This is a genomic window from Azospirillum sp. A29, assembly GCF_042604625.1.
Taxonomy (GTDB): Bacteria; Pseudomonadota; Alphaproteobacteria; order Azospirillales; family Azospirillaceae; genus Azospirillum; species Azospirillum palustre.
In genome coordinates this window covers 1,122,868-1,177,548 of the sequence record NZ_CP170466.1, presented here as the reverse complement: position 1 = coordinate 1,177,548, position 54,681 = coordinate 1,122,868, and the positions used below count along the sequence as shown (strand labels likewise).

Sequence of the window (54,681 nt, the reverse complement as noted above, 5' to 3'; positions counted from 1 at the left end):
GCGATCAGCGCATCGATGCTGCTGGTCATGGCGCAGACGGCGCTGGCCGCCAGATAGATCGTCACCCCGACCAGCAGGGTGGGACGCCGGCCGAACCGGTCCGACATCGGCCCATAGACCAGCTGCGACACCGCGAAGCCGACCAGGAAGATCGACAGGGTCAGCTGCACCGTGGCGACGTCGGTGCCGAACACCCGCACCAGCGTCGGCAGCGACGGCAGATACAGGTCGGTGGACAGCGGGCCGAAGGCGACGAGCGCCGTCAGCAGGATGCGGATGGTCAGGGAGTCTGGGCGGGGCATGGGGATTCGGGGGGATTCGGGGCGGCTTGCGGCGGGAAGCCTGGGGCGGGGCGCACTGTATCAGAGGAAACCACCGCTGCCAGCGCGGATCGCAGGCCGCCTGTTCAATGCCGTTGCCAAGCCTGTCGCGCGTTCGATCCGGTCAGTTGGCCGGCAGCGTCATGCGGATGCAGCGCGACAGCACGGTGTTGCCGGTCATCTCGCGGTAATTCTGGATGATGATCGGCTCGGCCGCCTTGCACTGCTCCATGCTGGCGAACTCCAGCGTGGTCGGGCCGCCCTGGTTCAGCATGAACAGCAGCATCAGGACCCGTTCCATCCGATTTCCCTCCTGTCAGCCGGCCGCCAGCACGGCGCGGGCGGCGGCGGCATCCTGTACGATCTGGTCCTTCAGCGCATCGAAGCTGGGGAACTTCATCTCCGGCCGCAGGAAATCGATCATCTGGACGCGCAGATGCAGATCGTACAGGTCGAGATCGACATCGAACAGGTGGGCTTCCAGCCGTGCCACCGTGCCGTCCACCGTAGGGCGGGCGCCGAGATTGGCGACGCCCGGCAGCCAGACCGTCTCGCCGGCGCGGTCGATGCCGGCGCGCACCGCATAGACGCCGAAGGCCGGGCGCAGATACTCGCCCAGCTCGATGTTGGCGGTGGGGAAACCGATGGTACGGCCGCGCTGGTCGCCATGGACGACGCGCCCCTCGATCTCCCACGGATGACCCAGCACATGGGCGGCCTCGCGCGGCCGGCCGGCGGTCAGCGCGTCGCGCACGCGGGTGGAGGAATAGACGCCGCCCTGTTCGTCGGACACCGGCCCGACCTCGGTCACGCCGAATCCCTGGGCGCGCCCGGCCTGCAGCAGGAAGGCGGGATCGCCCGACCGCTTGTGTCCGAACAGGAAGTCATAGCCGCAGACGACATGCCGCACGCCCAGCCCGCCGACCAGGATTTCGTCGACGAAGGCCTGCGCGGTCTTGTGGCGGAAGCCGTCGTCGAAATGGCAGACGATCAGCTGGTCGACGCCCAGCGCCTCGATGTGGCGGGTCTTGACGCGGAAGGGCGTCAGGCGAAAGGGCGGGTCGTCGGGACGGAAGACGCTGCGCGGGTGCGGTTCGAAGGTGACGACGGCGGATGGCGCCCCCAACTCCGCGGCAAGGCGCTGGGCGGTGCCGATGACCGTCTGATGCCCGCGATGGACGCCGTCGAAATTGCCGAGCGCCACGACGGCGCCCCGCTCTTCGGCCGGCAGGTCGGCGGTGTGTCTGTACAGTCGCATGCGCGCCCCGGTGCTGTGGGCGGACCCCGGCGGGTCCGCTTGCTCGGGCGTCTATATAGACCGACGCCGGCGCGGGGTAAACGCGCCGGCGTGTTTTACGCTCGCAGGCAGGCCGATTGGCCTGGGTATTGGCCGTATGCGATCAACCGCGGGACGGAACCATCAGCAGCGCTTCGCCTTCGACCACCACGGTCTCGCCGACGGTGCAGACGGTCTTGATGACGCAGCGGCGCTTTTCCGGGATCAGCTCGGTGATGGTGGCGCGGGCGGTGACGGTGTCGCCGGCGCGGACCGGCGCCTTGAACTTCAGGGTCTGGCTCATGTAGATGCAGCCCGGCCCCGGCAGCTTGGTGCCCAGAACGGCCGAGATGAAGCCGACCGTCAGCATGCCGTGGGCGATGCGGCCCTGGAACATGGTGGTGGCGGCATATTCCTGGTTGATGTGGACCGGGTTGGTGTCGCCGGAAATGCCTGCGAACAGGACGATGTCGGCTTCCGTCACCGTCTTGGCGAAGCTGGCCGTCATGCCGACGGACAGGTCTTCGATGCAGTAGCCTTCGGTATCCTTGCGGACCTGACGCACGTCGTCCATCGCAGCAATTCCTCTTTCTCTCGGTGCCTGTTCCGGCATCTGACGCCCGGGCGCCGTGCCGTTCGCTGCAATGCGTCGTGTGCACCGCAGCGATGGGAATGGCACCACGTCTCCTCCAAAAATGCAAAAAAATCTCTAACGTTCCGCACAAGTCCGCGAGGAAGCCGGCCGCTCCGTCCGGCAGGCTTCGCCGCAATGGAAGCCGGCATGGCGGCAAAGGATTACTTACGGACCGAGGTATTGCAGGAGAAAATGCGGCGGATCATGGGCTTATCGCAAAAACTCGGGCCGCTCCGACCGGTGTGGCGCCATAGGTGCGACTGTTTCGCCACCGGCTGGGGCACCGGTGGCGAAGTCCCGTTCTATTCAACGGTTTGACCGTATGGTGACTGTTGGTTCGGCGATGCAATAAAATCAGGGCGGTGGGCGCGGCGAATCGGAAGCCCTTTTCGCTGCGCCGCAGCATTACTTGCCGGAGCCAGAGTGCGACACTGTGTCGCTTCTGCTCCCGCCGCTGTTTCCGCTGTTCCGGTTGCCGTCGCCCTGGGCGACCTGATTGCCGGGGGTCAGCTGGTCGACCTTCTCCTCCACCTTTTCGCGGGCGGTGTCGGTCGGCTGTTCCGACGGCTTGACCTCGACCTTCACCGGGGCGGTGCCGTCTTCGATCATGTCCAGCTTCTTGGCGGCGGAGCGCGACAGGTCGATCACGCGGCCGTCGACATAGGGGCCGCGGTCGTTGACGATGACGTCGACGCTCTTGCCGTTCTCCTGATTGGTGACGGTGGCCTTGGAACCCAGCGGCAGGGTGCGCGAGGCGGCGGTCGCCTTGTTCTGGTTCATCGTTTCGCCGTTCGCCGTGGTGCGGCCATGGAACTTCTGGCTGTAGAAGGACGCTTCCCCCTTGTGGACAAGGATCTCCTCGCCATCCTCATGCTCTACATGCACGGGCGGAACCTTGGCCTTCTCGTTCGCCAGCACAGGGACGGCAGTCCCGCTCAGGGTCGCGGCGGTCAGCGCCAGGACGATGATATGTGTTGTCTTCATCGGTACACCTCCAACGGCGGACCAACGCCATTCAAGGAAAAGAGTTCCCTCGCAGAGTCGATACAAGATATCGCCACTATTTCTGGTTTCTAATATCTTGACGAATTCGGAGTGGGTTGCCCTCGGGGGTGCCCTTCCGGTCCACAACACAACGGTCAGGGGAGAAAGCATGGCCGACGATGCCGCCTGGACTGCATCCGAATTTGCGGCGGATCGCCTCGCCAATGGTGTTTCCGCCCCGGCTGAGATGCGTCACGTGGCGATGCCCGACGGGGTTCGGCTGTGCGTCGCCGTCTGGCCGGTGCCGGAGCGGCCCCGCGGCACGGCGCTGGTGCTGACCGGCCGGGCGGAGTTCATCGAGAAATATGCCGAAACCGCGGAGGCGCTGACCGCCCGCGGCTTCCGCGTCGTGGCGTTCGACTGGCGCAACCAGGGCCTGTCCGACCGGCCCTTGCCCAACCGGCAGATCCATCACCTGACCGATTTCGCGACGCTGGTGGACGATCTCGACGAAATCCATCGGCAGGTGGTGGCGCCGGTCGCGGCCGAGACGGGCGGTCCGGTGATCGTGCTGGCCCATTCGATGGGCGGGCTGGTGGCGACGCTGGCGCTTATCCGCCATGCCGATGACGATCCGGGCCGCTACGCCGCCGTCCTGCTGGCGGCGCCGATGTACGCCATCCACAGCGGGCCGTTGCCGCGCTGGCTGGTGCGGGTGCTGGCCAGCCTCGGGCTCGCCTGTGGCTGGGGGGCCCGCTATGCGCTGGGGCAGGGCGACTATGACCCGGCGGAGGGGCGCTTCGGTCCGGATAACAAGATCACGACCGACCCACGACGCTACGCCGCCTTCCACACCCCCTATGCCGAGCGGCCGGAGCTGCGCGTCGGCGGGGTCAGCTTCGCCTGGGTCGCCGCCGCCCTGGATGCGGAGGATGCACTGCGCCACGTCCTGCCGCTGGAACGGGTGCGCACGCCAGTGCTGCTGCTGAGCGCACCGGAGGACCGGGTGGTGCGGGCGGAGGCCCACCGCGTGGTGGCCGCCCGGCTCGGCAACGCCCATCTCATCGGCTATCCCGGCGCGCGGCACGAACTGCTGATGGAAGGCGACGCCATCCGCGACCGGGTGTGGGCGGACATCGATGCCTTTCTCGACAGGACCCTCGACACGGGGGCCGAGCACAAGACACTTGCGCCGGCCGGCGGCTCTGTCGTCGGATAGGCGCCTTCAGGACCAAAGGTGCCCAGCAGCATGACCGATTTCTGGACGGCGTCCGGTTTCCACCTGTTGACCCGCGATGCCGACAACCATCTGGCGGTGACTCCCGATTTCCTGCGCGCCTACCTGCGCCGGCCCGAGATGCGTCCGCCGGAGGAGGCCTGCGACGCTGAGCGCACGCTGCACGCCGCCCTGCTGGACGATCCGGCGCGGATCGTGCCGGCCCCGCTGATCGACGCCATCGCCGATGCGGACGCACGGGAGAATTTCCAGGTCTGGCTGGCCTTCCGCGACCGGCTGCTTGCCGCCGGGACGTTGGAGGGCTGCTACATCCGCCTGTTCCGCGAGGGCGCCCGCGGCGTACCCGGCCTGTTCATCGACCAGCTGGTCCACGCCATCCTGCGCGGCATCCTCGACGAAACGCCGTCCGGCCTGCGGGCGCGGGCGGGGGAGCTGTTCTTCCGCGAACAGACGGTGTCGGTGGAGGATGGCCGCGTCCGTGTCGCCGATGCCGAAACGGTGGAGACGATGGCGGCCTCCGGCGGCTTCGGCTCGCTCGGCCGTCTGGTGGTGGAGGCCGGCACCGCGCCGCGCAGCGTCGAGCTGGACATTCTGGACGAGACCAACCACCCGCTCTACTGGGGCCGCGACGGCCGGCACGACACGGTGCTGGACATCACCTTCGCCGCCGCCGGGCTGGACGCGCTGGCCCGCGTGCTGGAGGCCTGGGTCGGGCATTTCCTCGGCGTGACCGTCAGCATCCAGCCGGTGCAGAACATCCGCGACGACCGCTGGGTCTGGCATGTCGGGCTGGACAGCGCCGCCACCGCGATCCTCAACGATCTGTACAACGGGGTCGAGGTGGGGGAGGAGCGGCTGGCCCGCATCCTCGCTTTGTTCCGCCTGGACTTCGCCGATCCCGCCGCCATGCGCCCCGACCTCGCCGGCCGGCCGGTCTATCTCGGGCTGGCGATGACGGAGGAGCGGCGGCTGAAGCTGAAGCCGCAGAACCTGCTGGTGAACCTGCCGCTGGCCTCGGTGGCGTGAAAGGGGTTTGAGGGGTGGCCCCGCTCAGTCCCCCAGCAGGGCCCCGACCGGCTTCAGCGGCTCGTGCGCGTCGAACAGGATCTTCAGGATCGCCAGGATCGGTACGGCCAGCAGCGCGCCGGGAATGCCCCAGAGCCAGCCCCAGAACAGGATCGACACGAACACCGCGATGGGGTTCAGCGACAGCCGGCGGCCGACGATCATCGGGGTAAGGAAATTGCCCTCGATCGTCGTCAGCGCCACGAAGGACAGCGGCGGCAGGATGATAGTGCCGAGGCCGTCGAAGGTCAGGACCGACACCAGGAAGAGCACGCCGGTCATCACCGCCGGGCCGATGAAGGGGATGTAGTTGGCCAGCGCCACCATCACCCCCCACAGCGCCGGGTTGGGCAGCCCCCACAGCCACATCACCAGCCCGGTCGCCAGACCCAGAATCGCGTTGATGACGGTGATGGTCAGCAGATAGGCGGCGATGTTCTGCTGCAGCGTCGCCGCGACCATCGCGTAATGCACGCGATCGTCGACGTTGCGCATGGTGCCGATCAGCGCCTCCAGCGAATGCCGGCCGCGGGCGAGGAAGAAGTAGAGCAGCACCAGCAGGATCACGACATTGGCCAGCACCGATTCGACCTGGCTGACCGCCTGCTCCATCAGCGTCGGACCGCGCACCACCACCTCGCGCACCGGTCCGGCCTGATTGCCGCTCTCCTTGGTGATCTGCTCGATCTGGCGCGATGCCTCGCGGGCGCGGTCGATGCCGGCACGGATGTCGCCCAGCTTGAACTCCAGCTCGTGCATGACCCGGGGCATGCGGTTGACCCACTCCGCCGCCGGGCCCGACAGGGTGTAGACCGCCAGCAGCACGCCGCCGAACAGCGACATCACCATGATGGCGGCGCCGATGCCCTCCGGCACGCGGACGCGGTAGAGGGCGCGGACCAGCGGCCGCAGCAGGAAACTCAGGATCAGCGCCAGCATGATCGGCAGCAGCACGTCGCGCCCGAAATACAGCGCGAACAGCAAGGCGATGACGAACAGGCCGACGGTGGCGATGGTCTGTGCATTGCGGCGATGACCGGGCGGGGGCAGGGGCTCCGTCGCCGGTTCCGGCGTTCCGGCGAGCGGAGCCTCTGGCGCAGGCGGATGCGCGGGGGGGATCGAGGCGAACTGGCTGCGGTCTGTCATCGCGGTGGCCGGACCTCCGAAGGTGGGCGCTTGACGGTGGCGCCCGATCCTCCGATCTAGGGGAGTGTTTTGCCGGACCGCGCGGCCCGCGGTCCCCGCCCGTCTTTGCCGGAGACCCAGTCGCGATGCGCAGCCCGTTTCCCCTGATGAACGTTTCCGCCGGCCTTTTGGTTCTGGGCCTGTTGACTGCCGGGCTGACGCTGCCGTCACCGGCGGCGGCGGACGACGTGATCGGCCGCTTCTCCAACGATTGGACCGGGAACGGCCTGCAGGTCCAGGCCATCGAGGACCCCAAGGTGAAGGGGATCACCTGCCATCTGGTCGATTTCGACCGAAGCCTGATCGACCGGCTGAGCAAGGGCAACTGGTTCGAGGATCCGTCCAACGCCTCCATCGCCTGCCGCCAGACCGGGGCGGTCACCGTCGGCGACATCGACCTGTCGCAGAAGGGGGAGGAGGTCTTCTCCGAACGGAAAAGCCTGATCTTCAAGTCGATCGCCATCCGCCGCATCTATGACCGGCCGAACGACACGCTGGTTTATGTGGTGTACAGCCGACAGGTGAAGGACGCCTCGGCCAAGACCTCGATCTCCACCGTTCCGCTGTTCAGCGCGAATGCGACTTGGACGAAGGGCAAGCCGGCCGTGAAGTAGGGGGCCGGTCCGGCCCCGCCGCCAGCCTCACCCGACGATCCGCCCCAGCCGCACTGCCGTCTGGCCGGATTTCACGCGGCGGGCGGGCATGATGAGAACGCAGTCGTTGTAAGGGGTCTGGATCGCCCGGGCGTCGTCCCAGCCGATGACGGTGCCGGCGCGGCCGATCACTTCCATGCCGACGAAGGGGGCGGTGAAGCGGAAGCGCTCGCTGGCGGCGGTGATGGCCTCGGTAACCTCGACCAGCCGCTGCGGATCGGTTCGCGGGCGCATGCGCGGACCGTTCGCCGGCTGGTCTATCATCTCCAGCCCAAGAAGCAGGCGCAGGCAGCTTTCCAGCGCCACCGTCGCGGTTTCCGTCCGCCAATGCTGGCCGCATTCGACCAGGATGGCGGTGTGCGACCCCTCGGGCTTGGCGAAGTTGCCGTAATCGATCAGCCTCTTGCCCCCGGCATGACCGCCGTCCGCCACCACCCAGGCCGGATAGCCAAGGCCGAGCGCCAGATCGCGCCCGCGCGTGGTCCGTCCGCACAGGGTCAGCGGTGCCGTGTCCGCCGTCATCGAATGGAGATCGAGCAGCAAATCCGCCGTTTCATAGACCGGCCGCAGGGCGCGGGCGCGCCGAAGCTCGATGCTGTCGCGCCGGCCGTCAAGATGCTCCGGCGACCACAGCCGGTTGAAATCCTCGTCCAGATAGCGCGACGCGTAGGGGTTCTGGCGGTCGAAGGTGGCGTAGGCCGCGGTGTTGGCGAAGACGAAGGTCAGCCGTCCGCGCGTCGGCCGCAGTCCCATGCGCAGCAGGGCCTCCAGCGCTATGGCGCCGCACAGTTCGTTGCCGTGGACGAGCGCGTTCAGCACCACATGCGGTCCGGGCTCTGCCGCCGACAGGCTGGTGACATGGTCGATGCCGGTGTTGCCGCGCCGGTAGGGCGCGATGTCCGGCGGCGTGAGTTCTACAGGGGCGAAGAGCGGGTCGGTCAAGCGGCAAGCTCGCCAGCGGTGGGCGCTCCGAACAGTATGGCGAACCAAGCGACTCCACGCCAGTGCGGGCCGGTGCACCGCCGCGGTTTTTTTGGCTGATGCGCCTGGCGCAATGTTGCGGCGGCATGGCAGCATCATGACGAATGGCCGTCGACTGTGGGTTGACGCATGGGTTACAGGATCCGCCGGATCGATAAGGGCGGCGGTGGACGTTGCGGCAATTGAACTGGCGGTTGTTCCACCCCGGCTATCTGGTTGGGGGCTATCTGGTTGGGGGCTATCTGGTTAGGGGCTATCTGGTCGGGGCCGGTCGATGAGCTTCGTGATCGATGACGTTCTGGTCCGCAACGACCCGGTCGGCCGACGCCTTCCGGTGCTGTTCGATTCGCCGCACAGCGGCAGCATCTATCCCGACGGCTTCCGGGTGATCTGCCCGCATCCGCTGCTGCGCCAGGGCGAGGACACCCATGTCGAGGAGCTGTTCGCCACGGCTCCCGACCATGGCGCCACCCTGCTGTGCGCGCTGTTCCCCCGGACCTGCATCGACGTGAACCGCGCCATCGACGACATCGACCCGGCGATGATCGACGGCGATCTGCCGCTGCCGGTGCATCCGACCCCGCGCAGCACGCTGGGCATGGGGCTGATCCGGGCCATGCTGCGGCCGGGCGTTCCGCTCTATGACGGGAAGCTGCCGGCGTCGGTGGTTGCCGACCGCATCGACCGCTATTACCGCCCGTACCACGCCCAGATGCGGCTGGCGCTGGATGGGCTGGCGGAGCGGTTCGGCGCCGTGTGGCACGTCAACTGCCATTCCATGCCATCGTCGCTGCGGCCCGACGGGCGCGATCCGCTGGCGGTGGATTTCGTCATCGGCGACCGCGACGGCACCACCAGCGAGCCGGGTTTCGTCCGGCTGGTTGCGGACACCCTGCGCGGTCTCGGCCATCGGGTGGCGATCAACGATCCCTACAAGGGCGTGGAGCTGCTGGCGCGCTATGGCGAGCCGGCGCGCGGCCGCCACTCGATCCAGCTGGAGATCAACCGGCGCCTCTACATGAACGAGGAGACGCTGGAGCGCCACGATGGGTTCGTCCGGCTGAAGGGCGATATCGACACGCTGATCCGCCGCATCGCCGACTATGCCGGCCAGCGCGTCCTGCACCGCGCAGCGGAGTAGGCGCCCCGCCGCGATCGGGTCGGCGGGGTCGCGAAGGACGTGCAGAGGCCCGATCCGATCAGGCTTGCGTCACCTGCTGGCGCGCGATGTCCAGGAAATGCGCCATCTGCTTTTCGACGCGGTGGTCGGAGATGTCGACCCCGCGGGCGTGCAGGTCGGCGCTCAGCTTGTCCCGGATGTCGTGCGGGCCGGGGGTTGCGATGTCTGTGTCCACGATCTGGCGGGCATAGGCCTCGGCGTCGGCACCGGACAGCCCCATCAGGTCGGCGGCCCATTCGCCGGCCAGCCGGTCGCGCCGGGCGCGGATGCGGAAGAGCAGGTCCTCGTCGTGCTGGAACTTGTTCTCGAAGGCCTTTTCGCGGTCGTCGAAGGTCGTCATGGGGACCCAGGCTCCTTTATTGGTTTCGCTCCCTTATATAAGGATAATATAGCCCGAAGGCGGCTGTCGTCACTCTCCCGCCGCGTCGCATCCGCGGATATTCTGCAGGGCCTCCCCGGGTGGCGGGATACCCCCAAGCGACATCCAAGGCTGTCACTACCAAATACCGACGACGCCGAAGACCGGCATCCCCAGAGACGCACCCACCCCAGACAACCGAAGACAGGGCAAGGCATGTGCAGTGTGATCCTCCTGCGGCGACCCGATGCAACCTGGCCGCTGGTCGTCGCCGGGAACCGTGACGAGATGGTGGGGCGCCCCTGGCTCCCGCCGGCCCGCCACTGGCCCGACCGCCCCAACGTGGTCGCCGGGCTGGACGAACTGGCCGGCGGCTCCTGGATGGGGCTGAACGACGAGGGGGTGGTGGCGGTCGTCCTCAACCGCTTCGGCACGCTGGGGCCAGAGGCCGGCAAGCGGTCGCGCGGCGAGCTGGTGCTGGATGCGCTCGACCATGCCGACGCCGCCGATGCGGCGCGCAGCTTCGCCGATCTCGACATCCGCGCCTATCGCCCGTTCAATCTGGTGATCGCCGACAACCGCGACGCTTTCCTGGTCGTCCACCGCGGAGCCAACCCGCGCCACCGTCCCGAGGTGTCGTCGATCCCCGCCGGCGTCCACATGCTGACCGCCTTCGAGCTGGACGACCCGCAGGACCCGCGCACCGCCTTCTACCGCCCGCTGTTCGAGCACGCCATTCCGCCGACCCTCGACGCGCTCGACGCGGAGAGTTTCGCCTGGGGCGGCTGGCCGGAGCTGATGGGCAGCCGCATCTGGGAGGGCACGCCGGACGAGCGCGGCGCCATGGACTTCCTGCTGCCCAGCGGCTTCGGCACCTCGTCCAGCTCGCTTCTGGCGGTGCCGCGGGTGGAGCGTCCCGACCTGAACCCGATCTGGCACTTTGCCCCCGGCCGCCCGCATGCGGTGGATTACGCCCCGGTGGAGCTGTGAGGCGGCAGGCCTGTGAACCGGCGACACAATCCAGCCCTCCAGCCCCCGTCGTTGTGTTCGCGCACCCGGCTTGCTATATCACTCAGGCACATTCCTGGGCCGGCAAGCTCGCTTGACCGGTCCTTACGTATTTGGACGAAGACGCGATGACACGACGCCGGCGCATCTACGAAGGCAAGGCCAAGGTACTCTTCGAAGGGCCGGAGCCGGGCACCTTGGTGCAGTACTTCAAGGACGATGCCACCGCCTTCAACAACCAGAAGAAGGGCGTCATCACCGGCAAGGGGGTGCTGAACAACCGCATCTCCGAGTATCTGATGAGCCGTCTGTCCGAGATCGGCGTGCCCACGCACTTCATGCGCCGCCTGAACATGCGCGAGCAGCTGGTGCGCGAGGTGGAAATCATCCCGATCGAGGTCGTCGTCCGCAACGTCGCCGCCGGCAGCCTGTCGCGCCGCTTCGGCATTCCCGAAGGCACGCCGCTGCCGCGGTCGATCATCGAATACTACTACAAGTCGGACGAGCTGAACGACCCGATGGTCTCAGAAGAGCACATCACCGCCTTCGGCTGGGCGGCTCCCCAGGACCTCGACGACATGGTCGCGCTCAGCTTGCGCGTGAACGACTATCTGTCCGGCCTTTTCCTCGGCATCGGGCTCAAGCTGGTCGACTTCAAGCTGGAGTTCGGCCGGCTGTGGGAGAACGAGGAGATGCGGATCGTCCTGGCGGACGAGATCAGCCCCGACAACTGCCGCCTGTGGGACGTCAAGACCAACGAGAAGCTGGACAAGGACCGGTTCCGTCAGGATCTGGGCCGTGTCGAGGAAGCCTATCAGGAGGTCGCGCGGCGCCTCGGCATCCTGCCGGAAGGCGGGCCGAGCGACGTCAAGGGTCCCAAGACGATCCAGTGACCGCCATCCAGCAACCACCCCTCCACCCAACACCGTAAAGCGAGCGGACATCCGATGAAGGCCAAGGTTCACGTCACCCTCAAGCGCGGCGTTCTCGACCCCCAGGGCAAGGCCATTGCGCACGCGCTGCACACGCTGGGTTTCGACGGCGTCGAGGACGTCCGCGCCGGCAAGGTGATCGAGCTGCAGCTCAAGAGCACCGACGAGGCGACCGCCCGTCGGGAAGTCGAGGCGATGTGCAGCAAGCTGCTCGCCAACACCGTGATCGAGGACTACGCCATCGAGCTGGTGGCCTGATCTATCAGTCGTTTGGAGTGGAGCGCGGCCGATGAGCGTTGAACATCTGGCCGCGCTCGACCCCATTTTCGCCGAATGCCTGCGCGTCGGCGGCCCGGTGATCCGTGACTTCACCCGGCCGACCGGCTTCGTCGGCCTGCTGCGCATGGTGATGGAGCAGCAGCTCTCCACCAAGGTGGCGCTGGCGCTCTGGGCCAAGCTGCAGGACCGGCTGGGCGGCACCGTCACCCCCGACGCCATCCTGGCGCTCGACGACGACAGCTTGCGCGCCTGCGGGTTCTCCCGCCAGAAGATCGGTTATGCCCGCGGCCTTGCCGAGGCGGTGGCGAGCGGCCGGCTCGATTTCGACATCATCCATGACCTGCCCGACGAGGAGGCGATTGCCCAGCTCGTCGCGCTGAAGGGCATCGGCCGCTGGAGTGCGGAGGTCTATCTGATGACCACGCTCGACCGGCCGGACATCTGGCCCATCGGCGATCTGGCGATCCAGCTGGGCGTCCAGCGGCTGAAGGGCTGGGCGGACAAGCCGAATGCTAAGCAGCTGATCGAGGTGGCAGAGCCGTGGCGGCCCCATCGCTCGCTGGCGGCACGGCTGGTCTGGCACCATTACGTGGCGTTGCAGGAGCAGGCGCGGGCGGCGCGGGGCCTGCCGCCGTCGCGGTGATCGGAACCCTCACCCCGCCAACACCGGCAACCGCCACCCCGCCAGCGCGATCTCCACCGGCAACCGCGCCAGCACGTCGCCGTCGCCCTGCACCGCGTCGGCGAACAGCCCGTCGCCGGCCGGTCCCTCGATCCGTACACGCCTGGCCGTCACCACCCGGTAGTCCGGGAAGCGCGCCAGCCGCCCGGCGGTGACGCCCCAGACATAGCGCAGCGCGTTCAGCCGCCCGCCGCGCGGGAACAGGCAGACATGCAGCTCCGGCTCCGTCAGCCGCGCATCGGGCGCGCAGATGAAGCGCCCGCCGTAGAAATGACCCTTGGCGACGATGACCGACGCCACCTCCTGCGGTTCGCCCCAGCCGTCGCCATCGTCCAAGGCGACCCGATAGCGGTGGTCGGGCCGGGTCGCCAGCTGCACCAGCGTCTCGGCGACATAGGCGCCCTTGCCGATCAGCCGCTTCACCCTGGGATCGACCCGCTCCACCACCCGCGCGTCCAGCCCGACTCCGGCCATCAGCGAGAATACCCGCCCGTTGGCCTGCGCCGGCCAGATCATCGTCCGCCTTCCGCTGGCAATCGCCGTCGCGATGCGCTCCGCATCCATCGTCAGGCCCAGTTCGGCCGCCAGCACATTGGCGGTGCCCATCGGCACGATGCCGAGCGGCAGCGGACGGCCCGCCTCGGCATGGGCGGCCAGCCCGTTGATGACCTCGTTGATGGTGCCGTCGCCGCCGGCCGCCACCACCGCATCCACCTCGGCGGGATCGGCCGCGCGGGCGAACTCCTCCGCATCGCCGCGCCTGCCGGTCGGCCTGACGGTGACGCCGATGCCGCGCGCCTCCAGCCGGGCAACCACCGCGCGAAGCCGCCGTGCACGCCGCCCGCCGGCGGTCGGGTTGTGGATCACCAGCAGCCGCCGCACGTCGATGGCCGCATCCTCGCCGCTGCCCATGCAAACCGCCGGGCTTTCGCCCACCAGAACCGTGTCGCGCACCGATTCGCTCTCCCTGGTCGGCGCGAAGTGCGCCTTCTGTTGCAGAACAGTGAAAGGCTTGCGGCGGTTCCATTACAGTAAAACTGCGATGGTGTGACGATAGCCCAAATCGTTGTGACGAATAGGTGCGGCTGTTTCAAATCGTTGTCAAGGCATGCCTCTTTCCTTTATACGGCAGTTGTCTTGATGGCCATCGGCCATGGCGACGACGGAGCGGAAGATGGACGCCGTCCCAGCGGTCAAGCGTTACCGCAGCATTTGGATATCCGACGTTCATCTTGGAACGCGCGGCTGTCAGGCGGAACTGCTTCTCGATTTCCTGAAGCACACCGAATCGGATCACCTGTTCCTAGTCGGCGACATCGTCGACGGCTGGCGGCTGAAGAAAAGCTGGTACTGGCCGCAGGCCCACAATGACGTGGTGCAGAAGATTATGCGCCGCGCCCGCAAGGGGGTGGAGGTCTATTACATCCCCGGCAACCATGACGAGGCGGCGCGCGATTATGTCGGGCTGCAATTCGGCGGCGTGCATGTGGTGGACGAATGGGTCCACACCACCGCCGATGGCCGCCGCCTGCTGATCACCCACGGCGACAAGTTCGACGCGGTGGTGCGCTACGCCAAGTGGCTGGCTTTGCTCGGCGACCACGCCTACGTCACGCTGCTGCACGTCAACACCCTGTTCAACTGGGTGCGCCGCAAGCTCGGCTTCAATTACTGGTCGCTGTCGGCCTACCTGAAGCACAAGGCGAAGACCGCGGTCGAATTCATCGGCAAATACGAAGAAGCCCTGGGTGAGGAAGCCCGCCGCCGCAAGGTCGACGGTGTCGTCTGCGGCCACATCCACACCGCCGAGATGCGCGACATCGAAGGAATCCTCTATTGCAACGACGGCGATTGGGTCGAGTCCTGCACAGCCTTGGTCGAGCACGACAGTGGCGCGCTGGAAATCATCCACTGGACGGAGGTCATGGCGCAGCGGCTTGCCACCACCGGTCCCAGCAGCAGCCCCACCGGCGGCAAGATCACGGCGAAGGAACTCACGTCGAAGGAACGGGAAGCGGCGTGAACATCCTGATCGTCAGCGATGCCTGGCACCCGCAGGTGAACGGCGTCGTGCGCACCATCGGCACCGTGCGCGGGGAGTTGGAGGCGATGGGCCACAGCGTCGAGGTGATCGGCCCCGACCGCTTCCGTACCCTGCCGATGCCGACATATCCGGAAATCCGGCTGGCGCTGGGGGCGAAGCGGCGCTTGTGGGCGATGATCGACGGCCTGCGCCCCGACTGCATCCACATCGCCACCGAAGGGCCGCTCGGCTTTGCCGCCCGGTCCTATTGCCTGAAGCATGGCAAGCCCTTCACCACCGCGTACCACACGCGTTTTCCCGAATATGTGCGCGACCGCGCGCCGATCCCGCTGGCGCTGTCCTATGCGGTGGTGCGCCGCTTCCACAAGCCGTCCTCGGCGGTGATGGTGGCGACCCAGACCATCGAGGACGCGCTGACGACCCGCGGCTTCGCCAACATCCGCCGCTGGACCCGCGGCGTCGACACCGAGCTGTTCCGGCCCCGCGACAAGGACTTCCTCGATCTGCCGCGCCCGGTGTCGATGTATGTCGGGCGCGTGGCGGTGGAAAAGAACCTGGAGGATTTCCTGCGCCTCGACCTGCCCGGCACCAAGGTGGTGGTCGGTGACGGCCCGGCACGGGAGGAATTGCAGCGCAAATATCCGGGCGTCCATTGGGTCGGCGCCAAGCATGGCGAGGATCTGGCGAGGCATTATGCCGCCGCCGACGTCTTCGTCTTCCCGTCGCGCACCGACACCTTCGGGCTGGTGCTGCTGGAGGCGCTGGCATCCGGCGTGCCGGTGGCCGCCTATCCGGTGCCGGGACCGCTGGACGTGGTGGACGGCTCCGGTGCCGGCTGCCTGGACGAGGATCTGAAGCGTGCGGTCGAAGGGGCGCTGGCGATCCCGGCGCAGGCCTGCCGGGACTATGCGCTGGGCTATTCCTGGCGGCGGTCGGCCGAACAGTTCCTGTCGAATCTGCGGCCGTTTGCGTAAACGGGAGAGGTTCCTCGCCCATCGGGCTTGGCGGGTGTGGCGGTTCATGGTTCCCTTCGCTGGAGCCACCACTCCCGCGCGAGGTCCCCGGCCATGACCCCCGAATTCCTCATCACCTCCCTGATCGTCGTCGCATCGCCCGGCACCGGGGTACTGCTGACGCTGGCGGCAGGGCTGTCGCGGGGGGCGCGGGCCAGCGCGGTGACGGCGTTCGGATGCACGCTTGGCATCGTGCCGCACATGGCGGCGGCGGTGCTGGGGCTGGCCGCCCTGCTGCACACCAGCGCGGTGGCATTCCAGGGGCTCAAGGTCCTCGGCGTGCTCTATCTGCTCTACATGGCCTGGGCGACGCTGAAGGAGCAGGGTGCGCTGAGCGTCGAAGCGGACCGGACGCAGCGCACGGCTGGACGGACGATCCTGCGGGCGGTGCTGGTCAATGTGCTGAATCCGAAGCTGTCGATCTTCTTCCTGGCTTTCCTGCCGCAATTCGTCAGCGATGCCGATCCCCGACCGCTGGCGCGCATGCTGGAACTGAGCGGCGTGTTCATGGCGCTGACCTTCGCGGTCTTCGTCGCCTGTGGCCTGTTTGCCGCTGCGGTGCGCGACCAGGTGGTCTCCCGCCCGCGGGTGATGGCCTGGATGCGCCGCAGCTTCGCCGCCGCCTTCGCCGCACTCGGCGCCAAGCTGGCGCTGGCGGAACGGTGAGGGGCCTGCGTCGCACCGGCCCCTGTTACGGAACCGCTGCCGCGTGCTAAGGTGCCGCCGGGCGCGTCGCCGGTGGTCCGTATCAGGGGTACCGGCAACGCGCCCGTTGTCGTAAGTCTCCTGTTCCGGACCTTGATGCTGCATTCCCTTTACCGTGGCCTGACGACCGTTGCCGGGCCGGCGGTGCGCCTTTATCTCGACCGGCGCCGTGCCGCCGGCAAGGAAGACTCCGTGCGCCAGGCGGAGCGGTTTGGCGTGGCATCGCAAGCCCGGCCGGCCGGTCCGCTGGTCTGGATCCACGCGGCCAGCGTGGGGGAGGCGAACTCGGTCCTCGTGCTGGTCGGCCGGCTGCTGGACGGTGCGCCCGACCTGACCGTGCTGATGACCACCGGCACCGTCACCTCGGCCGAGCTGATGGGCCGGCGGCTGCCGCAGCGTGCGATCCACCAATATGTGCCGGTCGATCTGCCGGGAGCGGTCGACCGTTTCCTCGACCATTGGCGGCCCGACGCGGTGCTGTGGACGGAATCGGAGATCTGGCCGAACCTGCTGGCCGGCATCCGTGCCCGCTCCATCCCCGCTGCGCTGGTCAATGCCCGCATGTCCGAACGCAGCTTCTCGCGCTGGCGCAATGCGCCGGGGCTGATCGGCGGCCTGCTGTCCACCTTCCAGATCACGCTGGCCCAGACCGAAGGCGATGCGGAACGGCTGCGCCGGCTCGGTGCCTCCGGCGTCGCCAGCGTCGGCAACCTGAAATTCTCCGCCGAGCCTCCCCCCGCCGTTGCCGATGCGATGGAGCCGCTGCGGGCATCCCTGGCCGGCCGGCCGGTCTGGCTGCTCGCCAGTTCCCATCCGGGAGAGGACGAGATCGCTGCGGCGGTCCACACTGCGCTGGCTCCGGTGCTGCCCGGCCTGCTGACGGTCGTTGCCCCGCGCCATGCCCATCGCGGCGACGCCATTGCGGAGCTGATGCGGGCGCGCGGGCTGCCGGTTCTCCAACGGACCGCCGAACATCGCCTGCCGGGGCCGGAGCATGCCGTCTATGTCGCCGACACCATGGGGGAGCTTGGGCTGTTCTACCGTGCGGCGCCGGTGGTGTGCATGGGCGGATCCTTCATCCCCCACGGCGGACAGAACCCGGTGGAGCCGGCGCAGCTCGGCTGTGCTGTGCTCTATGGCCCGCACATGTTCAATTTCGGCGAGATCACCCACATGCTGGAGGCTGCCGGCGGCGCCCTGCCGGTGGCGGACGGCGAGGCGCTGACCCGCGAGGCGCGCCGGCTGCTGACCGATGACCGGGCGCGCGAACGCATCGTCGCGGGTGCGGCGCGGGTGACCGCGGACAACCGGCGGATCATCGACCGGGCGCTGGCGGCGCTGGCGCCGGTGCTGGGCGCCGCCGGCATCCGGACGGCTGCCTGAGGGGACGCGCCGCCGTGAAGACCCCCGCCTTCTGGTACCGGCCGCCCGGTTTCGCCTCCACCCTGCTGGCGCCGCTGGGGGCGCTCTATGGCCTGGCCGGGCGGCGGCGCATCGCCGGGACCGTTCCGCGCGAGGTCGGCGTTCCGGTGGTCTGCGTCGGCAATCTGGTGGCGGGCGGTGCCGGCAAGACGCCGGTCGGGCTGGCCCTGATCGCGGCCTTGCAGGCCCGCGGCGTTGCCGTCCATGCGCTGACCCGCGGCCATGGCGGGCGGGAGGCCGGTCCGCTGGCGGTCGATCCCGGCCGCCACGCCGCCGCCGATGTCGGTGACGAGGCGCTGCTGCTGGCCGGGGCGGCGCCCTGCTGGGTGGCGCGCGACCGGCTGGCTGGGGCGGAGCGCGCGGTTGCCGCCGGGGCCGGGGCCATCGTCATGGATGACGGCTTCCAGAACCCGGCCCTGCACAAGGATCTGTCGCTGATCGTTGCCGACGGCGCGGTCGGCTTCGGCAACGGCCGGCTGGTGCCGGCGGGGCCGCTGCGGGAACGGGTGGCCGACGGCCTCGCCCGCGCCGATGCGCTGGTGGTCCTGGGCGAGGACCGCCACGGTCTGGCGGCGCTGGCCGGCGGACGCCCGCTGCTGGCGGCCCGGCTGGAGCCCGATCCGGAGGCCGCCGCGCGTCTGGTTGGCCGCGACGTGCTGGCCTTCGCCGGCATCGGCCGGCCGGAGAAGTTCTTCGCGACGCTGGAGGCGCTCGGTGCCCGCATTGCGGAGCGCGTGCCCTTCGCCGACCACCATCCCTACCGCCCTGCCGAGGTGGCGGCGCTGATCGACCGCGCCGCGGCGCTGGGTGCCGTGCCCGTCACCACCGCCAAGGACGCCGTCCGCCTGTCGCCGGAATGGCGGGCGAAGGTTGCCGTCCTGCCGGTGTCGGTGCGCTGGGCGGATGAAGGCGCGCTCGCCGCGTTGCTGACACATGCTTTGCTGAAAGGAAGCCCCGATGGCCAAGCCGCGTAGCCCGTTGCAGAAATGGCTGACGCGCCGCATCGGCTACCCGGTGGAGGGAATGCTGGTCCACGGCATCTGCCGGCTGTTCCGGGCGCTGCCGCTCGACCGCGCGTCTGCGCTCGGCGGCTGGATCGGACGGACGGTAGGGCCGTGGCTGCCCAACAGCGCCCGTGCCCGGCGCAACCTGACCCGCGCCTTTCCGGAGAAGGGCAGGGCGGAGATCGAGGCGATCGTTCGCGGGATGTGGGACAATCTCGGCCGCACCATCGCCGAATACCCGCATCTGGAGCAGATCGGCCGTGAGCGGGTCGAGGTGGTCGGCGCGGAACACGTCGACAGGCTGCGCGAGGACGGCAAGGCCGGCATCATCGTTACTGGCCATCTGGCGAACTGGGAGGTGCAGCCGGTCGCCGCCCGCCTGCATGGGCTGGAGGTCGGTGCGGTCTACCGCGCCCCAAACAACCCGATCGTCGCCGAGCTGCTGTTGAAGCTGCGCGGAGTGGCATCGGGACCCCAGATCCCCAAGGGGCCGGACGGCGCGCGCATGCTGCTGCGCCATCTGACCAGGGGCGGCCATGTCGGCATGCTGATCGACCAGAAGATGAACGACGGCATCCCGGTGCCCTTCTTCGGCCGCGACGCGATGACCGCTCCGGCGGCGGCCATTCTCGGCATCAAGCTAAACCTGCCGCTTTGCCCCACACGGACCGAGCGGCTGGAGGGTGCCAATTTCCGCCTCACCGTCCTGCCGCCGGAGGAATACCCGACCAGCGGCGACCGCAATGCGGATGCGCGAATTCTTATGGAAAGGCTGAACCGCCTGTTGGAGGATTGGATCCGCGACAAGCCGGCGCAATGGCTGTGGATCCACCGCCGCTGGCCCGACTGAGCGCCCGAACCCCTCGCCCTAAGCCCCTTGCCGAAGGCCCGTCCCGCGATGACCCTGCCGCTCGACCTCCATCTGCTGCAACTCTATATGGTCGCCGTCTGTGTGCTGGTCCTGGCACCGGGACCGGATTCGCTTCTGGTGCTGACCCGCAGCATCGCCGATGGCCGGCAGGCGGGCGTGGTGGCCACCATCGGGATCTGCGTCGGCAACACCGTCCATTCGCTGCTGGCCGCCGCCGGCATCTCCGCCCTGATCGCGGCGTCGGCGTCGCTGTTCGACCTGCTGCGCTATGCCGGCGGCGCCTATCTCGCCTGGATCGGCCTGCGGTCGCTGTGGAGCGTCTGGACCAGCCGCGGTGCCGAGCCCGCCCCGTCCATCGAGGCCCCGGCCCCGGCGGGCACGGGCCGCGTCTTCGTCCAGGCGCTGCTGACCAACCTGCTGAACCCGAAGATCATCCTGTTCCAGCTCGCCTTCGTGCCCCAGTTCATCGCCCCCGACCTGGGCCATGTGGCGTTGCAGACCTTCATCCTCGGCAACATCATCTCGGTGCTGGGCGGTGTCTATCTGGTCGGCATCGCCGCGCTCAGCGCCGGCGCCGCACGGCGCGTCCTGTCCAGCCCGCGGGTCCGCACGGTGCTGGACGGCATCGCCGGCGTGCTGTTCCTGGGGTTCGCGGTGCGGCTGCTGCTGACCGACCGCAAGTTCGCGTGAGAAGACCAGTGAGGGCGCCCTTGCGCCCTCACCACAGATCGTCCTCGTCCTCCGCCCCGGTGTCGACGTCGAAGGTCACCGCCTGCCGCACCACCGGGTGGCTGTCCTTCCATTCGTCGAAATCCGACACCAGCGCCGGGCGGATGCCGAGCGCCAGCACCGGACAGCCGCCGCCGCGGCCGGCATCCAGGCGGTAGAGCAGCTTCTTCATCCAGGTGGTGCTGGCGCCGTACTTGTTCTGGAAGTTCTTCATCTCGACCCGCCGCGCCACCTCGGTGAACAGCGGGATCAGTTCGGCGCTGCGGGTCAGCAGGACGCCGGCATTGATGATGCCGCATTCGTAGAAGGTGCGGGCGGCGTAGAGGTCGCGGTCGAAGGTCTGGTCCTTGCTGTTCCATTCCAGGTCGAAGGACACCCGCCCCTTCACGAAGTCGATCTTGTGCCCGTCGATGAAGCCGTTGACCTTGTACAGCTCCTCGCGCTGGCGCTGTTCGGTGACGGTCTGGCCGCGGTTCTTGCCGGCGACGCGGCGCTTCTCCTCGTGCGTCACGATCATCTTGGTGATGAACAGGTCGCCGCGGATGCGCGTCTCGTTCCAGCCCAGCGGGTTCAGCATCCGCTCCATCGTCTTGGCGATCTGCGATTTGTTGCCGCCGGACGCCACAATGTCCTCGGTGCGGATGCGGAACTCCATCAGCCGTTCGGTGATCTCGCGGAACTCGGCCGTGCAGGCATGGGCCAGGATGCGCGCGGCGTTGCGGTAGCTGTGCACCTCGTACAGGTCGAGGAAGCCGGGCGGAAACAGGTCGCCCAGGTCGGGATCCCGCGCCTCGATCAGCGGGGCCTTGTCGTGGATGCAGGCAAGCAGGTTCATGACGGCACATGCGCGATGGAAAACGGCGCCACCATGGCGGCTGCCGCCGGGCAAATCCACCCTTTCCACCCGATGGCGGCCGGAGGGGGCCGACTGGCGGTCATTCCCCGACATATGCTAAGGTCGCGCGCGCTTTGGGCCGCGCGTCGGGGTGGAAAAAGCGCGGCAAGTTCGCCGGGGGACCGTGATGAGCGACGAATTCCTGTTCGCGGAGGAGGAGCCCGCCGTCGAGGCGGTTGCCGAGGCTGCGGAGCCGGTCGAACCCTGGCTGATCCTGATCGTCGACGACGACCCGGCCATCCATGCCACCACCAAGATGGTGCTGCGCGGCTTCACCTTCGAAGGACGCCCGGCGCAGTTCCTGTCGGCCGCCACCGCGGCGGAGGCGCGCGGGGTGCTGCGCGACAACCCGGCCATTGCGGTGATCCTGCTGGACGTCGTGATGGAATCCGACGATGCCGGCCTGCGGCTGGTCCGCTACATCCGCAGCGAGCTGAGCAACCGCCGTGTGCGCATCATCCTGCGCACCGGCCAGCCGGGGCAGGCGCCGGAACGCGACGTCATCCTCAGCTACGACATCAACGATTACAAATCGAAGACGGAGCTGACGGCGCAGAAGCTGTTCACCTCCGTCGTCGCCGCGCTGCGCGGTTATCAGGACATCACCGCCATCGAAGATCACCGGGAGGGGCTGGAGCGCATCCTGGACTCCTCCTCCACCCTGCTGGGCAAGCGGACGATGGAGGAGTTTGTCCGCCATGCCGTGGCCCAGATCGTCGGCGTCTGCCCGCCGGCCAATGGACCGACGTCGGGCGGGGTAGCGCTGGTCAGCCGCCTGTGCGACGGGCCGCGGCCGACGGAGCCGCTGGTGCTGGGCGGTGCCGGCTGTCATGTCGGGATGGAAGGGATCCCGCTGTTCCTGGCGCTGCCGCCCGACGCGGCCCAGGCGGTGACCGCGGCGCTGGCCGATGGCCGCAACCGCTATGAGCGCGGGCACAGCGTTCTGGTCTTTCGCTCCGCCACCCGCCGGCACGACACCGTGGTCTATCTCGGGCATGGCCGCGCCCTGACGGCCGACGAACGGCGGCTGCTGGAGGTGTTCTGCGCCAAGGTCGCCATCGGCTTCGACAATGTCCACCTGTACGAGGAACTGACCGAGCTGAACCGCAGCCTGGAACGGCAGGTGGCGGAGCGCACGCAGGATCTGGTGGCGGCGCGCGTGGCGGCGGAGGCGGCGCGGTCGGAGGCGGAGGCGGCCAACCAGGCGAAGTCGCTGTTCCTGGCGACCATGAGCCATGAGATCCGCACGCCGATGAACGGCATCCAGGGCATGCTGGAACTGCTGGAGCACACCAGCCTGACCGGCGACCAGCGCGAACTGGTCAGCGTGGTGCGGGAATCGGCCGGCGCCCTGCTGACCATCATCAACGACATCCTCGACTTCTCCAAGATCGAGGCCGGCCGGCTCGACCTGGAGCGGGTGCCGGTGGCGCTCGCCAATGTGGTGGAGGGGGTGGCCGACACGCTGGCGCCGGGTGCCAGGGCCAAGGGGCTGTCGCTGGTCACCTACATCGACCCCGACCTGCCGGTGGAGGTGATGGGCGATCCGGTCCGCATCCGGCAGGTGCTGTTCAACATCGCCGGCAATGCGGTGAAGTTCACCCAGTCCGGCTCGGTCACCGTGCGGGTGGAGCTGGCGCATTTCGACGGCGACCGCGTCATCATCCGCGTCGCGGTGACCGACACCGGCATCGGCATCTCCAGGGAAAACCAGACCCGCCTGTTCCGCCCCTTCACCCAGGCGGAGGCATCGACCACCCGCCGCTTCGGCGGCACCGGGCTGGGGCTGTCGATCTGCCGGCGTCTGGCCGAACTGATGGGCGGAGACATCGGCGTCAACAGCGAGGTCAATGTCGGCTCCACCTTCTGGTTCACCTTCGCCGCCGATCTGGTTGCGATGGACGAGCTGGCCGTGACGCAGCGGGCGCCGCTTCAGGGGGTGACCGTCCTGCTCCTGGCGGCGGATGCGCAGGAGCGCGGCTTTCTCGCCCGCTACCTGAATGCCGACGGCGCCCAGGTGGTGGAGGCGGCCGACGCCGCCGCCGCCTTGCGCACCCTGTTGCCGACCGCCGCCTGCGACGTGCTGGTCTCGACGCTCGGCAGCGACACCGCGGCGCTGGACCGCGACCCGCGCGGCCGGGTGCGCGGGCGCGTGGTGATCGGCGGCGATGCGCTGAGTTCCGGCGATGCGGCGGAACTGGGGGCCTCCGGTGCCGGCACCGTGGTTCTCGGCCGGCCGGTGCGCCGGGTCGGGCTGGTCCGCGCCGTCCTGGCCGCCGCCGGCCGGATGGCGGCGGGGGAGGGCGGGCGCAGCGACCGGCAACCCGCGCCGGAGCCCGCCGCCCCGGCCGCCGGCCGCCGCCGCCTGCCCACGGTGGAGGAGGCGCGGGCGCGTGGCCGGCTGATCCTGGTGGCGGAAGACCATCCGACCAACCGTCAGGTCATCCAGCGCCAGTTGACCCTTCTCGGCCATGTGATGGAGACGGCGGAGGACGGCGCCCAGGCGCTGGCCCTGTGGCGGGCCGGCGGCCATGGATTGCTGCTGACCGACTGCCAGATGCCGGAGATGGACGGCATGGAGCTGGCCCGCAGCATCCGCGCCGCAGAGGGGGAAAGCGGCGCTCGCCTGCCCATCGTCGCCATCACCGCCAACGCGACGGAGAACGAGGCCCAGCTTTGCCTTCTCGCGGGCATGGACGACACGCTGGCGAAACCGGTCAGCCTTGCCGACCTGCGCCGGGTGGTGGACCGTTTCCTGCCGCCGGCCGACGGCGAAACCGGGGAGGGAGAGGAATTGGACGATCCGTTGCAGAACATGGAGCCGGTGACCGGCGGGTTGCAGCAACCGGCACCTCAGCCCTCGCCCCGGCCTGCTCCCGCCATCGCCGACCTGCCGCCGCTCGACCTCGAGGCGCTGACCGCGCTGTTCGACGGCGACAGCGAGTTCGTCCGACATCTGCTGGGCGAGTTCGTGACCTCCAACAGCGCCTCGCACCATTGGCTGGTCGACGCGCTGGCCGGCGAAATCTGGGACGAGGTGCGGCAGGCCGCCCACAAGCTGGCGGGATCCTCGCGCACCGTCGGTGCCCGCGACCTTGCCGCCGCCGCCGATGCGGTGGAGCTGGCGGTGATCGACCACCGGCTGGAGGGCATCGCCGGCATGGTCGCCCGCGTCGGCGTGGAGCTGGACCGGGTCGTCGCCCACATCGAGACGGTCTGAACCCGCACCCGCCGGGGCTGTAGCGAAACCGACATCAGCGTCCCCTTGTCGCCTTTGCGACATGGGGAGGGCGCTTTCCAACTTTTTAAAATCTCCAGTGTTTCCCGTGGCTTGGCTGGTCTCCTCCGGCTGGCACGCTGCTTGCTGTCTGGGATGTATCCCGGCCCGGTGCCGGCCCCAACCCACATGCGCGTCACAGCGAGAGCGGAAGCCAAGGAGAGCGGGATGCACATCGTCGTCTGTATCAAACAGGTGCCCGACAGCGCCCAGATCCGCATCCATCCCGTCACCAACACCATCATGCGGCAGGGCGTGCCCGCCATCATCAACCCCTTCGACCTGTTTTCGCTGGAAGAGGCGCTGCGGCTGAAGGACAAGGTGGGCGCCCGCGTCACCGTGCTGACCATGGGGCCGCCGATGGCGGAAACCTCGCTGCGCAAGGCGCTGTCGCTGGGGGCCGACGATGCGGTTCTGCTGACCGACCGCAAGTTCGCGGGATCCGACACGCTGGCGACCTCCTACGCCCTGACCTCCGCCATCCAGAAGCTGTCGGAGGAGGATCCGGTCGACATCGTCTTCTGCGGCAAGCAGACGGTGGACGGCGACACCGCCCAGGTCGGCCCCGGCATCGCCACCCGGCTCGGCTTCGAACAGCTGACCTACATCACCAGGATCGAGGATCTGAACACCGCCTCGAAGGAGATTGTGGTGCAGCGCCGCTCCGAAGGCGGCGTGCAGGTGCTGAAGACGAAGCTCCCCTGCATGATCACCATGCTGGAAGGCACCAACACCATCCGCTTCGGCAAGATGGACGATTTGTTCCGCGCCGCCCGCTACGAGCTGAAGACTTGGAGCCGCGACTTCACCGGCGCCGAGGAGGGCCGCGTCGGCCTGAAGGGCTCGCCGACCGTGGTGTCGAAGGTGTTCGTGCCGAAGCCACGGGCGGAAAAGGCGAAGATGATCGTCGCCGACGCCGACACCCCCGACGCGATGGCCGCCGCCGCCATCGACGCCATCTTCGCCGCCCAGCCCAAGCTGGCCGGCGACCTGCTCGCCCGCGCCGCGGCCGGGCTTTGACGATCCATCCGCGGGAGACCCGACGATGAGCGAACCGAGCAAGCCCCAGGGCCGCAAGTTCCAGCTTCCCGAACACCTGAAGGTTTACAAGAACGTCTGGGTGATCGTGGAGCAGGAGCGCGGCATCGTCCATTCCGTGTCGCTGGAGCTGCTGGGCGAAGCCCGCAAGCTGGCCGACAAACTGGGGGTGGAGGTCGGTGCCGTGGTCCTGGGTGCCGAAAGCCCCGACCTGAACCGCATCTGCGGCGACGCCATCGGCTATGGCGCCGACATCGTCTACAAGGTGACCGACCCGGCGCTGGCCGACTACCGCACCGATCCCTACTGCCGCGTCATGACCGACGTGGTGAACACCCACAAGCCGGAGATCGTGCTGCTGGGCGCCACGACGCTGGGCCGCGATCTGGCCGGCGCCATCGCCACCACGCTGGCGACCGGCCTGACCGCCGACTGCACCGAGCTGGACATCTACGCCGACAACCGCTCGCTGGCCGCCACCCGGCCGACCTTCGGCGGCACGCTGCTCTGCACCATCCAGACGCTGGCCTACCGGCCGCAGATGGCGACGGTGCGGCCGCGCGTGATGGCGATGCCGGAGCACGACGACGCCCGCACCGGCCGCGTCATCGAAATCCAGCCGGACCTGCGCGAAGAGGACATCGTCACCAAGGTCCTGAACTTCATCGCCGACCGTGAGCAGAACGAGGCGCAGCTGGCCTTCGCCGACATCATCGTGTCGGCCGGCAAGGGGCTGGGCAAGGTCGAGAACATGAAGCTGGTCTTCGACCTCGCCAAGGTTCTGGGCGCCGAGGTCGGGGTGACCCGCCCGCTTGTCCAGGCCGGTTGGGCGACCAACGACCGTCAGGTCGGGCAGACCGGCAAGACGGTGCGGCCGAAGCTCTACATCGCCGCTGGCATCTCCGGCGCCATCCAGCACCGGGTCGGCATGGAGAAGTCGGACCTGATCCTGGCGATCAACACCGATCCGAACGCGACGATCTTCGACTTCGCCCATCTCGGGCTGGTCGGCGACGCGCTGAAAATCCTGCCGGCGCTGACCGATGCCTTTGGCCGCCGCCTCTCCGTCAACCGCATGGCCGGCTGACCGCCGGACGAGAAAGGAGCCTGTCGACATGGTCGAAAAGTTCGACGCCATCGTCATCGGTGCCGGCCCGTCCGGCAACGCCGCGACCTACACGCTGGCAAAGCAGGGGCTGAAGGTGCTCCAGCTCGAGCGCGGCGAATATCCCGGCGCCAAGAACGTCCAGGGCGGCATCATGTACGCCCATGAGCTGGAGAAGATCATCCCGGACTTCCGGGACGATTGCCCGACCGAGCGCCACATCATCGAACAGCGCGTCTGGCTGCTGGGCGACGACAATTACGTCGGCACCAACTACCGCTCGGAAGCCTTCAACAACGACAAGCCGAACCGCTACACCATCATCCGCGCCAACATCGACAAATGGTGGGGCGAGCAGATCCGCAAGGTCGGCGGTCTCCAGATCTGCGAGACGACGGTGACCGAGCTGATCCGCGATGCGTCGGGCAAGGTCATCGGCGTGCGCACCGACCGCGAGGGCGGCGAGATTTACGCCGATGTCGTCATCATGGCCGATGGCGTCAACGCCCTGCTCGCCAAGCGCGCCGGGTTGCAGGACGAGGCCGCGCCGGAGAATGTGGCGCTGGCGGTCAAGGAAATCCTCTTCATCGATCCGGAGCTGATCCAGCAGCGCTTCGGCATCAAGGAGGACGAAGGCGTCGTCATCGAGATCATGGGCAAGGTGACCAAGGGGATGGTCGGCACCGCCTTCCTCTACACCAACAGGGAATCGCTGACGATCGGCATCGGCTGCCTGATCTCCGACTTCAAGAACGGCGACTGCCCGCCTTACCGGATGCTGGAGGATCTGAAGAAGCATCCCGTCATCAAGCCGCTGATCGAAGGAGCGGAGATGAAGGAATACGCCGCCCATATGATCCCCGAGGGCGGCTACAAGGCGGTTCCGCAGCTCTATGGCGACGGCTGGATGGTGGTCGGCGACGCCGCCCACTTCAACAACGCCGCCCACCGCGAGGGTTCCAACCTCGCGATGGCGTCGGGCCGCATGGCGGCGGAGACGGTGATCGAGCTGAAGGCCGCCGGCAAGGGCTTCACCGCGTCGAACCTTGCCGTCTACAAGAAGAAGCTGGACGACAGCTTCATCATGAAGGACCTGAAGAAGTATCGCGAACTGCCTGGCATCATGCATGGCAACAAGCAGTTCTTCGGCGCCTATCCCGACGAAATCACCGCGGCTGCCCACAGCTGGTTCACCGTGGACAGCATCGACAAGAAGACGAAGGAAAAGCAGATCATGAAGTCCTTCATCAAGCGCCGCTCGGTGATGGGACTGGTCGGTGACGCAATCAAGCTGGTGAGGGCCGTGCGATGACCATGATGGTGAAGGTCGAAGAGAAGCTCTATCAGAATCGCTACATCGTCGATGAGAGCAGGCCGCATATCCAGATCAAGAGCGTGGAGGCCTGCCAGACCTGCGAGAAGCAGGCTTGCACCTTCTGCTGCCCGGCCGCCTGCTACAGCAAGAACGAAACCGGCGGCGTGACGCTGGTGACCGACGGCTGCCTGGAATGCGGCACCTGCCGCGTGGTCTGCCAGGACAAGGGAAACATCGCCTGGGATTATCCGCGCGGCGGCTACGGCATCAGCTACAAGTTCGGCTGATCCGGTCTTTCGGTGTCTTTCCCCGGAACCGGTTGGCCTCCGCGCGGCGACGCGCGGGGGCCGATTTGTGTTTGGGAAGAAGGCTTACGCCGACGCTTTTCTAAACCCGTCCCCGCAACGTCTCCGTTGCCTGACCCAGCGCCCGCTGCAGTTCGGCCGGGAAATAGGGCTTGCGGACGAAGCCGAAGGGATCGCATTCGGCGGCGCGGTGGCGGGTTTCGGGGTCGCCGAAGGCGGAGGTGAAGATACAGCGGATGCCGGTCCGCTTGCGGATTGCCACCGCAGCCTCGATCCCGTCGCGCGGCCCCAGCAGGCGGATGTCCATCATCACGATGTCCGGACGCAGTCGCTCCGCCGCCGCGACCGCATCGTCCGCATTGTCCTCGATCCCGACGACGGCGAATCCGAGCATACCCAGAACCTCCTCCAAAGCCATGGCGGCGAGGCTCTCGTCTTCGACGATAAGGATGCGGATGGGAGTGTCGGAGGCAGGCGAAGGGTCGGTCATCACGATCATGCAAGGAGTGTCACAGCGATTTTACAGGAGTCGTGCAATCGGCGAACCTGAAAACGCGGGATTATGACCAATGGTGCAGCCTGCGTCCCTTGCATGGGTGACGGTGGAAAAGCGTCGCCTGGGCTGTCGGCGAACCCTTGTTTTTCACACCTGCGGCGTACCATCTCACTGTTACGGCTGTTTTCACGAGCGAGCATCGCGGACCTGCACCCGTCCCTTGCAGGCTGTTGGGCGGGGACTATCGGCGGGTTTGCGGCCTTTTTGCATGAGGAGACCGGCGATGGATCTGCGTGTCTGTTTCGAGAACATGGAAAGTGTCAACGTCAACGACGCGGCGATGATGAAGCACTACACCAAGAGCTATCTGGCCGATTTCGACCCGGAATGGGCCGGCTTCATCATGCTGCCGCACAGCGAGACCATGCGCGCGACGATGGAGCCCGCCTGGCAGGTGCTGATCCGCGGCGCCACGCCGCGGACGGAGCAGGAGCTGCTGCGCTATCTCGACGAAAATCCGATGGCGGCCTACCACGTCCATGTCTACCGGCGCGACGGCAGCCCGAACGAGAGCAAAATCCACTGACGACAAAGGGGGCGCGCCAAGCGCCCCCCACTCGTTCGCTCAGACAGCGCCGGCGTCAGCCGACCGGCGTGCCCAGTAGGCTGTCCAGCGGGACGAAGCGGTCGGCCATCTTGCGCGCCTCTTCCTTGTGGACCTTGAAGGTCTTCTCCGCGATGGCGTTGGAGACGACGAAATCCTGGTACGCACGTTCCAGGTGGAAACGGTAGCGCGCCGTCGTGCCTTCGTCGTCCAGACCTTCCATGCCGATGTCGTCGGACAGGTAATCGTGGAAACGCTGCAGGATGTGCAGGCGGTTCACGTTCACAACACGCTGGTCGTAGGTGACGTGGAAGAAGCGCAGGAAGTCTTCCGCGGTTTCCAGATCATCCAGGTCATCGGTGAAATCGCTCATCGTCGAAGGCTCCTCACGCGTGCTGCTGGGTGGAAGGCGAGGGGGCGCACCCCTCCTGGTCGCAAATGTTGCCGCAGGAGCTGCAGGCCACACCGTCCAAACGTATATCGCCGTGAATATCGTTCAGGCGAAATTCCGACAGGCGGATGCTTTTAGCAGGAAACTGTGACGTTTCCGCTGCGGTGTGGGCCTCGAGCCGCGCTTCGATGCGGTTTATGTGGTCGATCAGGCAGGCGATGGCTTTGCCGACCGGATCGGGCATCAGGTGATGTTCCAGATCGATGCCGTGATTGGCAAGATGGGGATCGGACAGCTTGCGATACGCTTCCGGCCGCACCACCCGGCCGGGGATGCCGACCACGGTCATGCCCGGCGGCACCGGCTTGGTCACCACCGAATTGGCCCCGACCCGCGCGTTGGCGCCGACGGTGATCGGCCCCAGGATCTTGGCGCCGGCACCGACCAGCACGCCGTCCGACAGCGTCGGATGCCGCTTGCCCTTGGTCCAGGACGTGCCGCCCAGCGTCACCCCGTGATAGAGCGTCACGTCGTCGCCGATCTCCGCCGTCTCGCCGACCACCACGCCGGCGCCATGGTCGATGAAGAAGCGGCGGCCGATGCGGGCGCCGGGATGGATGTCGATGTTGGTCACCGCGCGGGCGACATAGGACAGGAAACGCGCCGGCCAGCGCAGCCCCCGCCGCCAGGCCGCGTTGGCGACGCGGTGGATCACCAGCGCATGGATGCCGGGATAGCAGGTCAGCACGTCGAGGACGTTTCGCGCCGCCGGATCGCGGTCGAAGACGCAGGCGACGTCCTCGCGCAGCAGGGCGGCGATGCCCGGAGGATTTTTGGCCTTCGTCATGTCGCCGCCTCCAGAAAGGCGTGCAGTTCCTCGGCCGTCGGCGGGCGTTTGGCGCGGGTGGCCAGCGCGCGAACGCGCGGCAGCACCGCCTGCGCGGTGGCGTCGTCGCAGGCGATGCCGAGCCGCTCATAGGCCAGCTTCACCGCCGCGGTGCCGGAATGCTTGCCCAGCACGATGCGGTGTTCGCGCCCGACCTCGGCCGGGTCGAAATTCTGGTAGGTGGTGCGGTCGCGCAGCAGCCCGTCGACATGGATGCCGGCCTCGTGGGTGAAGACGGCGGCGCCGACGATCGACTTATTGACGGCGACCGGCCGGTTGGAGGCCCGCTCCACCAGATCGCTGATGGTGCCGAGCGACCGCGTCTCGACCCCGGTGTCGATGTGGTAGAGGTGCTTTAGCGACACCACCACCTCCTCCAGCGGCGCATTGCCGGCGCGCTCGCCCAGGCCATTCACCGTGGTGTTGACGTGGGTGGCGCCGCCCAGCACCGCGGCCAGCGAATTGGCGTTGGCGAGGCCCAGATCGTCATGGGCGTGGATCTCGATCTCCAGGTCGGTGGCCCGGCGCAGCCGCTCGATGCAGGCGCGCGTCTGGAAGGGATCGAGCACGCCGAGCGTGTCGGCGAAGCGGAAGCGCCGTGCGCCAGCCTCCTGCGCCACCGTGGCCGCGGCGATCAGGAAATCCATGTCGGCGCGCGACGAATCCTCGCCGCCGACGCTGACCTCCATCCCATGGTCGCGCGCCTGTTTGACTCGGCGCTCTATCTCGGCCAATGCCCAGGAACGGCTGCGCTTCAGCTTCTTGGTGATGTGGATGTCCGACACCGGCATCGACAGGTTGACGAAGCCGACATTGCAGGAGAGTGCCGCCTTCAGATCGGCGTCGTGCATCCGGCACCACACCATCAGCCGGCCTTTCAGCCCCAGCGACGCCACGGCGCGGATGCCCTCGCGCTCCTCCTCGCCCATCGCGGGGATGCCGATTTCCTGCTCCGGCACGCCGGCGGCGTCGAGCGCCTTGGCGATGGCGATCTTCTCGTCGAGCGTGAAGGCGACGCCGGCGGTCTGCTCGCCGTCGCGCAGCGTGGTGTCGTTGATGGTGGCGAAGGTGGTGGGCATGGGGGCACCTCGCGCGCGGGGACCACCTGTCCCCTTTGAAAAGTGTCGCAGGCCGGGCCGGGGACCCGCCCCGACGGGGTGTCGTCGGGCGGGGTGCCGGGACGGGCCACCGACCCGGCCTGCGATTCCGGTGTTACGAATAAACGGGTGCGAACTCATTCGGCTTGGCGGCGTCCTGCTGCCAATAGGGCGACAGGCTGCGCAGCTTGGCGATGATGTCCGGCACCACGGCGATGACGTGGTCGATCTCGGCGTCGGTGGTGTCGCGCGACAGCGAGAAGCGGGTGGCGCCGTGCGCCGCCGTGTAGGGAACCCCCATGGCACGCATCACATGGCTCGGCTCCAGCGATCCCGAGGTGCAGGCCGATCCGGAGGACGCGGCGATGCCCTGCTCGTTCAACAGCAGCAGGATGGCCTCGCCCTCGATGTATTCGAAGGCGATGTTGCAGGTGTTGGGCAGCCGGTTGTCCGGGTTGCCGGTGACGAAGCAGGCCGGCACGGCGGCCAGGATCGCCTGTTCCAGCCGGTCGCGCTGCGCCTTCACCCGCGTGTTTTCTTCACCCATGTGGGTGAGGGCGAGATGGGCGGCGGCGCCCAGGCCGACGATGGCCGGCGCGTTCTCGGTGCCGGCGCGGCGCGAGCGCTCCTGGTGGCCGCCGCGCAGCATCGGGCGGAAGCGCAGGCCGCGCTTGACGTACAGCGCGCCGATGCCCTTCGGGGCGTGCAGCTTGTGGCCGGACAGCGACAGCATGTCGACGGCGCTGTCGGCGAGCTTCATCGGGATCTTGCCGACCGCCTGGACGGCATCGGTGTGGAAGATGGCGCCGACCGCCTTGGCCATTTGCGCCAGCTCCTCGATCGGGAAGATTGTCCCGGTCTCGTTGTTGGCCCACATGATCGACACGATGGCAACCTGATCCGACAGCGCCGCCCGGTAGGCGTCGATGTCGAGGTTGCCCTTGCCGTCCACCGGGATGCGGTGAATCTTGTAGTCGCGCTTCTTCTCCAGATAGTCGCAGAGCGCCAGCACGGCGGGGTGCTCGACCACGCTGGTGACGATCTCGCGCTTCTTCGGATAGGCCTCGATGATCGACAGGATGGCGGTGTTGTCGCTTTCCGTCCCGCCCGAGGTGAAGATGATCTCGCTGTCGTGCGCCGCGCCCAGCAGGGCCTGGACCTGCTTGCGCGCCCATTCGATCTTGCCGCCGACCGCGGCGCCGAAGGCGTGCATCGAGGACGGGTTGCCGAAATGCTCGGTGAAGAGCGGCAGCATCTCCGCCAGCACGTCAGGATCGACCCGAGTGGTGGCGTTGTTGTCGAGATAAACCCCGTTGTTCGGAATGGTCATCGCCGGTTCCTCCCCTTAGCCCGCGTGGGCCGGCATGAGGGACGCGGGCTTGACCCGCACGAACTCGCCGAGCTTCTCGACCAGCTTCATCTGCACGCCCATCATCGTGCCGGCCGACTGCGAACAGCCGGAGCAGGCGCCGGTCAGCCGGACGTAGATGTCCTTGCCGTCGATGTCGACCAGCTCCACGTCGCCGCCGTCGCGCTGGATCTGCGGACGCATTTCCTCGATGGCGCTCATGATCGCCTGCATGCGCTGCACATTGGTCAGCTTGGGCGCCGCCGCCGGTTCCGGTCTGGCCGGCAGAGGCTTGATGGCGTCGAGGCCGACGGTGCCGGGGGTGTGCTTGGCGGCGGGCTTCAGCGCGCCGGTCTTCGCCATCACCGCTTCCAGCACCTCCTCGATTTTCTCGTGGCAGGTCTGGCAGGAGCCGCCCGCCTTGGTGTAGTGGGTGACCTCTTCCAGCGAGGTCAGGCCGTTGACGGTCACCGCGCGCTCGATCATCGCGGCGTCGATGCCGAAGCACTTGCAGATCAGCTCGCCTTCCTCGTGGTCGTCGACCCACTCCTCGCCCTTGTAGTTGGCGATGGCGGCGCGCAGAGCCTCGGCCCCCATGACGGAGCAGTGCATCTTCTCCGGCGGCAGGTCGCCCAGATACTCGGCGATGTCCCGGTTGGTCAGCGTCAGCGCCTCGTCCACCGTCTTGCCGATGATCATCTCGGTCAGTGCCGAGCTTGAGGCGATGGCCGATCCGCAGCCGAAGGTCTGGAACTTGGCATCCAGGATGATCTGGGTGTCGGGATCGACCTTCAGCATCAGACGCAGCGCGTCGCCGCAGGTGATGGAGCCGACCTCGCCGACCGCGTTGGCGCTGTCCAGGACACCGGAGTTCTTCGGGTTGAAGAAGTGTTCCTTGACCTTGTCGGTGTAGTTCCACATGTCGCTGCTGCCTTTCCGTGGGGGCGCGCCTAGGGGAAGAGGTGTCTTGGAAGAGCTGTCCGGTGATGTTCAGTGGGTCGAGTAGGGGGCCGACGATCCGCAGCTGGACGAGGAGGTCGAGCAGGAACCGCCGCCTTCCCCTCCGGCCGAGAAGGACTTGCCGCAGCCGCAGCTGCTCGTCGCGTTCGGATTGTCGAACTTGAAGCCCGAGCCTTCGATGCCCTCGACAAAATCGACGACCACGCCCGACAGGAAGGGTTGGCTGTTGGCGTCGACGAAGATGGTGACGGGGCCGAAGCTGAGAACCGTGTCGTCGTCGCCGGCCGCCGCTTCTAGCCCCATCTGGTATTTCAGGCCGGCGCAGCCGCCGTCGGTCACCGCGATCCGCAGGCCGGCGGCCGCACCGCCGGACTTCGCCAGGACCTGTTCCAGGGTGGAGACCGCCGCATCCGTCAGAGTCACCATGTCCCGCCTCCTCAAGCCGCGTTGCCGGGGGTGCCGGCCAATCTGACGAGGCATGAGCAAGGGGTGTGCCAGATGGTCAAACCATTGAATTAGAATGATTGTCTGGTCGGATCGGCATGGCGAAAGTCCGACAATGTTTCGCTTGCCAACTGTTTTGTCGGGTTTGGCGCGTGTCGGATTCGCGACAGCCGCGACACTTCGCCGCACAAAATTAATGTGGTCTTTCCCGGCGCGCCCGCGCCTACCATGGGGCGTCGTCGGTGCGTCGGATGGTTGCTTGCAGCAGCGGAAAAATTCAGGCGAGGGAAGCGATGAGCGACGAACCGATCGAACTCCGGATGTCGAACGGCCGCATGGCCTTCGGCGACGTGCCCGAACAGATCGACGAGCTTTTGCAGGAGGCGGTGAGGGTCCGCGACGTGCCCGACGCCTGCGAGGCGTTGCTGTGGGAGGCCCACCGCAAGGGACCGCGGGTGCTGCCGGTTTTCTACGCGCTCTACAAATTCTACTTTAACCGCAAGAAGCTGGGGGAGGCGGAGCGGGTGGCCCGCATCGGGCTGGATGCCGCGGCACTCCAGGGCGGCTTTCCGGCCGACTGGTCGCAACTGACCGCCGGTTCCACCGACTGGACGGCGGCCGGACCGGCGCGCTTCTTCCTGTTCACCATGAAGGCGCTGGCCTTCATCGAACTGCGCCGCCACAACCGCGACAAGGCGCTGGCGATCCTCGCCAAGATGGCGGAGATCGACCCGGCCGATCAGGTCGGTTACGGCACCATCGCGGCACTTGCCCGCGGGTTGGAGGGAGAGGGCGGGGCGGCGTGAGCGACCCGGCCCGATAAGGCGGCCCCACAAAAAAGCCCCCCGGCCCAGGGGGGAACCGGGCCGGGGGCAGGGGGGATTTGCGTCTCACGACGCGCTCACGACGCGCTCTCTCACGTCGAGAGGAATTGCGGCCCCGATTGGGGATTCCCGATTGGAGATTCCAGGGGGCGGAAATCGGAGCCGCAAACCTGTCAGGCGGCGATGGATTCCAGCGCCGGGTAATCCGTGTAGCCCTTGGCATCGCCGCCGTAATAGGTGGTGCGGTCCGGTTCGGCCAGCGAGGCGCCGGCACGGAAGCGCACGGGCAGATCCGGGTTGGAGATGAAGGCCTCGCCGAAGCTGACTGCATCGGCCTCGCCGTTGGCGAGCGCCGCGACGGCGTCACCGCGGCTGTAGCCGCCATTCAGGATGAACGGACCCTTGTAGGCGGCGCGCAGGGTCGACGCCACGTGCGGCGCGCCCTCCGGCGGGGCCATGTGGTGGCCGGGCTTGCCCTCGATCACATGCAGATAGGCGAGGTTGAAGGGGTTCAGCGCCTTGGTGATCGCCAGGAAATGCGGCAGCGGGTCGCTGTCCTTCATGTCGTTGAACACGCCGGTCGGCGACAGGCGGACGCCGATGCGGTCGGCGCCGACGGCATGGGCCGTCGCCTCCAGGATCTCCAGCAGGAAGCGGCAGCGATTCTCCACCGTTCCGCCATACCGGTCGGTGCGGGTGTTGGTGCCGTCGCGTAGGAACTGGTCGATCAGATAGCCGTTGGCCGCGTGGATCTCGACGCCGTCCAGGCCGGCATCGAAGACGGCGCGCTTGGCGGCGTCGGCGAAATGGCGGACCAGGGCAGGGATCTCGGCGGTTTCAAGGGCGCGCGGAACCGGGAAAGGCTCCATGCCGGTGCCGGTGTAGAGCTGACCCTTCGCTGCGATGGCCGACGGGGCGACCGGGGCGGCGCCGTTCGGCTGGAAGCGCGGGTGGGAAATGCGGCCGACATGCCAGAGCTGGGTGACGATCCGACCGCCGGCCGTGTGCACCGCGTCGGCCACCGCACGCCATGCCAGGGTCTGGGCATCGGTGTGGATGCCCGGCGTGCTGGGATAGCCCTGGGCGGTGTCGCAGACCTGCGTCGCCTCGGTGATGATCAGGCCGGCGGACGCGCGCTGCGCATAATATTCGGCGGTGAGCACGGTCGGGCAGTTGCCGTCACCGGCGCGGCTGCGGGTCATCGGCGCCATGACGACGCGGTTCGGCAGTTCGATTGCGCCGAGACGCAGCGGGGTGAACAGATCCGGAGTGGCGGTGCTGTGCGTGTCGTTGCTGTGCGGCATGGCGGGAATAACCCCCTGTTGGGCAATAGGCTTTTGGGGTGAGGTCTTGTATGTATGTGAGTACATACTTGAACCGACGGCCGCCGCTTGTCAAGTATGTATCTGCATACTTATTATGAAGCTGCCCATCGTGACGCGGATGGGGCGGACTGGAGAGGGACGGATCTTGGACGCAAGCAATGACGCCGACGGCTGCTGCCCCGGAAACGGCACCGAGGGCGCCTGCGAGGGCGGGGCGCGCAAGCGCGACCGTGCCGCGACGGAAAGCGCGCTGCTCGACGCGGCCAAGGTGGTGTTCGCCGAGCGTGGCTTCGATGCGGCGACGACGCGGGAGATCGCCGGGCGGGCCGGGGTCAACGAACAGCTGATCCAGCGCTATTTCTCAGGGAAGAGCGGGCTGCTGCTGGCAGTGGTGGAGCGCTATTGGCGCGAGGAAGCCGGCGGCTGCGACCTGCCGCCGCCGGACGACGATCTGGAAACCGACCTCGGCCGCTTCCTGCACGCGCAGCTGAAGCACAGCTGGAAATGCCGCGACTTCACCCGTGTCGTGCTGGCCCGCGCCCTGGTCGATCAGGCGGTGGCGGACGAGATGGCGCGCACCCTGTCGGAGAGCCGCATCCCCTGCCTGCTGAAACGGCTGGAGGGCTATCGCGAGCGCGGCGCCATCGCCGCCGACGCCGACCTCGCCAATGTGGCGGCCGGCATCGCGACGCTCAGCTTCGGGCTGGGCTTCCTCGATCAGGTGGTGTTCGGCCGCGACGATGCCGGCATCTGCGCGATGGTCGGCACGCTGGCCCACACCATCGCCCATGGCCTGACGCCGCGCTGACGCCTACTCCGCTGCTGCTGCGGCGCGGGTGGTGGCACGGTGGCTGTGCACCGCATCGGCGGTGAAGACGGCCAGGGCCACCCAGATGCAGGCGAAGGTGATGGCGTGGCTGCGGGTGAAGGCCTCGCCATAGACCAGCACGCCCAGCAGAAGCTGCCCGGTCGGCCCGACATATTGCAGCAGACCCAGGGTGGTCATGGTCAGCTTGCTCGCGCCGATCATGAACAGCACCAGCGGCACCGCCGTCATCGGTCCGGCCAGCACCAGCAGGGTGCTCTCCGCCCAGCCATGGCCGAAGGCGCCGTCGCTGCCCAACCACAACAGATAGCCCAACGCCGCCGGCAGCAGCAGGGCGGTTTCCACCAGCAGACCGATCACCGGATCGATCGCCGCCTTCTTGCGCACCAGGGCGTAGAAGCCGAAGGACAGCGCCAGCGACAGTGCGACCCAGGGCACGGCGCCATAGCTGACGACGAGGCTGCCGACGCCGGCCGCGGCGATGGCGACCGCCAGCATCCGGCCGCGGCTGAGCCGTTCGTTCAGGAACAGCACGCCCAGCAGCACATTGACCAGCGGGTTGATGAAGTATCCCAGGCTGGCCTCGACCAGCCGGCTGTTCACCACCGCCCAGATGAAGACGGTCCAGTTGACGGTGACCAGCAGGGTGGTGACCACCAGAATGCCCAGCCGGCGCCAGTTGCCGACCGCGGCGACGATGGCCGCCGGCCCGCGGGTCGCCAGCACGCCGATGCCGACCAGCACCACGGTCCACACCACGCGGTGGGCGACGATCTCCACCGCGCCGACATCGCCCAGCGATTTGAAGAAGACGGGGTTGACCAGCCCCCAGATCAGGTAAGAGGCAAGCGCCGCGACGAACGCGGCGGTTGTGGAAGTCGGGGCCTGGGCGGGCGGCGGGGTCTGAGCCATACCGTCCGTTTAGCACATTGTTTGTGCAATCCGGCAGCGGGCCGCCGGGCATGGCCGGGCTGCGCGGCCGGCATCGCTGCCCGTCACCTGATGCCGGACACGGAAAAGCCCCGCCGGAGCGGGGCTTTTCCGTTCCTCACCGGACCGGCGATGCGGTCAGGCGGCGGTGGCGACGCCCTTGTCGGCCATCAGGGTCTGCAACTCGCCCGACTCGTACATCTCGCGGACGATGTCGCAGCCGCCGACCAGCTCGCCCTTGACGTAGAGCTGCGGGAAGGTCGGCCAGTTCGAGTATTCCTTCAGGCCCTGGCGCAGGCCCGGATCCTCCAGGATGTTGACGCCCTTGAACTTGACGCCGGTGTGGCTCAGCACCTGGACGACGGCGGCGGAGAAGCCGCACTGCGGGAACACCGGGGTCCCCTTCATGTACAGCACGACATCGTTGTTCTTGATGTCCTGCTCGATGCGCTCGACGACGTTCTGATCGACCATGACCTGATAACCCTTCCGATTAAGGCCCGGCGGCGCCGGGGCCTTGTCCGTTGCAACTTTGATCAGGCGCCCTCAGGCACCGCGGTGGTCAGCGCCAGGGCGTGCAGTTCCCCGCCCATCTTTCCCTGGAGGGATGCGTAGACCATCTGGTGCTGCTGCACCCGGCTCTTGCCCTTGAAGGCGGCGGAGGTGACGAGCGCGGCATAGTGGTCGCCGTCGCCGCGCAGGTCCGCGATCTCGACGACCGCGTCCGGGATGCCCTCCTTGATGAGCTTTTCGATCGTGGCGGCTTCCATCGCCATGGGTCTGGTCCTCGCTCTGTTCAGGATTGCCCCGCCCGGGCACACGCTTATCGGAATAGAGTAGGTGCGGCCGGGCCGTTTGTCATCCACCGGCAAGTCTTTGCCGCCCTGCGGAAGACGCCGTAACGGCCCGGATGCCCCTCATTCAACAGGAGGTGCCTGTTATTCGCCGAACACGCGCTTGAACACCGTGTCGACATGCTTGGTGTGGTAGGTCATGTCGAACATCGGCTCCAGCTTGTCGCGGCCGATGTGCTTGGCGATGTCGGCGTCGTTCGACAGCAGGTCCAGATAGTTGCCGCCCTTTTCCCACACCTGCATGGCGTTGCGCTGCACCGCCTTGTAGCTGTCCTCGCGGCTCATGCCGGCCTGGGTCAGGGCCAGCAGGACGCGCTGCGAGAAGACCAGCCCGCCCAGGTCGTCCAGGTTCTTCTGCATGCGCTCCGGATAGACCACCAGCTTTTCCATCATGCCGGTCAGGCGCACCAGAGCGAAGTCCAGGGTGACGGTGGCGTCGGGACCGATCATCCGCTCGACCGAGCTGTGGGAGATGTCGCGCTCGTGCCACAGCGCCACGTTCTCCAGCGCCGGGACGACGGCGGAGCGCACGATGCGGGCCAGGCCGGTCAGGTTCTCCGACAGGACCGGGTTGCGCTTGTGCGGCATCGCCGACGAGCCCTTCTGGCCGGGGTGGAAATACTCCTCCGCCTCGCGCACTTCGGTGCGCTGCAGGTGGCGGATTTCCGTGGCCAGATTCTCGACGCTCGACGCGATCACGCCCAGCACGGAGAAGAAGAAGGCGTGGCGGTCGCGCGGGATGACCTGGGTCGACACCGGCTCGACCGACAGGCCGAGCTTGGCGGCGACATGCTCCTCCACCCGCGGGTCGATGTTGGCGAAGGTGCCGACGGCGCCGGAGATGGCGCAGGTGGCGATGTCCTGGCGCGCCTGGACCAGACGCTCGCGCCCGCGGGCGAAGGCGGCGTAATGGCCGGCCAGCTTCAGGCCGAAGGTGGTCGGCTCGGCATGGATGCCGTGGCTGCGGCCGATGGTGACGGTGTTCTTGTGCTCATACGCCCGGCGCTTCAGCGCGGCCAGCAGGGCGTCCATGTCGGCCAGCAGCAGGTCGGCGGCCTGGGTCAGCTGGACGGCGAGGCAGGTGTCCAGCACGTCCGACGACGTCATGCCCTGGTGGACGAAGCGGGCTTCCGGACCGACATATTCGGCGAGATTGGTCAGGAAGGCGATGACATCATGGCGGGTCTCGCGTTCGATCTCGTCGATGCGGTCGATCTCCCACTTGCCGCGCTCCCACACCGCCTTGGCGGCCTCCTTCGGGATCACGCCCAGCTCGGCCTGCGCGTCGCAGGCGTGCGCCTCGATCTCGAACCAGATGCGGAAGCGGTTTTCCGGCTCCCAGATGCGGGCCATTTCGTGGCGGGTATAGCGGGGGATCATCGGCACTCTCCGGAGGATGCTGGCGCTGGAAAAGGAGCGGCTGCGGGTCTGACGGCACGCGCGCGCGACCATAGCGGTGCCGGGGGGCGTTTTAAAGCCTCGCGATGGCCCGATCCGTCCGCCCGGCCTCCGGCCCGACCGGCTCCACTGTTGGCGCCATTAATCTTCATGGGTGAATCCTTGCCAGCCTAAGGGAATCCACGCCTAACGTTGCGCGGGCGCACTTTCCGTCAATTCCCTGTCAACATGCGGATCCGCACGTCGCCGTCCATTCAGGCGCGAGGAAAACAGTCAAAGAGTCGCGCCCGGGTGGATTTGATTTGCTTGCAGTTGAATCCGCGCGAGCATTAAGCAACACTTGCACAGCGCATCTGGACCGGCCCCAGTCGGTTTCCGCGAGTTCCACCGAACAGGCCATTCGAAGGGAGCCCTTCTTGTCCGACCCCGTCGCCGAGCTGGTCCGTGCGCCGTCGCGCTCGTCCGACGAGGCCCGGCTCTACCGCCTGCAATTCCTGGCGTCGATGGCGCTGGTGTCGGCGCTCGTCCTCGGGCTCGGCCTCTATTTCGTCTGGCAGCATTGGGCCGACCTGGAGCACGACCTCCAGCAGAGCGAGGCGCGCTATGTCGAGGAGCAGCATCAGGCCCTGGTGCAGGAGGTGGAGAACGCGCAGTCCTATCTCGCCTACATGCGCTCCCGCGTCGAACCGCTTCTGAAGGAGCAGTTGCGCGCCCAGGTCGACGAGGCCTATTCCATCGCCCGCAGCGTCCATGACCGGGAAAAGGACATCCTGCCCGAAGCGTCGGTGAAGGAATCGATCAAGCAGACGCTGCGGCCGCTGCGCTTTTCCGGTGGGCGCGGCTACTACTTCATCAACGACCTGAACGGCGAATCGGTGCTGATGCCGGTCGACCCGTCGCGGGAGGGGACCTCTCCCTTCTCCGCCCCCGATCCGCAGGGGGCCGCCGTGATGCGCGAGCTGATGCGGGCCGTCCAGGATCCCAGCCTGCGCGGCTTCGCCCGCTATCGCTGGCGCATGCCGGACGATCCGGCCCAAACCGGCGACAGAGCGGCGGTGGACAAGCTGGCCTTCGTCCGCCGTTTCGAACCTTATGACTGGGTGATCGGCGCCAGCGACTCCCTGGGGGCGGTGGAGGCGCGGTTGCAGCACGAATCGCTGGAGCGTCTGCGCGCCTTCCGCTTCGGGGAAACCGGCTATGTCGGCGTGCTGCGCCAGGACGGGCAGGTGCTGCTGTCGCCCACCGCCCCGGCATCGGAGGGGATGAACGCCCGCGACCTGCCGTGGAAGACCGAGCGCGACCTCGTCACCCGGCTGCTGGAGCTCGGACGCCAGGGCGGCGGCGAGCTGCGCTACGACTGGATCCACCCGGTCACCGCGCGGCCGACGCCGAAGATGGCCTATGTCTCGGCCCCCAGCGTCTGGGGCTGGATCCTGGTCGCCGGCTTCTACATCGACGATGTCGGCAAGGAGATGGAGGTCCGCCGGGCGGAGATCAGCCGCGGCGTCAACCAGCGCGTCTGGACCACGGTGGCGGTGCTGGCCGTGGCGCTGGCCGCGTCGGTCGGCGTGTCATGGCTGGTCACCGGCTGGATCCGGCGCATCGTCGGCAGCTATCAGCTGCGGGTCAGGCACAGCGACAGCATGCTGCGCGAACGGGCGCGCCAGCTGTATCTCGCCAACTTCTTCATCGACCATGTGTCGGAGATCGTCGTGCTCGCCGACGCCGGCCTGCGCGTCGCCTACATCAATCCCTTCGGCTGCCGGGCCCTGGGCGGGACGCTGGAAGACCTCGTGATGGGGCAGGCCGACCTGCTGAAGCGCTTCGCCGCCGAGGGCGAGGACGCGGCCAGCCATTACGAGACCGCCTACCGCACCGCCGACGGCCGCACGCTGGAGCTGGAGGTTACCGCCAGCCGCATCACCTACGAGGGCGACGTCTATTACTCGGCCATCGCCCGCGACATCAGCGAGCGCAAGCGGGCGGAATGGCAGCTGCGCCTGTCGGCCAAGGTGTTCGACAACGCGGCGGAGGGCATGTTCGTCGCCAACGAACATCGGCAGATCGTCGCCGCCAACGACGCCTTTTCCCGCATCACCGGCTATGACCGCGACGAGGTGCTGGGCCGCAGTCCCGACTTCCTGCGCTCCGACCGCAACCCGTCGGGCTTCTACGATGACTTGTGGGTGCAGCTGCGCGAAAACGGCCATTGGGCCGGCGAGATCTGGAGCACCCGCAAGAACGGCGAGGTGTTTCCGGAGTGGCTGAGCGTCAAGCTGGTCCGCAACGAGGATGGCGCCGTCGCCAACTACATCGCCGCCTTCAGCGACATCACCGCGACCCGCGCGCAGGAGGAGCGTATCCGTCATCTGGCGCAGTTCGATTTCCTGACCGACCTGCCCAACCGCTTCCTGCTGCGCGACCGGCTGGAGCGCGCCATGCTGGCCGCCGGGCGCCACGGCACCAGGGTCGGGCTGCTGTTCGTCGATCTCGACCGTTTCAAGACGATCAACGACAGCCTGGGCCATCAGGTCGGCGACGACCTGCTGCGCGAGGTGGCCGGGCGGCTGACCGCCACCGTACGGGCGAGCGACACCGTCAGCCGCCAGGGCGGCGACGAGTTCATCATCCTGATCAGCGACATGGACGGCCCCGACGCCGCCGGCATCGTCGCCCGCAAGGTTCTGCACGCTTTGTCGGAACCCTATCTGATCGACGGGCACGAGTTGCAGGTCACGCCCTCCATCGGCATCGCCATCTACCCCGACGACGGCACCGGCATCGACGGGCTGCTGAAAAGCGCCGACATGGCGATGTATGCCGCGAAGGAGGCCGGGCGCGCCACCTACCAGTTCTTCACGCCGGAGCTGAACCGCCGCGCCTCCGACCGGATGTGGACCGAAAGCAACCTGCGCCGGGCGCTCGCCAACAACGAGCTGGAGCTGCATTTCCAGCCGCAGTTCTCCATGGACGGCCGCCGGCTGATCGGGGCGGAGGCGCTGGTGCGCTGGCGCCAGCCCGACGGCACGCTGATCATGCCCGGCCAGTTCATTCCGGTGGCCGAGGATACCGGCCTGATCCTGCCGCTGGGCGATTGGGTGCTGGGCGAGGCCTGCCGCCGCGCGGCCGAGCTGCTGCGCCACCACGATCTGCTGATCGCCGTCAACCTGTCGGCGGTGCAGGTGCGCCGTCCGGGACTGGCGGAGCGGGTGGCCGGCTGGCTGTCGGCCTATGGCATCCCGCCCTCGGCCCTGGAGCTGGAGGTGACGGAAAGCGTCCTGATGGACGAGTCCGACGTGGTGTCGGAAACCTTCTCCCGGCTGCGCGAGCTGGGCGTGCCGGTCGCCATCGACGATTTCGGCACCGGCTATTCCTCGCTGGCCTATCTGAAGCGCTTCCGCGTCGACAAGCTGAAGATCGACCGCAGCTTCGTCAGCGGCCTGCGCACCGGCAACCCGGACAGCGGCGCCATCGCCGAGGCGATCATCGGCATGGCGCGGTCCTTGCGCATGCAGACGCTGGCCGAAGGGGTGGAGACGGAGGAGCAGTATGGCTGCCTCGCCGAGATGGGCTGCGACCAGTGCCAGGGCTATCTGCTGGGCCGTCCGATGCCCTATGAGGATTTCCTGGAGTTCGTCCGGCGCGACGCCGCCGCAGCCGAGCCGCGGATGGCCGAACCGGTGGGTTAGGCGGTCGGTCAGGGGGCGGGCGTCACCCGTACCGCAGCAGCCGCGTGCCGTTCGCCTTCAGCCAGGCCCGCGGCCAGTCCACGCCGCTGCCGTCCGTCAGGCTGGCGCACAGCGCCCAGAAGCGCGGCGAGTGGTTCATCTCGCGCAGATGGGCCACCTCGTGCCCGACCACATAATCCAGCACCGGCTCCGGCGTCAGGATAAGCCGCCAGGAGAAGGACAGCCGGCCGGTGGACGAACAGCTGCCCCAGCGGCTTTTGGTGTCGCGGATCGTGACCGCCGCCACGCGGGCGCCGATGGTCGCGGCCTTCAGCCGGGCACGGGTCGCCAGCTCGCGCTTGGCCTCCGCGATCAGGAAATCGCGGATGCGGCGGGAGACGTGTTCCGGCTGGCCGCCGACCAGCAGGGCGCCGTCCTCGATGCGTGTCGGGCCGCGCATGGCAGGGTCGTGGCGGATGACATGCTCGATGCCGAGATAGGGCACGCTGGCGCCGTCGGCGAAGGGCAGGGACGGCGGCATCGCCGCCAGCCGCGCCCGCAGCCAGCCGTCATGCCGGCCGACGAACTGGCGGGCATCGGTTTCCGACACGCCGACCGGCACCACCACCTGGACCAGCCCGCGCCCGGCATCGACCCGCAGGGTCATGCGGGTCGCGCGCGCGCTTTCCCGCAGCTCCAGCGGAATCGGCAGGCCGGATATCTCCAGCGCGCGGGGCGGCTGGGGCGGCCGGGCGGCGGATCGCTTGCGGCGACGCAAAAGGGCGGGGGGGCGTTGCACCATGCCGTCTTATAGCGCGGCCGGCGCCGGCTGCGGAAGCATCCTCCGCCCTTTGTCGGAATGGTGCCACGGTCCAGTTTCGGCTTAAAGCATTAGGGCTTTCGAACGATCCCGGCCTATGGGATCGACTGAGGTCACATTTGACACGATCGATCGGGGCACAAGATAAAGCAGAGGTAACGCGGTGGTCTGTAGACCTCCCATTTGCCGCCGGTTCACATGTTCGTCTGCTTATGATCGCCCCCTTAGCCTTGCCCCTTAGCATTGCCGAGTACATGCCATGGCCCTCATCCCTGGAAAAACTCCGACACGTGAGGATTGGCTGGACGCCCTGCTGTCGGCCAACGGTTCTCCCCAGGCCCTGCTTGGCGAGGACGGGCGCGTGCTGGTGGCGAATCCGGCCTTCGCCACCCTGACCGGCCATGCGCCGGGCAGGGTGGAGGGGCTGTCGCTGGCGGAGGCCGGGCTGCCGGCCGAAACGGCCGAAGGGATCGACGGGTTGCGGCGGCGGGTGATGGCGACCGGCACGCCGGCCTCCACCACCGGACCGCTCCCCGGCTTTCCCGCCACGCTGGCGCTGACGCCCGTGCCGGACGCCGATGGTCGCACCAGCGCGGTGGCTCTCGTCGCCGATGCCGGGGCTGTCGCCTTGGCCGAAGCCAGGGCGGAGGCGGCCCAGGCCCGTGCCGATGCCGAGCGCGCCCGCACCGCCAAGGGCAAATTCCTGTCGGCCGCCAGCCACGATCTGCGCCAGCCTTTCCAGGCGATGCACCTGTTCCACCATCTGCTGAGCGGCCGGCTGACCGATCCGGCTTCCATCGAGCTGGCGAACAAGCTGGAGCAGGCGATCCTTGGCGGCGAGGCGCTGCTGCGCGCCCTGTTGGAGGTTTCCGCGCTGGAGGCCGGGCTGGTCACCGCCAAGCAGCAGACTTTCCCGGTCGACGAGCTGTTCGCCAAGATGCTGGAGGAGTTCGGCCCGGAGGCGGAGGCTAAGGGCCTGCGCCTCAACATCCACCCGTTCGACGCCGACATCACCAGCGACCCGGCACTGATGGAGCGGCTGCTGCGGCCGATCATGGCCAATGCCCTGCGCTACACGCTGAAGGGCGGCGTCCTGCTGGCGGCGCGGCGGCGCGGCGAGTTCCTGCGCATCGAGGTGTGGGACACCGGTGTCGGCATCGACCCGTCCAACCATGCCGTGATCTTCGAGGATTTCCAACAGCTCGGCAATCCGGGACGCGACCGCAAGCAGGGGCTGGGCCTCGGCCTTGCCATCGTGCGGCGGCTGGGGCAGGTGCTGGGGCATCCGGTGACGGTGCGCTCCAGGCTCGGCAAGGGCTCCGTCTTCGCGGTGGAGGTGCCGCTGGCCGGCAATGACGGCGACCGCTCGGGCGACGACTCCGCCGACAGCGAGCCGGAGCCGGCGGCCGGACAGTCGTCCTTCGCTGCCGCTCCCGCGGTGACCGGCACGGTGCTGGTGATCGAGGACGATGCGGTGCAGCTTGAGGGGATCGGGCTGCTGCTGCGCGGCTGGGGCTATGCGGTCATCCCCGCCCGCGGCATTGACGAAGCCTGTGCCGGGCTGGAGGGTGGTGCGGCGGCACCCGACCTCGTGCTGTCCGACCTGCGCCTGTCGGGGCCGGAGACCGGCATCGACGCCATCCAGGCGGTCCGTGCCCGCTGCGGCCGGCGGGTGCCGGGCGTCATCGTCACCGGCGACACCGATCCCGACCGCCTGCGCAGCGTCGACCGCAGCGGCTTTCCCCTGGTCCACAAACCCTGCGATCCGGTCGCCCTGCGCCGCCTGTTGAGCCGCAGCCTGATGGCCGGACAGGCGGGGTCTTTGCCGCCCGTCCGCCGGCCGGATGCCATCTGTCAGCATTAGCCCTTCCGCACTTGCGCGTTTTCGCTCTGCAACATTTTATCGCCGCGATTTTCACGTCATAAAACTGTAATGTGGCGTCTTGACAGACCCGTGTATGCGTGCGCAGTGTGACGGTTAGAGCAACCAAACAGTTTCGAAAGCGATCATCGCGCTGCCGGTCTTTTTCGCAATCGCACACAACGTCGCTCACATTGGCGTGTGCGGCGGCCTCTGCGATTGCCACCAAAACTTCACGAAAGCGTCGCGGGACGGCAACCCGTTGCCCTCATGACAACCGCGAACCATACCGGGATAGGGAGACCCACCGCATGTTGACCCGCCGCAAGCTTGCCCTCCTGTCGGGCGCCGCCGCCACCTCCACCCTGCTGTTCGCCGCCGCACTGCCGGGCTCGGCTCTCGCGCAGCAGAAGACCGTGGTCGATTTCTGGCACGGCCTGCCGCAGCCGCTGGGCGGCCAGCTGGAGCAGATCGCCAAGGACTTCAACGACAGCCAGCAGGCGGTCCAGGTCAACGCCTCCTACAAGGGCAGCTATCCGGAGACGATGCAGGCGGCCATCGCCGCCTTCCGCGCCGGCAACGCGCCGCACATTGTGCAGATGTTCGAGGTCGGGACCGCCACCATGATGGCCGCCGGTCCGGCGGTGAAGCCGGTCTACCAGCTGATGCAGGAGACGGGCGCGTCCTTCGACGCCGACGCCTACATCCCGGCGGTGAAGGGTTACTACTCGTCCAAGGACGGGAAGATGATGGCGCTGCCGTTCAACAGCTCCAGCACCATCATGTTCTACAACAAGGACGCCTTCCAGAAGGCCGGCCTCGATCCCAACAAGCCGCCGGCGACCTGGCCGGAGATGATCGAGGCGACGAAGAAGCTGAAGGCGTCGGGCTCCACCTGCCCGCTGACCACCGCTTGGCCGGTGTGGGCGCAGTTCGAACAGCTGGGTGCCATCCACAACACGCCCTTCGCCAGCCAGGCCAACGGCTTCGGCGGCTTGAACGCCGAGCTGAAGATCGACGCCCCGCTCTACGTCAAGCATGTCCAGACGCTGATCGACATGCAGAAGGACGGCCTGTTCAAGTATGGCGGCCGCGACAACAAGCCCGACGCCCTGTTCCCGTCGGGCGAATGCGCGATGATCCACGCCTCGTCGGGCCTGCGCAGCCGCATTCTGAAGGAGGCGACCTTCGCCTGGGGTGCCGCTCCGCTGCCCTACTGGCCGGAATTCGCCAAGGACGGCCCGAAGAACAGCATCATCGGCGGCGCCGCCTTCTGGGTGATGACCTCGCCCAAGCGCACGCCGGCCGAATACAAGGCGGTGTCGCAGTTCTTCACCTACCTCGCCAAGCCCGAGGTCGATGCCAAGTGGCACATGGACACCGGCTACGTTCCGGTGACGATGAAGGGCTTCGAACTCGCCAAGGCGCAGGGCTATTACGAGAAGAACCCCGGCGCCGACGTGCCGGCCGCTCAGCTGACCCGGACGCCGACCACCGAGAACAGCATGGGCCTGCGCCTGGGCAACCTGCCGGAGATCCGCAACATCATCCAGGAAGAGCTTGAGAAGGCCTTCCAGGGCCAGCAGGACGCCAAGCAGGCGCTCGACGCCTCGATCAAGCGCGGCAACACCGTGCTGCGCAACTTCGAGCGCGCCAACAAGGGCTGATCCCGTCTGCAACATCCTTCCCCCGCCCGGTGGCGGGGGAAGGATCGCGCTGTTTACCATTCACGAAAGACCATCCTTTGCAGCGTCGCGTCACCTTCGACAACCGGCTGTTGCCCTACCTGCTGCTGGCGCCGCAGGTGGCCGTGACGCTGGTGTTCTTCATCTGGCCGGCAGCCAACGCGATCTGGCAGTCGGTGCATCTGCAGGACGCCTTCGGCATCCGCAGCGAGTTCGTCTGGTTCGAGAACTTCACCAATGTGCTGGGCGACCCGAACTATCTCGACACGCTGAAGGTCACGGTCGTCTTCAGCCTGGCGGTGACCGTGCTTGCGATGGGGCTGGCGCTGCTGCTGGCGGTGCTGGCCGATTCGAAGATCAAGGGCGCGCGGGCCTACAAGACGCTGCTGATCTGGCCCTACGCGCTGGCTCCGGCCGTCGCGGCGGTGCTGTGGATGTTCATCTTCAACCCCGACATCGGGTCCTTCGGCCGGGCGCTGCGGGCGCTGGGCTATGATTGGGATTACCGGCTGAACGGCGGGCAGGCTCTGACGATGGTGATCATGGCCGCCAGCTGGAAGCAGGTGTCCTACAACTTCATCTTCTTCCTGGCCGGATTGCAGGCGATCCCGCGCTCGGTGATGGAGGCGGCCAGCATCGACGGTGCCGGTCCGGTGCGGCGGTTCTGGACCATCACCTTCCCGCTGCTGTCGCCGACCACCTTCTTCCTGCTGGTGGTCGACATGGTCTACGCCTTCTTCGAAACCTTCGGCACCATCCATGCCCTGACCCAGGGCGGGCCGGGCAAGGCGACGGAGACGCTGATCTTCCGCGTCTATCAGGACGGCGTCGTCAACAACGACCTCGGCGGATCGTCGGCCCAGTCGGTGATCCTGATGGTGATCGTCATCGCGCTGACCGCGGTGCAGTTCCGCTTCGTCGAGCGCAAGGTCCACTACTCATGAAGCCGACCCGTTTCATCGATCTGCTGCCGCACATCGTCCTGATCGTCGGCGTCCTGATCTTCGCCTATCCGATCTATGTGACGCTGATCGGCTCCACCTGGGATTCCGGCACCATCGGCCGCGGCGGCCTGCCGCTGTGGCCGGGTGGGCAGGGGGCGACCAACTACGCCCAGGCCTGGGTGGGCGAGGCCGGCGACCGCGCCATGTACACGCCCGTCCGCACCATGATGCTGAACAGCCTGGTGATGGCGCTGTCCATCGCGCTGGGCAAGATCGCCATCTCCATCCTGTCGGCCTATGCGGTGGCCTTCTTCCGCTTTCCGTTGCGCATGGCCTTCTTCTGGCTGATCTTCATCACGCTGATGCTGCCGGTGGAGGTGCGGATCATCCCGACCTACAAGGTCGTCGCCGACCTCGGCCTGATCAACACCTACGCCGGTCTGGCCATCCCGCTGATCGCGTCGGCCACCGCGACTCTGCTGTTCCGCCAGTTCTTCCTGACCATTCCGGACGAACTGCTGGAGGCGGCGAAGATCGACGGCGCCGGTCCGGTGCGCTTCTTCATCGACGTGGTGCTGCCGCTGTCGCGCACCAACATCGCGGCGCTGTTCGTCATCCTCTTCATCTATGGCTGGAACCAGTATCTCTGGCCGCTTCTGGTCACCAGCAGCGGCGACATGGAAACCATCGTGACCGGCATCACCAAGATGATCGGCACCGGCGAATCGGCCAACGACTGGCACATCATCATGGCGACCACGGTGCTGGCGATGCTTCCGCCGGTGGCGGTGGTGGTGTTCATGCAGCGCTGGTTCGTCAAAGGTCTTGTGGACAGCGAAAAGTAAGCGCGGGCGAAGGGAAAGAAGAACAATGGCAACCGTTGAAATCCGCAACGTCCGCAAGTCCTATGGCCCGGTCGAAGCGATCAAGGGCATCGACATCGCGATCCAGGACGGGGAATTCCTAGTCCTGCTCGGCCCGTCGGGCTGCGGCAAGTCCACCCTGCTGCGCATGGTCGCCGGGCTGGAAGGCATCACCGGCGGCGAGATCGCCATCGGCGGGCGCGTGGTCAACCATCTGGACCCCAAGGACCGCGACATCGCGATGGTGTTCCAGAACTACGCGCTCTATCCGCACATGACGGTTTTCGACAACATGGCCTACGGCCTGAAGATCCGCGGCATTCCGAAGGCGGAAATCCGGGCGCGCGTCGACAAGGCGGCGAACATCCTCGAACTCGGCCGCTTCCTCGACCGCCGGCCGAGCCAGCTGTCGGGCGGCCAGCGCCAGCGCGTCGCCATGGGGCGCGCCATCGTGCGCGAGCCGGCCGCCTTCCTGTTCGACGAGCCATTGTCGAACCTGGACGCCAAGCTGCGCACCCAGATGCGGGTGGAGATCAAGCGGCTTCAGGACCGGCTCGGCATCACCAGCCTCTACGTCACCCACGATCAGGTCGAGGCGATGACGCTGGCCGACCGCATCCTGGTGATGAACCATGGCGTGGCCGAGCAGATCGGCACGCCGCTGGAGGTCTACCAGCGTCCGGCCAGCCTGTTCGTCGCCGGCTTCATCGGCTCGCCGCCGATGAATGTGCTGGACGGCCGTATCGACGACCGCGGCGAGGCGGTGCTGCTGCCCGGCGGCCAGCGCCTGGCCCTGCCGCAGCCGCGCCCGACCGACGCGGGCCGTCCGGTGAAGCTCGGCATCCGGCCGGAGCACATGGCCGTCGCCGCAGAGGGGTTCTCCGGTGGCTTCTCCATCGAGATCGAACTGGTCGAGGCGCTGGGCGCCGACACCGTGGTCTATGGCCGTCTGCCGGACGGCGAGAGCCTGCTCGTCCGCATGGCCGGCATCCCCACCGTGCGCGAGCGCGACCGGCTGACGGTCACCCCGCAGGACGGCGCCCTGCACCTGTTCGACGCGGTGACCGGCCGGCGGATGGAGTGACCGGGGACGGTCGCTCTCCGCTCAGAAGTCCGAACAGCGTCCCTTGAACTCCCAGTCGCCGTAGCGGGTCGGCTCCGGCCCCTTCGGGCCGCCGATCTCGCCCGGCTTCTGTTCCGGACCCTTGGTTTCCGTGGTATCGGGCACCGTCTCGGCGGCGTCCTGCTGCGGCTTTGTCGGTTCGGTCATCATGTCCATCGCGAAACTGTGGGCATCCTGGCAGGCATCTTGAACGCGGGCGCGCCCCGGACCCATATCTGGATCATGTCCGGGATCGGAGCGGGTTACCCCGCCTCGGCCCATCCTGAACCGATATGGCGATCATGACCAGCTATCTGAAGACCACCATTCTCCTTGCCGGCCTGACGGCGATCTTCATGGCGGTCGGCTTCCTGCTGGGCGGCAAGACCGGCCTGATCATCGCCTTCGTCATGGCGCTGGGCATGAATTTGTTCAGCTACTGGAATTCGGGCGACATGGTGCTGTCGATGTACGGCGCCCGCGAGGTCGATGCTTATTCCGCTCCCGAGTTCCACGGCATCGTCGCCCGGCTGGCGGAACGTGCCGGCCTGCCGATGCCGCGCGTCTACATCATCCAGAACGACCAGCCCAACGCCTTCGCCACCGGCCGCGACCCGGACCATGCGGCGGTCGCCGCCACCACCGGCCTGTTGCAGCGCCTGACGCCGGAGGAGATCGCCGGCGTGATGGCGCATGAGCTTGCCCATGTGAAGAACCGCGACACCCTGATCATGACGATCACCGCGACCATCGCCGGCGCGGTGTCGATGCTCGCCAATTTTGGCCTGTTCTTCGGAGGCTCCAGCAACGACGAGCGCGGCGGCAACCCGCTTGGCATGGTCGGGGCGATCCTGGCCGCCATCCTCGCCCCCATCGCCGCGACGCTGGTGCAGATGGCGATCAGCCGCACCCGCGAGTTCGAGGCCGACCGCATCGGCGCGGAGATCTGCGGCCGTCCCAACTGGCTGGCCGACGCGCTGACCAATATCCACAACAGCACCAACCACATCCCCAATTATCAGGCGGAGGCGCACCCGGCGACCGCCCACCTGTTCATCGCCAACCCGCTCAGCGGCGCCAACATGGCAAGCCTGTTCTCCACCCACCCCGACATGGGCGAGCGGGTGGCGCGGCTCCGCGCGATGGCGGCCCGGACCGGCAGCTTCAGCGGTGGATTCGGGGGCGGCGGGTTCGGCGGTGGCCAGACCCCGCCGCGCGATGGCCGCTCGCCCTGGGGGGCGCCGCCACAAGGCGGCCAAGGCGGCTTCATGCCGCAGAACCGCCGCGGCCCCTGGGGCTGATCTCGCGAGCGGGTCTCTGGTAAAGGATTGCGCGCCGAAGGGGTAGGCGACTACCCTTCCGGCACGCGCTCAATCATGACGGTCGCCAGGGGATTTTTGCATGTCCGACGCCGCGAAGTACCGCCTTGTCACCCGTTCCGATTTCGACGGGCTCGTCTGCGCCGTCCTGTTGAAGGAGCTGGGCATCCTCGACGAGATCAAGTTCGTCCATCCCAAGGACATGCAGGACGGCAAGATCGAGATCACCGACCGCGACATCACCACCAACCTGCCTTACGTCGACGGAGCCCATCTGGTGTTCGACCATCACCTGTCGGAAACCATGCGCGTCGGCGAGAAGCCCAACCACATCATCGACCCCAAGGCGCCGTCGGCCGCCCGCGTCGTCTATGATTACTATGGCGGGAAGGAGCGTTTTCCCACCATCTCCGACGAGATGATGGAAGCGGTCGATCAGGCCGACTCGGCGCAGTACCAGCGCGAGGACATCCTGAACCCGACCGGCTGGACCCTGCTGAACTTCATCATGGACGCGCGGACCGGCCTGGGCCGCTTCCGCGAGTTCCGGGTGTCGAACTACCAGCTGATGATGGACCTGATCGACTACTGCCGCAGCCATACCATCGAGCAGATCCTGGATCTGCCCGACGTGAAGGAGCGGGTGGAGCTTTACACCCAGCATGCCGAGCTGTTCGTCGACCAGCTGAAGCGCTGCGCCACCGTGCATGGCAACGTCGTCGTGCTCGACCTCCGCAAGGAGGAGACGATCTATGCCGGCAACCGCTTCATGATCTACGCGCTGTTCCCCGACACCAACGTGTCGATCCATGTCCTGTGGGGCCTGAAGCAGCAGAACACCGTGCTGGCCTGCGGCAAGTCGATCCTGGACCGCAGTTCCAAGACGGACATCGGCCCGCTGATGCTCCAGTATGGCGGCGGCGGCCATCAGGCGGCCGGCACCTGTCAGGTCGACAACGACCGGGCCGAAGAGGTACTGGAGGCGATCGTCGCCCGCATGCGCGCGGACGGCTGAGCGTCACCGACCGGGTTTTGAGCGATTGAGCGCCTTTCTTTCTTTTCTCAACGACACCCTGTTCGACGCCGGCTGGCTGTCCGCCCTGTCCGACGAGGTGCCGAGGATGGAGGCGCTCGACCGTGCCCGGCCGGTGGTCGCAGATGCCATCGCCCGCACCGCTGCGGCAGGGGCGGCGGCGCTGGCCGGCATCGAGGCGCTGGTGGCGAGGGCGGCGCTCGACGCCATCCCGGCCCTGCTGGCGGCGGAGACGGTGGAGTTGCCGGACGCCGCCGCGGCGAGCGAGCGCTCGATTCATGAGCTGATGAGCCGCGTGGCCTACAAGCGCCGCGAGTTGATGCCGCTGTTCCCCGAACTGATCGAGCGGGTGGCCGCGGTCCATGCCGCTGCGATCCACGGCTGCGGCACCGCTCGCTGGCGGTTGATGGCGGCGCGGGCGCGGATGCAGCCCGGCCGGCCGTCCAGCCCGATCCAGGGCGCCGGCACCCGCTATGTGAAGAGCGACCGCTTCGACGCCCGCGCCG

Annotated in this window: 56 protein-coding genes (2 of these 56 cut by a window edge); 32 read left to right on the top strand and 24 right to left on the bottom strand. The window is 67.6% G+C overall.

From position 1 onward, the window contains the following. From ABNQ38_RS20390 to ABNQ38_RS20370, 5 genes are all read right to left on the bottom strand, one after another. Nucleotides 1–302: the start of a multidrug effflux MFS transporter gene (locus tag ABNQ38_RS20390; protein ID WP_377809949.1), read on the bottom strand. Its footprint begins 901 nt before the window's first position; 302 of the gene's 1,203 nt are visible here — the first part of the coding sequence; it begins with the start codon at nt 300–302; its stop codon lies beyond the left edge, outside the window. Nucleotides 303–444: 142 nt separating this feature from the next. Next, entirely contained in the window at nt 445–621 is a 177-nt protein-coding gene (locus tag ABNQ38_RS20385; RefSeq protein WP_377809948.1) for a hypothetical protein, read from the bottom strand. A 15-nt stretch (nt 622–636) separates the two neighbouring features. Next, nucleotides 637–1,578 (bottom strand): bifunctional riboflavin kinase/FAD synthetase, encoded by a 942-nt coding sequence (locus tag ABNQ38_RS20380; protein ID WP_377809947.1) that lies wholly within the window; start codon nt 1,576–1,578, stop codon nt 637–639. A 142-nt stretch (nt 1,579–1,720) separates the two neighbouring features. Next, a complete protein-coding gene (locus ABNQ38_RS20375; protein WP_012973248.1) occupies nt 1,721–2,170 on the bottom strand; it encodes a MaoC family dehydratase in 450 nt (149 codons plus the stop codon). Nucleotides 2,171–2,635: 465 nt separating this feature from the next. Then, on the bottom strand, nt 2,636–3,214 hold the full coding sequence (locus ABNQ38_RS20370; RefSeq protein ID WP_377809946.1) for a septal ring lytic transglycosylase RlpA family protein: 579 nt from the start codon (nt 3,212–3,214) through the stop codon (nt 2,636–2,638). Nucleotides 3,215–3,383: 169 nt separating this feature from the next. On the opposite strand from ABNQ38_RS20370, the gene ABNQ38_RS20365 reads away from it, so the two are divergent. Both ABNQ38_RS20365 and ABNQ38_RS20360 read left to right on the top strand, forming a co-directional pair. Beyond that, a complete protein-coding gene (locus ABNQ38_RS20365) occupies nt 3,384–4,433 on the top strand; it encodes an alpha/beta hydrolase (protein ID WP_377809945.1) in 1,050 nt (349 codons plus the stop codon). Between the two features lie 30 nt (nt 4,434–4,463). After that, nucleotides 4,464–5,477 (top strand): DUF6352 family protein, encoded by a 1,014-nt coding sequence (locus ABNQ38_RS20360; protein ID WP_377809944.1) that lies wholly within the window; start codon nt 4,464–4,466, stop codon nt 5,475–5,477. Between the two features lie 24 nt (nt 5,478–5,501). Here the strand turns inward: ABNQ38_RS20360 and ABNQ38_RS20355 are convergent, their stop codons facing one another. Continuing rightward, the gene (locus ABNQ38_RS20355; protein WP_377809943.1) at nt 5,502–6,662 is read right to left on the bottom strand and encodes an AI-2E family transporter; all 1,161 of its coding nucleotides are present in this window, start codon (nt 6,660–6,662) and stop codon (nt 5,502–5,504) included. Between the two features lie 125 nt (nt 6,663–6,787). Here ABNQ38_RS20355 and ABNQ38_RS20350 point away from each other — a divergent pair, with 125 nt between their 5' ends. Beyond that, nucleotides 6,788–7,315, top strand: a complete 528-nt coding sequence (locus tag ABNQ38_RS20350) for a CreA family protein (protein WP_098740458.1) — start codon at nt 6,788–6,790, stop codon at nt 7,313–7,315. 27 nt (nt 7,316–7,342) lie between these two features. On the opposite strand, the gene ABNQ38_RS20345 is transcribed toward ABNQ38_RS20350, so the two are convergent. Beyond that, nucleotides 7,343–8,296: a succinylglutamate desuccinylase/aspartoacylase family protein gene (locus ABNQ38_RS20345; protein ID WP_377809942.1), complete on the bottom strand. Its 954-nt coding sequence runs from the start codon at nt 8,294–8,296 to the stop codon at nt 7,343–7,345. Nucleotides 8,297–8,609: 313 nt separating this feature from the next. Between ABNQ38_RS20345 and ABNQ38_RS20340 the strand changes: the two genes are divergently transcribed. Further along, on the top strand, nt 8,610–9,476 hold the full coding sequence (locus ABNQ38_RS20340; RefSeq protein WP_377809941.1) for an N-formylglutamate amidohydrolase: 867 nt from the start codon (nt 8,610–8,612) through the stop codon (nt 9,474–9,476). Between the two features lie 58 nt (nt 9,477–9,534). Here ABNQ38_RS20340 and ABNQ38_RS20335 read toward each other — a convergent pair whose 3' ends face one another. Further along, nucleotides 9,535–9,855 carry a DUF1476 domain-containing protein gene (locus ABNQ38_RS20335; protein ID WP_109051309.1) on the bottom strand — a complete coding sequence of 107 codons (321 nt, stop codon included), beginning with the start codon at nt 9,853–9,855 and terminating at the stop codon, nt 9,535–9,537. Between the two features lie 234 nt (nt 9,856–10,089). Here ABNQ38_RS20335 and ABNQ38_RS20330 point away from each other — a divergent pair, with 234 nt between their 5' ends. The 4 genes from ABNQ38_RS20330 (at nt 10,090) to ABNQ38_RS20315 (ending at nt 12,735) form a co-directional block, all read left to right on the top strand. Next, nucleotides 10,090–10,863 (top strand): NRDE family protein, encoded by a 774-nt coding sequence (locus tag ABNQ38_RS20330; RefSeq protein WP_377809940.1) that lies wholly within the window; start codon nt 10,090–10,092, stop codon nt 10,861–10,863. A 146-nt stretch (nt 10,864–11,009) separates the two neighbouring features. Continuing rightward, the gene (gene purC, locus ABNQ38_RS20325) at nt 11,010–11,774 is read left to right on the top strand and encodes a phosphoribosylaminoimidazolesuccinocarboxamide synthase (RefSeq protein ID WP_042697247.1); all 765 of its coding nucleotides are present in this window, start codon (nt 11,010–11,012) and stop codon (nt 11,772–11,774) included. Between the two features lie 54 nt (nt 11,775–11,828). After that, on the top strand, nt 11,829–12,071 hold the full coding sequence (gene purS, locus ABNQ38_RS20320) for a phosphoribosylformylglycinamidine synthase subunit PurS (protein WP_109442542.1): 243 nt from the start codon (nt 11,829–11,831) through the stop codon (nt 12,069–12,071). Between the two features lie 31 nt (nt 12,072–12,102). Next, complete coding sequence (locus tag ABNQ38_RS20315) at nt 12,103–12,735, top strand: DNA-3-methyladenine glycosylase family protein (RefSeq protein ID WP_377809939.1); 633 nt, start codon at nt 12,103–12,105, stop codon at nt 12,733–12,735. A gap of 9 nt (nt 12,736–12,744) precedes the next feature. Here ABNQ38_RS20315 and ABNQ38_RS20310 read toward each other — a convergent pair whose 3' ends face one another. Next, the gene (locus ABNQ38_RS20310) at nt 12,745–13,728 is read right to left on the bottom strand and encodes a diacylglycerol/lipid kinase family protein (protein ID WP_377809938.1); all 984 of its coding nucleotides are present in this window, start codon (nt 13,726–13,728) and stop codon (nt 12,745–12,747) included. Nucleotides 13,729–13,948: 220 nt separating this feature from the next. Here ABNQ38_RS20310 and ABNQ38_RS20305 point away from each other — a divergent pair, with 220 nt between their 5' ends. From ABNQ38_RS20305 to ABNQ38_RS20275, 7 genes are all read left to right on the top strand, one after another. Next, nucleotides 13,949–14,797, top strand: coding sequence for a UDP-2,3-diacylglucosamine diphosphatase (locus tag ABNQ38_RS20305; RefSeq protein WP_377809937.1), 849 nt, complete (start codon nt 13,949–13,951; stop codon nt 14,795–14,797). Next, nucleotides 14,794–15,792 (top strand): glycosyltransferase family 4 protein, encoded by a 999-nt coding sequence (locus ABNQ38_RS20300; protein ID WP_377809936.1) that lies wholly within the window; start codon nt 14,794–14,796, stop codon nt 15,790–15,792. The genes ABNQ38_RS20305 and ABNQ38_RS20300 overlap by 4 nt, the downstream gene beginning before the upstream one ends. 93 nt (nt 15,793–15,885) lie before the next feature. Further along, complete coding sequence (locus ABNQ38_RS20295) at nt 15,886–16,497, top strand: LysE family translocator (protein ID WP_377809935.1); 612 nt, start codon at nt 15,886–15,888, stop codon at nt 16,495–16,497. A gap of 135 nt (nt 16,498–16,632) precedes the next feature. After that, entirely contained in the window at nt 16,633–17,919 is a 1,287-nt protein-coding gene (locus ABNQ38_RS20290) for a 3-deoxy-D-manno-octulosonic acid transferase (protein WP_377809934.1), read from the top strand. A 14-nt stretch (nt 17,920–17,933) separates the two neighbouring features. Next, nucleotides 17,934–18,932, top strand: coding sequence for a tetraacyldisaccharide 4'-kinase (lpxK, locus tag ABNQ38_RS20285; protein WP_377809933.1), 999 nt, complete (start codon nt 17,934–17,936; stop codon nt 18,930–18,932). Further along, entirely contained in the window at nt 18,916–19,812 is an 897-nt protein-coding gene (locus ABNQ38_RS20280; RefSeq protein ID WP_377809932.1) for a lauroyl acyltransferase, read from the top strand. Before lpxK ends, ABNQ38_RS20280 begins: the two co-directional genes overlap by 17 nt. Nucleotides 19,813–19,860: 48 nt before the next feature. Further along, the gene (locus tag ABNQ38_RS20275; RefSeq protein ID WP_377809931.1) at nt 19,861–20,523 is read left to right on the top strand and encodes a LysE family translocator; all 663 of its coding nucleotides are present in this window, start codon (nt 19,861–19,863) and stop codon (nt 20,521–20,523) included. Between the two features lie 28 nt (nt 20,524–20,551). Here ABNQ38_RS20275 and ABNQ38_RS20270 read toward each other — a convergent pair whose 3' ends face one another. Next, nucleotides 20,552–21,397, bottom strand: coding sequence for a BglII/BstYI family type II restriction endonuclease (locus tag ABNQ38_RS20270; protein ID WP_377809930.1), 846 nt, complete (start codon nt 21,395–21,397; stop codon nt 20,552–20,554). A gap of 187 nt (nt 21,398–21,584) precedes the next feature. On the opposite strand from ABNQ38_RS20270, the gene ABNQ38_RS20265 reads away from it, so the two are divergent. From ABNQ38_RS20265 to ABNQ38_RS20245, 5 genes are all read left to right on the top strand, one after another. Beyond that, the gene (locus tag ABNQ38_RS20265; protein WP_377809929.1) at nt 21,585–24,677 is read left to right on the top strand and encodes a response regulator; all 3,093 of its coding nucleotides are present in this window, start codon (nt 21,585–21,587) and stop codon (nt 24,675–24,677) included. A gap of 225 nt (nt 24,678–24,902) precedes the next feature. Beyond that, nucleotides 24,903–25,754, top strand: a complete 852-nt coding sequence (locus tag ABNQ38_RS20260; protein ID WP_109452091.1) for an electron transfer flavoprotein subunit beta/FixA family protein — start codon at nt 24,903–24,905, stop codon at nt 25,752–25,754. Between the two features lie 25 nt (nt 25,755–25,779). After that, nucleotides 25,780–26,859, top strand: a complete 1,080-nt coding sequence (locus tag ABNQ38_RS20255; protein WP_377809928.1) for an electron transfer flavoprotein subunit alpha/FixB family protein — start codon at nt 25,780–25,782, stop codon at nt 26,857–26,859. A 28-nt stretch (nt 26,860–26,887) separates the two neighbouring features. After that, entirely contained in the window at nt 26,888–28,189 is a 1,302-nt protein-coding gene (locus tag ABNQ38_RS20250; RefSeq protein WP_377809927.1) for an FAD-dependent monooxygenase, read from the top strand. Continuing rightward, nucleotides 28,186–28,479 (top strand): ferredoxin family protein, encoded by a 294-nt coding sequence (locus ABNQ38_RS20245; RefSeq protein WP_109452087.1) that lies wholly within the window; start codon nt 28,186–28,188, stop codon nt 28,477–28,479. Before ABNQ38_RS20250 ends, ABNQ38_RS20245 begins: the two co-directional genes overlap by 4 nt. Nucleotides 28,480–28,579: 100 nt before the next feature. Here the strand turns inward: ABNQ38_RS20245 and ABNQ38_RS20240 are convergent, their stop codons facing one another. Continuing rightward, nucleotides 28,580–28,996, bottom strand: a complete 417-nt coding sequence (locus ABNQ38_RS20240) for a response regulator (protein ID WP_377809926.1) — start codon at nt 28,994–28,996, stop codon at nt 28,580–28,582. A 280-nt stretch (nt 28,997–29,276) separates the two neighbouring features. Here ABNQ38_RS20240 and ABNQ38_RS20235 point away from each other — a divergent pair, with 280 nt between their 5' ends. Next, on the top strand, nt 29,277–29,579 hold the full coding sequence (locus ABNQ38_RS20235; protein WP_109051293.1) for a hypothetical protein: 303 nt from the start codon (nt 29,277–29,279) through the stop codon (nt 29,577–29,579). Nucleotides 29,580–29,634: 55 nt separating this feature from the next. On the opposite strand, the gene nifW is transcribed toward ABNQ38_RS20235, so the two are convergent. The 6 genes from nifW to ABNQ38_RS20205 all read right to left on the bottom strand — a co-directional run bounded on the left by nifW (nt 29,635) and on the right by ABNQ38_RS20205 (nt 34,705). After that, nucleotides 29,635–29,970 carry a nitrogenase-stabilizing/protective protein NifW gene (gene nifW, locus ABNQ38_RS20230; RefSeq protein ID WP_109051292.1) on the bottom strand — a complete coding sequence of 112 codons (336 nt, stop codon included), beginning with the start codon at nt 29,968–29,970 and terminating at the stop codon, nt 29,635–29,637. 13 nt (nt 29,971–29,983) lie between these two features. Further along, nucleotides 29,984–30,835, bottom strand: coding sequence for a serine O-acetyltransferase (cysE, locus tag ABNQ38_RS20225; protein WP_377809925.1), 852 nt, complete (start codon nt 30,833–30,835; stop codon nt 29,984–29,986). Further along, the gene (gene nifV / locus ABNQ38_RS20220) at nt 30,832–31,953 is read right to left on the bottom strand and encodes a homocitrate synthase (RefSeq protein WP_377809924.1); all 1,122 of its coding nucleotides are present in this window, start codon (nt 31,951–31,953) and stop codon (nt 30,832–30,834) included. The genes cysE and nifV overlap by 4 nt, the downstream gene beginning before the upstream one ends. 133 nt (nt 31,954–32,086) lie before the next feature. After that, nucleotides 32,087–33,301, bottom strand: a complete 1,215-nt coding sequence (gene nifS / locus ABNQ38_RS20215; RefSeq protein ID WP_377809923.1) for a cysteine desulfurase NifS — start codon at nt 33,299–33,301, stop codon at nt 32,087–32,089. A gap of 15 nt (nt 33,302–33,316) precedes the next feature. Further along, nucleotides 33,317–34,240, bottom strand: coding sequence for a Fe-S cluster assembly protein NifU (gene nifU, locus ABNQ38_RS20210; RefSeq protein ID WP_377809922.1), 924 nt, complete (start codon nt 34,238–34,240; stop codon nt 33,317–33,319). A 69-nt stretch (nt 34,241–34,309) separates the two neighbouring features. After that, entirely contained in the window at nt 34,310–34,705 is a 396-nt protein-coding gene (locus ABNQ38_RS20205) for a HesB/IscA family protein (protein ID WP_377809921.1), read from the bottom strand. Between the two features lie 311 nt (nt 34,706–35,016). On the opposite strand from ABNQ38_RS20205, the gene ABNQ38_RS20200 reads away from it, so the two are divergent. After that, nucleotides 35,017–35,529 (top strand): hypothetical protein, encoded by a 513-nt coding sequence (locus ABNQ38_RS20200; RefSeq protein ID WP_377809920.1) that lies wholly within the window; start codon nt 35,017–35,019, stop codon nt 35,527–35,529. Nucleotides 35,530–35,720: 191 nt separating this feature from the next. Here ABNQ38_RS20200 and ABNQ38_RS20195 read toward each other — a convergent pair whose 3' ends face one another. Next, nucleotides 35,721–36,851 carry an alkene reductase gene (locus tag ABNQ38_RS20195; RefSeq protein ID WP_377809919.1) on the bottom strand — a complete coding sequence of 377 codons (1,131 nt, stop codon included), beginning with the start codon at nt 36,849–36,851 and terminating at the stop codon, nt 35,721–35,723. Between the two features lie 166 nt (nt 36,852–37,017). Here ABNQ38_RS20195 and ABNQ38_RS20190 point away from each other — a divergent pair, with 166 nt between their 5' ends. Next, entirely contained in the window at nt 37,018–37,680 is a 663-nt protein-coding gene (locus ABNQ38_RS20190) for a TetR/AcrR family transcriptional regulator (RefSeq protein ID WP_377809918.1), read from the top strand. A gap of 3 nt (nt 37,681–37,683) precedes the next feature. Here the strand turns inward: ABNQ38_RS20190 and rarD are convergent, their stop codons facing one another. From rarD to purB, 4 genes are all read right to left on the bottom strand, one after another. After that, a complete protein-coding gene (gene rarD, locus ABNQ38_RS20185) occupies nt 37,684–38,610 on the bottom strand; it encodes an EamA family transporter RarD (RefSeq protein WP_377809917.1) in 927 nt (308 codons plus the stop codon). Between the two features lie 156 nt (nt 38,611–38,766). Beyond that, complete coding sequence (grxD, locus tag ABNQ38_RS20180; RefSeq protein WP_085088255.1) at nt 38,767–39,102, bottom strand: Grx4 family monothiol glutaredoxin; 336 nt, start codon at nt 39,100–39,102, stop codon at nt 38,767–38,769. Between the two features lie 62 nt (nt 39,103–39,164). Then, nucleotides 39,165–39,404 (bottom strand): BolA family protein, encoded by a 240-nt coding sequence (locus tag ABNQ38_RS20175; protein ID WP_012973287.1) that lies wholly within the window; start codon nt 39,402–39,404, stop codon nt 39,165–39,167. Between the two features lie 162 nt (nt 39,405–39,566). Next, nucleotides 39,567–40,862, bottom strand: a complete 1,296-nt coding sequence (gene purB / locus ABNQ38_RS20170) for an adenylosuccinate lyase (RefSeq protein WP_109051283.1) — start codon at nt 40,860–40,862, stop codon at nt 39,567–39,569. Between the two features lie 434 nt (nt 40,863–41,296). Between purB and ABNQ38_RS20165 the strand changes: the two genes are divergently transcribed. Then, on the top strand, nt 41,297–44,569 hold the full coding sequence (locus ABNQ38_RS20165; protein WP_377809916.1) for an EAL domain-containing protein: 3,273 nt from the start codon (nt 41,297–41,299) through the stop codon (nt 44,567–44,569). Nucleotides 44,570–44,591: 22 nt separating this feature from the next. Here ABNQ38_RS20165 and ABNQ38_RS20160 read toward each other — a convergent pair whose 3' ends face one another. Next, on the bottom strand, nt 44,592–45,350 hold the full coding sequence (locus tag ABNQ38_RS20160; protein WP_377809915.1) for a M48 family metallopeptidase: 759 nt from the start codon (nt 45,348–45,350) through the stop codon (nt 44,592–44,594). Nucleotides 45,351–45,627: 277 nt separating this feature from the next. On the opposite strand from ABNQ38_RS20160, the gene ABNQ38_RS20155 reads away from it, so the two are divergent. From ABNQ38_RS20155 to ABNQ38_RS20135, 5 genes are all read left to right on the top strand, one after another. After that, nucleotides 45,628–47,232: an ATP-binding protein gene (locus tag ABNQ38_RS20155; RefSeq protein WP_377809914.1), complete on the top strand. Its 1,605-nt coding sequence runs from the start codon at nt 45,628–45,630 to the stop codon at nt 47,230–47,232. A gap of 308 nt (nt 47,233–47,540) precedes the next feature. Beyond that, nucleotides 47,541–48,896 carry a sn-glycerol-3-phosphate ABC transporter substrate-binding protein UgpB gene (gene ugpB / locus ABNQ38_RS20150; protein ID WP_377809913.1) on the top strand — a complete coding sequence of 452 codons (1,356 nt, stop codon included), beginning with the start codon at nt 47,541–47,543 and terminating at the stop codon, nt 48,894–48,896. A 77-nt stretch (nt 48,897–48,973) separates the two neighbouring features. Continuing rightward, the gene (gene ugpA / locus ABNQ38_RS20145) at nt 48,974–49,858 is read left to right on the top strand and encodes a sn-glycerol-3-phosphate ABC transporter permease UgpA (RefSeq protein WP_109096928.1); all 885 of its coding nucleotides are present in this window, start codon (nt 48,974–48,976) and stop codon (nt 49,856–49,858) included. Then, the gene (ugpE, locus tag ABNQ38_RS20140; protein ID WP_098740423.1) at nt 49,855–50,703 is read left to right on the top strand and encodes a sn-glycerol-3-phosphate ABC transporter permease UgpE; all 849 of its coding nucleotides are present in this window, start codon (nt 49,855–49,857) and stop codon (nt 50,701–50,703) included. The genes ugpA and ugpE overlap by 4 nt, the downstream gene beginning before the upstream one ends. 25 nt (nt 50,704–50,728) lie before the next feature. Next, nucleotides 50,729–51,805 carry a sn-glycerol-3-phosphate import ATP-binding protein UgpC gene (locus ABNQ38_RS20135; RefSeq protein ID WP_377809912.1) on the top strand — a complete coding sequence of 359 codons (1,077 nt, stop codon included), beginning with the start codon at nt 50,729–50,731 and terminating at the stop codon, nt 51,803–51,805. A 21-nt stretch (nt 51,806–51,826) separates the two neighbouring features. Here the strand turns inward: ABNQ38_RS20135 and ABNQ38_RS20130 are convergent, their stop codons facing one another. Further along, on the bottom strand, nt 51,827–52,000 hold the full coding sequence (locus tag ABNQ38_RS20130; RefSeq protein WP_377809911.1) for a DUF1674 domain-containing protein: 174 nt from the start codon (nt 51,998–52,000) through the stop codon (nt 51,827–51,829). 116 nt (nt 52,001–52,116) lie between these two features. On the opposite strand from ABNQ38_RS20130, the gene htpX reads away from it, so the two are divergent. The 3 genes from htpX to ABNQ38_RS20115 all read left to right on the top strand — a co-directional run. Next, a complete protein-coding gene (htpX, locus tag ABNQ38_RS20125; protein WP_377809910.1) occupies nt 52,117–53,124 on the top strand; it encodes a zinc metalloprotease HtpX in 1,008 nt (335 codons plus the stop codon). 100 nt (nt 53,125–53,224) lie between these two features. Then, nucleotides 53,225–54,157 carry an exopolyphosphatase gene (locus tag ABNQ38_RS20120; protein WP_098740420.1) on the top strand — a complete coding sequence of 311 codons (933 nt, stop codon included), beginning with the start codon at nt 53,225–53,227 and terminating at the stop codon, nt 54,155–54,157. 25 nt (nt 54,158–54,182) lie between these two features. Continuing rightward, nucleotides 54,183–54,681 carry the 5' portion of a hypothetical protein gene (locus ABNQ38_RS20115; protein WP_377809909.1) on the top strand. 221 nt of this gene lie beyond the right edge of the window, so the window shows 499 of its 720 coding nt (coding positions 1–499); it begins with the start codon at nt 54,183–54,185; its stop codon lies off the right edge, out of view.

What these genes read in the sequence shown, in the direction of transcription:
- ABNQ38_RS20385 (WP_377809948.1), bottom strand. Translation starts at nt 621, where the DNA reads ATGGAACGGGTCCTGATGCTGCTGTTCATGCTGAACCAGGGCGGCCCG.
- ABNQ38_RS20380 (WP_377809947.1), bottom strand. Translation starts at nt 1,578, where the DNA reads ATGCGACTGTACAGACACACCGCCGACCTGCCGGCCGAAGAGCGGGGC.
- ABNQ38_RS20375 (WP_012973248.1), bottom strand. Translation starts at nt 2,170, where the DNA reads ATGGACGACGTGCGTCAGGTCCGCAAGGATACCGAAGGCTACTGCATC.
- ABNQ38_RS20370 (WP_377809946.1), bottom strand. Translation starts at nt 3,214, where the DNA reads ATGAAGACAACACATATCATCGTCCTGGCGCTGACCGCCGCGACCCTG.
- ABNQ38_RS20365 (WP_377809945.1), top strand. Translation starts at nt 3,384, where the DNA reads ATGGCCGACGATGCCGCCTGGACTGCATCCGAATTTGCGGCGGATCGC.
- ABNQ38_RS20360 (WP_377809944.1), top strand. Translation starts at nt 4,464, where the DNA reads ATGACCGATTTCTGGACGGCGTCCGGTTTCCACCTGTTGACCCGCGAT.
- ABNQ38_RS20355 (WP_377809943.1), bottom strand. Translation starts at nt 6,662, where the DNA reads ATGACAGACCGCAGCCAGTTCGCCTCGATCCCCCCCGCGCATCCGCCT.
- ABNQ38_RS20350 (WP_098740458.1), top strand. Translation starts at nt 6,788, where the DNA reads ATGCGCAGCCCGTTTCCCCTGATGAACGTTTCCGCCGGCCTTTTGGTT.
- ABNQ38_RS20340 (WP_377809941.1), top strand. Translation starts at nt 8,610, where the DNA reads ATGAGCTTCGTGATCGATGACGTTCTGGTCCGCAACGACCCGGTCGGC.
- ABNQ38_RS20335 (WP_109051309.1), bottom strand. Translation starts at nt 9,855, where the DNA reads ATGACGACCTTCGACGACCGCGAAAAGGCCTTCGAGAACAAGTTCCAG.
- ABNQ38_RS20330 (WP_377809940.1), top strand. Translation starts at nt 10,090, where the DNA reads ATGTGCAGTGTGATCCTCCTGCGGCGACCCGATGCAACCTGGCCGCTG.
- purC (WP_042697247.1), top strand. Translation starts at nt 11,010, where the DNA reads ATGACACGACGCCGGCGCATCTACGAAGGCAAGGCCAAGGTACTCTTC.
- purS (WP_109442542.1), top strand. Translation starts at nt 11,829, where the DNA reads ATGAAGGCCAAGGTTCACGTCACCCTCAAGCGCGGCGTTCTCGACCCC.
- ABNQ38_RS20315 (WP_377809939.1), top strand. Translation starts at nt 12,103, where the DNA reads ATGAGCGTTGAACATCTGGCCGCGCTCGACCCCATTTTCGCCGAATGC.
- ABNQ38_RS20305 (WP_377809937.1), top strand. Translation starts at nt 13,949, where the DNA reads ATGGACGCCGTCCCAGCGGTCAAGCGTTACCGCAGCATTTGGATATCC.
- ABNQ38_RS20295 (WP_377809935.1), top strand. Translation starts at nt 15,886, where the DNA reads ATGACCCCCGAATTCCTCATCACCTCCCTGATCGTCGTCGCATCGCCC.
- ABNQ38_RS20290 (WP_377809934.1), top strand. Translation starts at nt 16,633, where the DNA reads ATGCTGCATTCCCTTTACCGTGGCCTGACGACCGTTGCCGGGCCGGCG.
- ABNQ38_RS20280 (WP_377809932.1), top strand. Translation starts at nt 18,916, where the DNA reads ATGGCCAAGCCGCGTAGCCCGTTGCAGAAATGGCTGACGCGCCGCATC.
- ABNQ38_RS20275 (WP_377809931.1), top strand. Translation starts at nt 19,861, where the DNA reads ATGACCCTGCCGCTCGACCTCCATCTGCTGCAACTCTATATGGTCGCC.
- ABNQ38_RS20270 (WP_377809930.1), bottom strand. Translation starts at nt 21,397, where the DNA reads ATGAACCTGCTTGCCTGCATCCACGACAAGGCCCCGCTGATCGAGGCG.
- ABNQ38_RS20265 (WP_377809929.1), top strand. Translation starts at nt 21,585, where the DNA reads ATGAGCGACGAATTCCTGTTCGCGGAGGAGGAGCCCGCCGTCGAGGCG.
- ABNQ38_RS20260 (WP_109452091.1), top strand. Translation starts at nt 24,903, where the DNA reads ATGCACATCGTCGTCTGTATCAAACAGGTGCCCGACAGCGCCCAGATC.
- ABNQ38_RS20255 (WP_377809928.1), top strand. Translation starts at nt 25,780, where the DNA reads ATGAGCGAACCGAGCAAGCCCCAGGGCCGCAAGTTCCAGCTTCCCGAA.
- ABNQ38_RS20250 (WP_377809927.1), top strand. Translation starts at nt 26,888, where the DNA reads ATGGTCGAAAAGTTCGACGCCATCGTCATCGGTGCCGGCCCGTCCGGC.
- ABNQ38_RS20245 (WP_109452087.1), top strand. Translation starts at nt 28,186, where the DNA reads ATGACCATGATGGTGAAGGTCGAAGAGAAGCTCTATCAGAATCGCTAC.
- ABNQ38_RS20240 (WP_377809926.1), bottom strand. Translation starts at nt 28,996, where the DNA reads ATGATCGTGATGACCGACCCTTCGCCTGCCTCCGACACTCCCATCCGC.
- ABNQ38_RS20235 (WP_109051293.1), top strand. Translation starts at nt 29,277, where the DNA reads ATGGATCTGCGTGTCTGTTTCGAGAACATGGAAAGTGTCAACGTCAAC.
- nifW (WP_109051292.1), bottom strand. Translation starts at nt 29,970, where the DNA reads ATGAGCGATTTCACCGATGACCTGGATGATCTGGAAACCGCGGAAGAC.
- cysE (WP_377809925.1), bottom strand. Translation starts at nt 30,835, where the DNA reads ATGACGAAGGCCAAAAATCCTCCGGGCATCGCCGCCCTGCTGCGCGAG.
- nifV (WP_377809924.1), bottom strand. Translation starts at nt 31,953, where the DNA reads ATGCCCACCACCTTCGCCACCATCAACGACACCACGCTGCGCGACGGC.
- nifS (WP_377809923.1), bottom strand. Translation starts at nt 33,301, where the DNA reads ATGACCATTCCGAACAACGGGGTTTATCTCGACAACAACGCCACCACT.
- nifU (WP_377809922.1), bottom strand. Translation starts at nt 34,240, where the DNA reads ATGTGGAACTACACCGACAAGGTCAAGGAACACTTCTTCAACCCGAAG.
- ABNQ38_RS20205 (WP_377809921.1), bottom strand. Translation starts at nt 34,705, where the DNA reads ATGGTGACTCTGACGGATGCGGCGGTCTCCACCCTGGAACAGGTCCTG.
- ABNQ38_RS20200 (WP_377809920.1), top strand. Translation starts at nt 35,017, where the DNA reads ATGAGCGACGAACCGATCGAACTCCGGATGTCGAACGGCCGCATGGCC.
- ABNQ38_RS20195 (WP_377809919.1), bottom strand. Translation starts at nt 36,851, where the DNA reads ATGCCGCACAGCAACGACACGCACAGCACCGCCACTCCGGATCTGTTC.
- rarD (WP_377809917.1), bottom strand. Translation starts at nt 38,610, where the DNA reads ATGGCTCAGACCCCGCCGCCCGCCCAGGCCCCGACTTCCACAACCGCC.
- grxD (WP_085088255.1), bottom strand. Translation starts at nt 39,102, where the DNA reads ATGGTCGATCAGAACGTCGTCGAGCGCATCGAGCAGGACATCAAGAAC.
- ABNQ38_RS20175 (WP_012973287.1), bottom strand. Translation starts at nt 39,404, where the DNA reads ATGGCGATGGAAGCCGCCACGATCGAAAAGCTCATCAAGGAGGGCATC.
- purB (WP_109051283.1), bottom strand. Translation starts at nt 40,862, where the DNA reads ATGATCCCCCGCTATACCCGCCACGAAATGGCCCGCATCTGGGAGCCG.
- ABNQ38_RS20160 (WP_377809915.1), bottom strand. Translation starts at nt 45,350, where the DNA reads ATGGTGCAACGCCCCCCCGCCCTTTTGCGTCGCCGCAAGCGATCCGCC.
- ABNQ38_RS20155 (WP_377809914.1), top strand. Translation starts at nt 45,628, where the DNA reads ATGGCCCTCATCCCTGGAAAAACTCCGACACGTGAGGATTGGCTGGAC.
- ugpB (WP_377809913.1), top strand. Translation starts at nt 47,541, where the DNA reads ATGTTGACCCGCCGCAAGCTTGCCCTCCTGTCGGGCGCCGCCGCCACC.
- ugpE (WP_098740423.1), top strand. Translation starts at nt 49,855, where the DNA reads ATGAAGCCGACCCGTTTCATCGATCTGCTGCCGCACATCGTCCTGATC.
- ABNQ38_RS20135 (WP_377809912.1), top strand. Translation starts at nt 50,729, where the DNA reads ATGGCAACCGTTGAAATCCGCAACGTCCGCAAGTCCTATGGCCCGGTC.
- ABNQ38_RS20130 (WP_377809911.1), bottom strand. Translation starts at nt 52,000, where the DNA reads ATGGACATGATGACCGAACCGACAAAGCCGCAGCAGGACGCCGCCGAG.
- htpX (WP_377809910.1), top strand. Translation starts at nt 52,117, where the DNA reads ATGGCGATCATGACCAGCTATCTGAAGACCACCATTCTCCTTGCCGGC.
- ABNQ38_RS20120 (WP_098740420.1), top strand. Translation starts at nt 53,225, where the DNA reads ATGTCCGACGCCGCGAAGTACCGCCTTGTCACCCGTTCCGATTTCGAC.